Origin of the sequence: Duganella sp. Root1480D1, from assembly GCF_001427305.1 — a bacterium.
Taxonomy (GTDB): domain Bacteria; phylum Pseudomonadota; class Gammaproteobacteria; order Burkholderiales; family Burkholderiaceae_D; genus Rugamonas.
Genome location: NZ_LMFZ01000018.1, coordinates 1 through 50,677 on the forward strand (window position 1 = coordinate 1; position 50,677 = coordinate 50,677).

Annotated in this window: 47 protein-coding genes; 33 read left to right on the plus strand and 14 right to left on the minus strand. The window is 59.3% G+C overall.

From position 1 onward, the window contains the following. The 5 genes from ASD58_RS31675 to ASD58_RS17280 form a co-directional block, all read left to right on the plus strand. Positions 1-1,099 (plus strand): hypothetical protein (locus ASD58_RS31675; protein WP_082565488.1); only part of this gene is annotated, 1,099 nt, incomplete at its 5' end. Between the two features lie 73 nt (positions 1,100-1,172). Further along, a complete protein-coding gene (locus ASD58_RS17265) occupies positions 1,173-1,934 on the plus strand; it encodes a hypothetical protein (protein ID WP_057262431.1) in 762 nt (253 codons plus the stop codon). Between the two features lie 45 nt (positions 1,935-1,979). Further along, positions 1,980-2,792, plus strand: a complete 813-nt coding sequence (gene nudC / locus ASD58_RS17270) for an NAD(+) diphosphatase (RefSeq protein WP_057262433.1) — start codon at positions 1,980-1,982, stop codon at positions 2,790-2,792. Positions 2,793-2,841: 49 nt separating this feature from the next. Further along, positions 2,842-3,408 (plus strand): GTP cyclohydrolase I FolE, encoded by a 567-nt coding sequence (gene folE / locus ASD58_RS17275; RefSeq protein WP_028102807.1) that lies wholly within the window; start codon positions 2,842-2,844, stop codon positions 3,406-3,408. A 3-nt stretch (positions 3,409-3,411) separates the two neighbouring features. Next, positions 3,412-4,773 carry a thioredoxin family protein gene (locus ASD58_RS17280; RefSeq protein ID WP_057262435.1) on the plus strand — a complete coding sequence of 454 codons (1,362 nt, stop codon included), beginning with the start codon at positions 3,412-3,414 and terminating at the stop codon, positions 4,771-4,773. A gap of 91 nt (positions 4,774-4,864) precedes the next feature. On the opposite strand, the gene ASD58_RS17285 is transcribed toward ASD58_RS17280, so the two are convergent. Continuing rightward, the gene (locus ASD58_RS17285; RefSeq protein ID WP_057262437.1) at positions 4,865-5,770 is read right to left on the minus strand and encodes a LysR family transcriptional regulator; all 906 of its coding nucleotides are present in this window, start codon (positions 5,768-5,770) and stop codon (positions 4,865-4,867) included. A gap of 101 nt (positions 5,771-5,871) precedes the next feature. Here ASD58_RS17285 and ASD58_RS17290 point away from each other — a divergent pair, with 101 nt between their 5' ends. Beyond that, positions 5,872-6,873, plus strand: a complete 1,002-nt coding sequence (locus ASD58_RS17290) for an aldo/keto reductase (RefSeq protein ID WP_057262439.1) — start codon at positions 5,872-5,874, stop codon at positions 6,871-6,873. Here ASD58_RS17290 and ASD58_RS17295 read toward each other — a convergent pair. Next, positions 6,870-7,748, minus strand: a complete 879-nt coding sequence (locus tag ASD58_RS17295) for a LysR family transcriptional regulator (protein ID WP_057262441.1) — start codon at positions 7,746-7,748, stop codon at positions 6,870-6,872. The two genes, ASD58_RS17290 and ASD58_RS17295, sit on opposite strands and share 4 nt — an antisense overlap. Positions 7,749-7,856: 108 nt before the next feature. Between ASD58_RS17295 and ASD58_RS17300 the strand changes: the two genes are divergently transcribed. Then, entirely contained in the window at positions 7,857-8,792 is a 936-nt protein-coding gene (locus ASD58_RS17300) for a zinc-dependent alcohol dehydrogenase family protein (protein ID WP_057262443.1), read from the plus strand. 6 nt (positions 8,793-8,798) lie between these two features. On the opposite strand, the gene ASD58_RS17305 is transcribed toward ASD58_RS17300, so the two are convergent. Further along, positions 8,799-9,248: a hypothetical protein gene (locus tag ASD58_RS17305; protein WP_057262444.1), complete on the minus strand. Its 450-nt coding sequence runs from the start codon at positions 9,246-9,248 to the stop codon at positions 8,799-8,801. Positions 9,249-9,363: 115 nt separating this feature from the next. Between ASD58_RS17305 and ASD58_RS17310 the strand changes: the two genes are divergently transcribed. Genes ASD58_RS17310 through ASD58_RS17330 form a run of 5 tightly spaced genes read left to right on the plus strand, consistent with a single transcriptional unit; the run spans position 9,364 to position 15,999 of the window. Further along, entirely contained in the window at positions 9,364-12,864 is a 3,501-nt protein-coding gene (locus ASD58_RS17310) for a response regulator (protein WP_057262446.1), read from the plus strand. Next, the gene (locus ASD58_RS17315) at positions 12,864-13,694 is read left to right on the plus strand and encodes a protein-glutamate O-methyltransferase CheR (RefSeq protein ID WP_057262448.1); all 831 of its coding nucleotides are present in this window, start codon (positions 12,864-12,866) and stop codon (positions 13,692-13,694) included. Before ASD58_RS17310 ends, ASD58_RS17315 begins: the two co-directional genes overlap by 1 nt. Next, positions 13,694-14,299 carry a chemotaxis protein CheB gene (locus ASD58_RS17320; protein ID WP_057262449.1) on the plus strand — a complete coding sequence of 202 codons (606 nt, stop codon included), beginning with the start codon at positions 13,694-13,696 and terminating at the stop codon, positions 14,297-14,299. Before ASD58_RS17315 ends, ASD58_RS17320 begins: the two co-directional genes overlap by 1 nt. Next, entirely contained in the window at positions 14,299-15,519 is a 1,221-nt protein-coding gene (locus ASD58_RS17325) for a hybrid sensor histidine kinase/response regulator (RefSeq protein ID WP_057262451.1), read from the plus strand. Before ASD58_RS17320 ends, ASD58_RS17325 begins: the two co-directional genes overlap by 1 nt. A gap of 9 nt (positions 15,520-15,528) precedes the next feature. Next, positions 15,529-15,999, plus strand: a complete 471-nt coding sequence (locus ASD58_RS17330) for a DUF2244 domain-containing protein (protein ID WP_082565489.1) — start codon at positions 15,529-15,531, stop codon at positions 15,997-15,999. Here ASD58_RS17330 and ASD58_RS17335 read toward each other — a convergent pair. Beyond that, a complete protein-coding gene (locus ASD58_RS17335; RefSeq protein ID WP_057262455.1) occupies positions 15,996-16,598 on the minus strand; it encodes an OmpW family protein in 603 nt (200 codons plus the stop codon). The genes ASD58_RS17330 and ASD58_RS17335 overlap by 4 nt on opposite strands. A 167-nt stretch (positions 16,599-16,765) precedes the next feature. On the opposite strand from ASD58_RS17335, the gene ASD58_RS17340 reads away from it, so the two are divergent. The 16 genes from ASD58_RS17340 (at position 16,766) to ASD58_RS17415 (ending at position 35,053) form a co-directional block, all read left to right on the plus strand. After that, a complete protein-coding gene (locus ASD58_RS17340) occupies positions 16,766-17,260 on the plus strand; it encodes a (2Fe-2S)-binding protein (protein ID WP_057262456.1) in 495 nt (164 codons plus the stop codon). Further along, positions 17,257-19,443, plus strand: coding sequence for a xanthine dehydrogenase family protein molybdopterin-binding subunit (locus ASD58_RS17345; RefSeq protein WP_057262458.1), 2,187 nt, complete (start codon positions 17,257-17,259; stop codon positions 19,441-19,443). The genes ASD58_RS17340 and ASD58_RS17345 overlap by 4 nt, the downstream gene beginning before the upstream one ends. Positions 19,444-19,497: 54 nt before the next feature. Continuing rightward, positions 19,498-19,899: a sulfur oxidation c-type cytochrome SoxX gene (soxX, locus tag ASD58_RS17350; protein WP_229210013.1), complete on the plus strand. Its 402-nt coding sequence runs from the start codon at positions 19,498-19,500 to the stop codon at positions 19,897-19,899. Next, on the plus strand, positions 19,896-20,339 hold the full coding sequence (locus tag ASD58_RS17355; RefSeq protein WP_057262462.1) for a SoxY-related AACIE arm protein: 444 nt from the start codon (positions 19,896-19,898) through the stop codon (positions 20,337-20,339). Before soxX ends, ASD58_RS17355 begins: the two co-directional genes overlap by 4 nt. Position 20,340: 1 nt before the next feature. Further along, complete coding sequence (soxZ, locus tag ASD58_RS17360; RefSeq protein ID WP_057262464.1) at positions 20,341-20,664, plus strand: thiosulfate oxidation carrier complex protein SoxZ; 324 nt, start codon at positions 20,341-20,343, stop codon at positions 20,662-20,664. Continuing rightward, positions 20,661-21,464, plus strand: coding sequence for a sulfur oxidation c-type cytochrome SoxA (gene soxA / locus ASD58_RS17365; protein WP_082565490.1), 804 nt, complete (start codon positions 20,661-20,663; stop codon positions 21,462-21,464). Before soxZ ends, soxA begins: the two co-directional genes overlap by 4 nt. Continuing rightward, positions 21,461-21,763: a c-type cytochrome gene (locus ASD58_RS17370; protein ID WP_057262467.1), complete on the plus strand. Its 303-nt coding sequence runs from the start codon at positions 21,461-21,463 to the stop codon at positions 21,761-21,763. Before soxA ends, ASD58_RS17370 begins: the two co-directional genes overlap by 4 nt. A 1-nt stretch (position 21,764) precedes the next feature. Further along, positions 21,765-24,665 (plus strand): ligand-binding sensor domain-containing diguanylate cyclase, encoded by a 2,901-nt coding sequence (locus tag ASD58_RS17375; protein ID WP_057262469.1) that lies wholly within the window; start codon positions 21,765-21,767, stop codon positions 24,663-24,665. A 13-nt stretch (positions 24,666-24,678) separates the two neighbouring features. Then, positions 24,679-25,944 (plus strand): FAD/NAD(P)-binding oxidoreductase, encoded by a 1,266-nt coding sequence (locus ASD58_RS17380; RefSeq protein ID WP_057262471.1) that lies wholly within the window; start codon positions 24,679-24,681, stop codon positions 25,942-25,944. Between the two features lie 93 nt (positions 25,945-26,037). Beyond that, positions 26,038-26,793 (plus strand): hypothetical protein, encoded by a 756-nt coding sequence (locus tag ASD58_RS17385; RefSeq protein ID WP_156401334.1) that lies wholly within the window; start codon positions 26,038-26,040, stop codon positions 26,791-26,793. A 2-nt stretch (positions 26,794-26,795) separates the two neighbouring features. Next, on the plus strand, positions 26,796-28,460 hold the full coding sequence (gene tssF, locus ASD58_RS17390; RefSeq protein ID WP_057262475.1) for a type VI secretion system baseplate subunit TssF: 1,665 nt from the start codon (positions 26,796-26,798) through the stop codon (positions 28,458-28,460). Between the two features lie 101 nt (positions 28,461-28,561). Beyond that, positions 28,562-31,315 (plus strand): type VI secretion system Vgr family protein, encoded by a 2,754-nt coding sequence (locus ASD58_RS17395; RefSeq protein WP_057262477.1) that lies wholly within the window; start codon positions 28,562-28,564, stop codon positions 31,313-31,315. Beyond that, positions 31,312-32,955: a triacylglycerol lipase gene (locus tag ASD58_RS30605; protein ID WP_082565491.1), complete on the plus strand. Its 1,644-nt coding sequence runs from the start codon at positions 31,312-31,314 to the stop codon at positions 32,953-32,955. Before ASD58_RS17395 ends, ASD58_RS30605 begins: the two co-directional genes overlap by 4 nt. Continuing rightward, positions 32,948-34,006: a T6SS immunity protein Tli4 family protein gene (locus ASD58_RS17400; RefSeq protein ID WP_057262478.1), complete on the plus strand. Its 1,059-nt coding sequence runs from the start codon at positions 32,948-32,950 to the stop codon at positions 34,004-34,006. The genes ASD58_RS30605 and ASD58_RS17400 overlap by 8 nt, the downstream gene beginning before the upstream one ends. Positions 34,007-34,013: 7 nt before the next feature. After that, complete coding sequence (locus ASD58_RS17405) at positions 34,014-34,280, plus strand: PAAR domain-containing protein (protein WP_057262480.1); 267 nt, start codon at positions 34,014-34,016, stop codon at positions 34,278-34,280. A 446-nt stretch (positions 34,281-34,726) separates the two neighbouring features. Continuing rightward, positions 34,727-35,053 (plus strand): hypothetical protein, encoded by a 327-nt coding sequence (locus ASD58_RS17415; RefSeq protein WP_057262484.1) that lies wholly within the window; start codon positions 34,727-34,729, stop codon positions 35,051-35,053. A gap of 36 nt (positions 35,054-35,089) precedes the next feature. On the opposite strand, the gene ASD58_RS17420 is transcribed toward ASD58_RS17415, so the two are convergent. Next, positions 35,090-37,099, minus strand: a complete 2,010-nt coding sequence (locus ASD58_RS17420) for a neutral/alkaline ceramidase (RefSeq protein WP_057262485.1) — start codon at positions 37,097-37,099, stop codon at positions 35,090-35,092. 185 nt (positions 37,100-37,284) lie between these two features. Here ASD58_RS17420 and ASD58_RS17425 point away from each other — a divergent pair, with 185 nt between their 5' ends. Then, positions 37,285-38,532, plus strand: a complete 1,248-nt coding sequence (locus ASD58_RS17425) for a hypothetical protein (protein ID WP_057262487.1) — start codon at positions 37,285-37,287, stop codon at positions 38,530-38,532. A 27-nt stretch (positions 38,533-38,559) separates the two neighbouring features. Here ASD58_RS17425 and ASD58_RS17430 read toward each other — a convergent pair whose 3' ends face one another. From ASD58_RS17430 to ASD58_RS17445, 4 genes are all read right to left on the minus strand, one after another. Then, positions 38,560-39,846 carry an alanine racemase gene (locus ASD58_RS17430; protein WP_057262488.1) on the minus strand — a complete coding sequence of 429 codons (1,287 nt, stop codon included), beginning with the start codon at positions 39,844-39,846 and terminating at the stop codon, positions 38,560-38,562. Next, positions 39,846-41,213 (minus strand): D-arabinono-1,4-lactone oxidase, encoded by a 1,368-nt coding sequence (locus tag ASD58_RS17435; RefSeq protein WP_057262491.1) that lies wholly within the window; start codon positions 41,211-41,213, stop codon positions 39,846-39,848. The genes ASD58_RS17430 and ASD58_RS17435 overlap by 1 nt, the downstream gene beginning before the upstream one ends. Beyond that, positions 41,210-41,566 carry a cytochrome c5 family protein gene (locus ASD58_RS17440; protein ID WP_082565493.1) on the minus strand — a complete coding sequence of 119 codons (357 nt, stop codon included), beginning with the start codon at positions 41,564-41,566 and terminating at the stop codon, positions 41,210-41,212. The genes ASD58_RS17435 and ASD58_RS17440 overlap by 4 nt, the downstream gene beginning before the upstream one ends. A gap of 111 nt (positions 41,567-41,677) precedes the next feature. Further along, on the minus strand, positions 41,678-42,328 hold the full coding sequence (locus ASD58_RS17445) for a TetR/AcrR family transcriptional regulator (RefSeq protein WP_082565494.1): 651 nt from the start codon (positions 42,326-42,328) through the stop codon (positions 41,678-41,680). Between the two features lie 196 nt (positions 42,329-42,524). Between ASD58_RS17445 and ASD58_RS17450 the strand changes: the two genes are divergently transcribed. After that, a complete protein-coding gene (locus tag ASD58_RS17450) occupies positions 42,525-43,664 on the plus strand; it encodes a site-specific DNA-methyltransferase (RefSeq protein WP_057262496.1) in 1,140 nt (379 codons plus the stop codon). Beyond that, complete coding sequence (locus tag ASD58_RS17455) at positions 43,664-44,515, plus strand: NotI family restriction endonuclease (protein ID WP_057262497.1); 852 nt, start codon at positions 43,664-43,666, stop codon at positions 44,513-44,515. The genes ASD58_RS17450 and ASD58_RS17455 overlap by 1 nt, the downstream gene beginning before the upstream one ends. Before the next feature lie 36 nt (positions 44,516-44,551). Here ASD58_RS17455 and ASD58_RS31310 read toward each other — a convergent pair whose 3' ends face one another. From ASD58_RS31310 to ASD58_RS17475, 3 genes are all read right to left on the minus strand, one after another. Further along, the gene (locus tag ASD58_RS31310; protein ID WP_156401335.1) at positions 44,552-46,159 is read right to left on the minus strand and encodes a TonB C-terminal domain-containing protein; all 1,608 of its coding nucleotides are present in this window, start codon (positions 46,157-46,159) and stop codon (positions 44,552-44,554) included. Positions 46,160-46,378: 219 nt separating this feature from the next. Continuing rightward, positions 46,379-46,849, minus strand: coding sequence for a hypothetical protein (locus ASD58_RS17470; protein WP_156401336.1), 471 nt, complete (start codon positions 46,847-46,849; stop codon positions 46,379-46,381). A 2-nt stretch (positions 46,850-46,851) separates the two neighbouring features. Next, entirely contained in the window at positions 46,852-47,691 is an 840-nt protein-coding gene (locus ASD58_RS17475) for a hypothetical protein (protein WP_057262503.1), read from the minus strand. Positions 47,692-48,477: 786 nt separating this feature from the next. Between ASD58_RS17475 and ASD58_RS17480 the strand changes: the two genes are divergently transcribed. Further along, complete coding sequence (locus ASD58_RS17480; protein ID WP_057262505.1) at positions 48,478-48,765, plus strand: type II toxin-antitoxin system Phd/YefM family antitoxin; 288 nt, start codon at positions 48,478-48,480, stop codon at positions 48,763-48,765. Beyond that, positions 48,765-49,085, plus strand: a complete 321-nt coding sequence (locus ASD58_RS17485) for a type II toxin-antitoxin system RelE/ParE family toxin (protein WP_057262506.1) — start codon at positions 48,765-48,767, stop codon at positions 49,083-49,085. Before ASD58_RS17480 ends, ASD58_RS17485 begins: the two co-directional genes overlap by 1 nt. A 179-nt stretch (positions 49,086-49,264) precedes the next feature. Here the strand turns inward: ASD58_RS17485 and ASD58_RS17490 are convergent, their stop codons facing one another. Continuing rightward, positions 49,265-49,495, minus strand: a complete 231-nt coding sequence (locus ASD58_RS17490; RefSeq protein WP_057262507.1) for a hypothetical protein — start codon at positions 49,493-49,495, stop codon at positions 49,265-49,267. 759 nt (positions 49,496-50,254) lie between these two features. Next, complete coding sequence (locus ASD58_RS17500; RefSeq protein WP_057262509.1) at positions 50,255-50,539, minus strand: hypothetical protein; 285 nt, start codon at positions 50,537-50,539, stop codon at positions 50,255-50,257. Positions 50,540-50,677 lie beyond the last annotated feature (138 nt).

A 50,677-nucleotide genomic window follows, 5' to 3' on the forward strand; every position in this document is an offset into this window, starting at 1 on the left:
CTGTGGCCTGGATGGGATCAAGCCCGCGAATGCGCTGCCTTGGCCTTCGCACCATGCCGGCTACGCGCCAACGGAATTTGAATTATTCAGACCGGACTTGGTAAGTTACGGTAGCCAATTTCTGTGCAAGGAATTGGCACTTGAGGACTGGTACCGCCATGGGGTTTTCTTTGGCGCGCGCTTCCAATTCAGGGATCATGAAACCAACCAACTGTTGGCGGACGACTTCACACAATGGCTGGGCAAGCTGGCGATGGCCGGGGCCACGCGTCTGTCGCTGCAACCCGCGGCAGGCCTTGGACTCAAGGTTGCTCAACCAGCCATATATGTGATCGTGGTCCATTATCCCGATGGCTACCAGGCTTGGACTACACGTGAAGAGCAGCCCGTGTGGCTGGATTTCCTGCTTCCAAGTGCGGCGGCTTACGCCGGCGATCTTGATTGTTACCGGGGCATGGAAAAGCGGCCGGGGAAGCTTGATGTGCCGTTCACCGATTGGCAGGAGCTGGCTGGTGCAATTGCTGCCGATCTTGAGATCCAGGTTCCATCATCCGACGTGCCGGCGCGCCCTTTCTCTGTCCGCCTGCCGGACTGCGAGTCTCCGAAGGAGCTGCCGCTATTCGTCGCTCCGGAGGCATCATTGTCGCACCGGGTGCTGGCAACGCTGTACCGGGAGCAGGCCAAGTTCGACAACGACACACACACTAAGAACGAGAACAGCCCCTATCATTATGCGGATGCCTCCGGTGCGGCAGCCATTGACCATTGGGGCGAACGTCTGAGAAGCTGGATTGGCGAGGTGCACTTGCGCTGCGCGAACGATGCGGGCGCTACCGAACAAGAAAAGCAACTGTTACGCCGACTGCAGGAACCGCCGCCGACGCTTCCGCCCGAGCCAGAACTGGTTGTGGCCATGCCGGCCGCCGAAGTGGAGGCACCTGCAGGGGGCAAGTGGACCAGCCGCATCGCTCTTGCCGTTGCCATTGCGGCACTTAGCCTGTTGATCCTCGCTTGCGCGAACCTCATCGCCCGCTTCCCGTGGCTATCCGTGCTGGTGGCCCTGCCCTGGCTGCTCTATATGCAACAAAAGAAGAAGTAGAGCAATATTTGTAATTGACAAGAAATACACGGCACTTCATGATTTGATATTTATTTCCCTTAGGAAAAATATCATGTTCATCGTCTGGGGCCGCAAGATTACGCGCCGCACACTGGGCTATGTGGCGGACTTTTGCGGTGTTTGCCGCGTGCCTCGGGCATTTCGCATGACCCGTCTCGGTTCGGTCGGCCACGTCTATTACATCAGCTTTGGCGAAGGCAATCTGGTCGGCCACGAGCGTGCTTGCACCAGTTGCGGTGCCTTCAGCGAAGCCGACGTGAACGCCTACGCCGGCATTTCGAAAAGCTCGGGTTCGCTGGAAAGCCTGAAACGCGAGACTTTCCCCGGCCTGGATGCGGCCCTCGAGCAGCGCCTGGCCCTCGAAGTGCGGGTCCAGACCGCGCCGCACCTGCTGTCGGCGGAAGAACGGATGGGCTTGATTTTCTCTCCGTTCAACCTGCTGTCGCCCAAAGTGGAAAGGCACTTCGCAACGATGCGTATGGATGGCGGTGTTGCGCTGGCAATTGCCGGCGGCATCGGCCTGTGCTTCCTCGTTCCCGCCATTGGTGGAGCCATCTCGCCGGAATACGGCCCGCCGGGCTTCCTGCTTGGCCTGGTGGCGGGCTTTGGCCTGCTTATCTGGCAGCTGCTCGCCGCCGGGGGACGCTTCATGCGCAAGGAAATCGTGCCGCTGCTCGCCCAATCGCTGTCGCCAGTGAAGCCGAACGAAGCCGAGATTGAACGCGCCCTGGGTGAGTTCAAACGGGCCGGCCACAAGATCGGCAAGAAGCTGAAGGCGGCGCAGGTAATCGAGGCCATTCGCTCGCCGCGATAGAAGTTCAAGTATCATCGGCCTGTTGCCAAGACTATATTAAACGCCATGCTACAGACCCCTGCCGGTTTCCTGCCCCTGATCCAATCCGCCCCCGCTGCCGATATCCAGACGCTGGTCTTCCACAAAGACCGGCTGCTGCTGCGGGAGGACGGCCTGGCCCTGCCGCCGCATGCGGAACTGGTCGCAGTCGGGCTGGAGTTGTCCGGGGCCATGCCGCTGGGTACCTGGGAAGGGCGATACTGGCAGGTGGCCCAGGCGCCGCACGACACGCCGCCGCTGCCGGGCCACGCCTACCTCAGCTTGCGCGCCTTGTTCGGCGCAGTGGACGATGGCTTGCTCGGCGTAGCGGGGCGCGGCTTCCAGATCGCCGAATGGGCGCGTACCCACCGCTTTTGCGGCGCCTGCGGCTCGCCGATGCTGCTGGCGCCCGGCGAACGCGCCATGCGCTGCACGTCCTGCAGCCACCTCGCCTATCCTCGCATTTCTCCGGCCATGATGGTGCTGATCAAAAAGGGCAGGCAACGCCTGCTGGCCGCGCATGCCAATTCGCCCTACAAGCGCTACACCGCGCTGGCGGGCTTCCTGGAAGCCGGCGAGTCGGTGGAAGAGGCTGTGCATCGCGAAGTGTTCGAAGAAGTCGGCCTGCGCGTGCATAACCTGAAATACTTCGGCAGCCAGTCCTGGCCTTTCCCGCATTCCCTGATGATCGCTTTCACCGCCGAATACCTGGATGGCGAAATCGTTACCGACCCCAACGAAATCAGCGACGCGCGCTGGTTCGGCCCGGAAGACGAGTGGCCAGCACTGACGCATACGGTTTCCATCGCCAGCGAGCTGCTGGCAGCGAACCGCCCCTGAACGCTGTATACTGGTGGATTAGATTCCACATTTCACGGTCCTTGCAATCATGACTAAAGAAGTATTCACCGAAGACGATTGGCGCCGCCTGCTGGAGCACCTGGGCGAAGACCCGAATCGTCCAGGCCTGATCGAAACCCCGCACCGCGTCCACAAGGCGTGGAAGCACTGGGTGTCTGGCTATGGCCAGGATCCGGCCGAGGTGCTGAAGGCATTCGAAGATGGCGCCGAACAGTACAACGAACTGATCGTCGTGAAGAACATCCCGGTGTACAGCCATTGCGAGCACCACCTGGCGCCGTTCTTCGGCAAGGCTACCGTGGGTTATGTCCCAAATGGCAAGATTGTCGGTTTGTCCAAGCTGACCCGCCTGGTGGACGTGTTCTCCAAGCGTCTGCAGGTGCAGGAGCGCATGACCATGCAAATCGCCGAAGCGCTGATGACCGTGCTGGAGCCGAAGGCCGTAGGTGTGGTGGTCAAGTGCCGCCACCTGTGCATGGAATCGCGCGGCATCCGCACCGCAGGCGAAGAGACGGTGACATCCGCCATGCTGGGCGAACTGCAGCCTAACCTGGCAATGCGCACCGAATTCCTGGCATTGGCTCGCGAGTCCTGATCCATGGCTGACGCTATCGAATGGTTCGAAGGCGGTTTCGACGCCGCACTGGAAGCAGCCCGCGCTGCCGGCCGTCCGCTGTTCCTGTACTGGGGCGCCGTATGGTGCCCGCCGTGCAACCGGGTCAAGTTCGAGATCTTTGGCCGTGAAGAATTCCCGGCCAAGCTGCAAAGCATGGTGGCGATGCAGCTCGATGGCGACAGCCCAAACGCGCAAGCGATGGCGGCGCGCCTGAAGCTGCGCAGCTATCCGACCATGGTGATGTACCGTCCGGATGGCAGCGAAATCACACGCCTGCCGTGCGAGCTCGATGGCGAACTGTTTGGCGAAGCCCTGATGGCGGCGCGTTTTGCCGGCCACACGGCGGGCGAATCGATGGCTGCGGCGCTGGATGGCACGCGTGCCTTGTCGCCGTCCGAATGGACGCTGCTGTCGAATTATTCCTGGGATACCGATGAAGGCGTGCTGCTGCACGGCCGCGACCTGGGTGTGACATTGACCACCCTGTCGCAACTGGCCGCCGCAGCGGTGACCGGCGAAGCGCCGGCTGCGGCGCGCCAGGTGGAAGATGCCGCCACGCGCCTGCGCCTGCATGCGATGGTGGCGCAGGCTGGCCGCGTGGTCGATGCTTCGTCGCCTGAATTCCTGTTGAAGGTGCTGGGCGATGCGCATGTAGCGCGCGCAAATATGGACATCTTCGGCAACACCGGCCACCAGTTGGTGCGCGCAGCGCCGGCACGTCACGCTGAACTGGCCACTGCCATGGCGCAGGCGGCGCAGGTGTGGGCGGAGGATATGTGGTTGTCGGCACCGGACCGCTTGACTGCGGTGCGCCTGCAAGTGCGCATGTCGCGCATGGGTTATGTGGCGGAAGGCTTGCCGCAGCTTGTGCAGACGCGTGTCCAGCAGGCGCTGGCGCTGGTGGATGACAAGTATGGCCGGCATACGCTGATCAACACGGCTGCCAGTGCGCTGAACGATGCTGGGCTGCATGCGGAGGCGGAGGCCTTGCTGCAGTCGGTGCTGACGGAGTCGCATGCGCCGTACTATTTCAAATTGAGCCTGGCGTCCGCGGCCAAGCGCCGCGCGGATTTGCCGGGGATGCTGGATTGGTATGAGAAGGCCTGGCGGTCCGCGGTTGGCCCGGCGACCCGTATCCAGTGGGGCGTGACTTACCTGTCGGCGCTGATCGATACCACGCCGGGGGATGGGGCGCGGATCGAGGCTGCGGCGGCGGGGCTGGCGCAGGATTTTGCCAATGCGCCGGATGGGTTCAAGCAGCGCAATTTGACGCAGGCGCAGAAGCTGTTGGCCAAGTTGCCGGCGGGCTTGCCGTTGGGGGATGCGCTGCGGGCGGGCATCTAAAACCGGTAAACCAGTGTCAGACCCGCAGGGTCTGACACTGATACGCGGCCGTCGCAGGTCTGGTGTCTGACCCTGTGGGTCAGACACCGGTTTACCGGTTTTCTTTGCCCAGCCTCAAAACCTCCCCCAGCCAATCCACAAACACGCGAACCCGCGGCGAAAGATGCCGGTTGTGCGAGTAGATAATCGACACCGGCATCGGCGCCGGCCGCCACTCCGGCAGCACCTCCACCAATTCCCCCCGCTCCAGCAAGGCCTCAATCCCCGGCAACGGAATCTGCGCCAAGCCAATCCCCGCCAGGCAGGCCCCCAAGTAAGCCTCCGAGCTCCCCACCGACACCCGGCTGCGCACCGACAGCGTCCGCACCTCCCCGTCCACCACATACTCCCAGGGCAAATCGCGCCCCGTCTGGCTCGAGAAATAGTTGACCGCCCAATGCTCCCGCAAATCCTCCAGCGTCTGCGGCGTGCCATGCGCCGCCAGGTAGGACGGCGAGGCCACATTCACCTGCGTCATCGCACCCAGCGGCTTTGCCACCAGGGTCGAATCCCGCAGCACCCCCGCGCGCACCGCGCAATCGATTCCTTCCCCCACCAGGTCCGCCATGCGGTCATTGGCGCCGACGCGGATCTTGATTTCCGGGTAGCGCGTGAAAAAGTCCGGCAGCGCAGGAATCACGCTCAAGCGCGCAATACGCTCCGGCAGGTCGACCCGGATCGTGCCTGAAGGCTTGCGTCCATCGGTCAGGAACAGGGCATTGATGTCTTCCAACTCATTGAGCAGCGTGCGGCAGCGCTCCACGTAAAGCTGTCCTTCAACGGTCAGGCTGACCTTGCGCGTGGTGCGCTGGAGCAGCCGCACGCCGAGCTGCTGCTCGATGGCCTGCACGGCATTGGTGACGGTGGGGCGGGGCAGGTCGAGTTGTTCGGCGGCCTGGGTGAAGCTCTTGCTGTCGGCCACCGCCAGGAAGACCTGCATGGCCTTGAACTGGTCCATTGTTATCTGTTATCGAATAAAGATGTAGTGAATGCCGCATTTATTATTGCATTCGATAATAGCACAATGGTCTCCATCGAAACCCCACCTGGAGACTTCACATGGAAACCCGCAAACTTGGCAGCACCGGCCCACAAACCTCCCAGCTCGGCCTGGGCCTGATGGGCATGTCCGACCTGTACGGCCCGGCCGACCGCGCCGAAAGCCTGGCCACCATCCACTCCGCGCTGGACGCAGGCGTGACCCTGCTCGACACCGGCGACTTTTACGGCATGGGCCATAACGAGATGCTGCTGGGCGAGGCGCTGCAGGGCCGCAACCGCGAGCGGGTACAGGTCAGCGTGAAGTTCGGCGCCCTGCGCGATCCGGACGGCGGCTTTATCGGCTACGATTCGCGCCCGCAAGCCGTGGCCAACTTCCTGGCCTACTCCCTGCGCCGCCTGGGCACCGACTACATCGACATTTACCGCCCATCGCGCCTTGATCCCGCCACGCCCATCGAGGACACCATCGGCGCCATCGCCGAACAGGTGCGCAAGGGCCATGTGCGCCACGTCGGCCTGTCCGAAGTGAATGCCGACACCCTGCGCCGGGCGCATGCCGTGCACCCGATCACCGATGTGCAGATCGAGTACTCGATGATCTCGCGCGGCATTGAAAACGGCTTGCTGCAAACGGCGCGCGAACTGGGCGTCGGCATCACCGCATATGGCGTGCTGTCGCGTGGCTTGATCAGCGGCCACTGGACCGCCCAGCGCGAAGGCGAGCAGGATTACCGTGGCCTGCACAGCCCGCGCTTCCAGGGCGAAAACCTGAAGCACAACCTGGAACTGGTGGAGCGCATGCGCGCGGTGGCGCAAGTCAAGGGCATCAGCGTGGCGCAACTGGCAATTGCCTGGGTGATGGCGCAGGGCTCCGACATCGTGCCCCTGGTCGGCGCCCGCACCCGCAGCCGCCTGCAGGAAGCGTTGGGCGCGCTCGACGCGGTGCTGCTGCAAGCCGATCTGGAAGCGCTGGAACTGATCGTGCCGCAAGGCGCCGCTGCCGGCGGCCGCTACAACGACTACCAGCTATCGCATCTCGACAGTGAAAAGGCAGCTTAAGCGAAAACTTCGCCAAGAAAGTCGATGAAGGCCTGCACCTTGGCGGCACGCTGGTGCCGCTGCTGGTACAGGGCGGTCAGCGTCGGTCCCGCAACCAGGTAGTCAGCCAGAAGCGGGACCAGCGTGCCGTTGCGCAATTCATCTTCCACCGACAGCGACAGGAACTGGCCGATGCCCGCACCGGCCTTGCAGGCCTCGACCAGCGAATCAACGTGGTCAAAAGAAACGCGCGACGGCGGCGTGAACACCGCGCCATCCGCAAATTGCCACCCGCGCAGGCGGCCGGCACGAGGCAGGATGAAATGCAGGCAATCGAAGCCCGCCAGTTCTTCGGGAACAGTGGGCGTACCATGCTTCGCCACGAAGGCGGGCGATGCGCAGCAAACAAAGCGCGTCTGCAGAAGTGGCCGGGCCACCAGACGTGGATCGCCAACATCACCCAGCCGCAGCAGCACGTCGTAGCCTTCGTCCACCATATCCACCATGCGGTCGCTGGCGCTGGCCTGCACGGTGATGCCGGGATAGCGCGCCAGGAATTGGGGCAGGGCCGGCGCGACATGCAGCCGCGACACCAGGCCGGGCATATTCACGCGCAAGGTGCCGCGCGGCTCCTGCGTTGACTGTTGCAGGTTCGCTTGCAGTTCCTGCATGCCGGCAAGCAGGCGCTGGGCTTGCTCATAGCACTCGCGTCCTTCGCCGGTCAGCGACATGCTGCGCGTGGTGCGGTTCATCAGCTTGACGTGGAAATGCGCTTCCAGCCCGTTGACCTGCGCCGTGACGGAGGATGTCGAGATCCCGAGCTTTTCCGCTGCGCGCGAAAAGCCGCCCGTTTCCACGACGGCGCAAAACACGCGCAGGGCATCAAGTTTGTCCATGCCGCCATTATCCACAATTCGTGGATTCTGTTTGCAGCCCGGCCCTGTTTTTCCCGGCGCACCCGCTGCATACACTGGCTGTCATTGAAACGCACAGGAGTCCTTGACATGAAAGCCATGATCCTCGAAACCGCCGGCCAGCCACTGGTCCTCGCCGATATCCCCCAGCCGGTTCCAGCCACGGGGCAGGTGCTGGTGCGCATCCACGCCAGCGGCGTCAACCCGCTCGACATCAAGATCGCCGCAGGCAAGGCCGCTCATGCGCGCATGCCGCTGCCGGCAGTCCTGGGGATCGACATGGCGGGCGTGGTGGAAGCGGTCGGGCCAGGTGTTGCCGGGTTTGCAGCAGGCGATGCGGTCTTCGGCATGACGGGCGGCGTAGGCGGCGTGCAGGGCTCGCTGGCGGAATACGCAGCGGTCGACGCCGGCCTGCTGGCGCATGCACCGCGCAGCATCAGCTTGCGTGAGGCGGCGGCCCTTCCCTTGGTCTTCATCACCGCCTGGGAAGGGCTGGTCGACCGCGCCCGCGTGAAAGCGGGCGACTCAGTCCTGGTGCAGGGCGGCGCTGGCGGCGTAGGCCGCATGGCCGTGCAATTGGCGCTGGCGCACGGTGCGGCCGTATCGGCTACCGGCAGGGCTGCCCAGCGCGAACTGATCGAAGGCATGGGCGCCCGCTTCATCGAGCAGCTGGAGGGAGAAGAATTCGACATCGTCTACGACACCATCGGCGGCGAAGTGCTGGACGCGTCGTTCCGTGTGGTGCGCCCATATGGCGGGCATGTGGTGAGCAGTCTTGGCTGGGGGACGCATGCCCTGGCGCCGTTGTCGTTCCGTGCGGCGACTTACTCCGGCGTATTTACCCTGCTTCCGCTCTTGTCCGGCAAAGGACGCGCCGCGCATGGCGCCATCCTGCGGGAAGCTGCGCGGCTGGTCGATGCGGGCAAGCTCGCCGTGCAACTGAACCCGGGCCGTTTCTCCCTGTCCGAAGCCAACCAGGCGCATGCCGCGCCGGGAGGAGGCAAGGTGGTGGTGGACATCGCCTGAAGCGGACTATTGCGGCGCAGGTGCTGTACCAGGCGCGGGAGCCGCCGGGGTAGCCTCCGCATCGAAGCGCATCTTCGACTTCTTGCTCTCCGCCGTGTAAGTCCCGAGCCTGGTCCCGGAGGCGGTGGTGTTGCCGCCTTCGGAGACCAGGGTGCAGCCCTGGGTCTCCACCTGCCAGACGTATTTGCCGGCGCGCAGGCTCCAGACGTTATCGCCGCTGGCGAACAGTTCGAATTCCAATCCTTCCAGAGGCATCTCGCCCAAAGGAATGGCGCGCTGGCAATCCGGCAGGCGCGCAGCCATCAGCGTGTACTGCGCATCTTCCTTCCAGAAAAACTCCTGCTGCCGGCGCACGGTCAGCGTGTGTTCGCGCGTGCCATCCGCATAGAAGGTTGCGGAATCATTAACGCAGCCAGCCAGCAAAAACAGCGGCACCACAGTCAGGATCTTGCGCATTGGGCGATAGGCAGTGATTGGTTTGAAAGCAATTATAGCCCCCGCGCACGATTGCCGCGCAAGCTCCGCCGTAGGGGTACACTGGGATATTCCCGATGACTGTCCGACCATTTCAATGCAAAGAAGTTCGACCATCGATGACCAAGGGTTTCGCCGCATCCTGAACCGCAACGTGAAGGTCCCCCTGCTTGGCGGGATTGTTGCTGCCGGCATTTTCGTCGTGCTGTTCGCCTACCTGATGAGTACCTGGAGCGCGGTGGAATCCACCGAGCGCGCGATCGGCAACGCGCAGGAATTGCGCAAGCTGGCGGTCGATATGGAAAGCGGCATGCGCGGCTTCCTGCTGACGGGCGATGAAGCCTACCTCACTCCCTACATCGCCGCGCGGCCGCGTTTTGACGCATCCGCCGAATCGCTGCGCGAACTGGTGGAGGACGACACCACCCAGGTCGAGCGCCTGCGCCAGATCCGCGCCCAGCACCAGGCGTGGCTCAAGGCTGCGGACGAGATGGTCGCGGCGCGCCGCCAGCAGGGCGATTACCTCGGCATGATGCGCGCTGGCGCTGGCAGGGCGGCGCTGGACGACTTGCGCGAGCAATTCCGCACGTTCATTGCGCATGAAGAGCGCCAGCGCGCCAATCGCGGCGAAGCGGTACGCGTGGTGGGATTCTGGACGGTGGCGATCTTCCTCGCCGTCAGCCTTGCGGTAAGCAGCCTGCTGGCCTGGCTGGGGCGGCGCGACTTGCTGCGGCTGTCGGCGGTGTATCGCGACGCGCTGCAGGAGCAGCACACGCATGCCTACCAGTTACAGCACCAGGCCTGGCTGCGCGAGGGCCAGAGCCAGTTGGCCGAGCAGGGCATCGGGCAGATGGCCTTGCCGATGTTGTGTTCGACGCTGCTGGCGTTCATGGCGCGCTACCTGGACGTGGCAGTGGCTTCGTTCTACGTGGTGATGCCGGATGGCTCGCTGCAGCGCACGGCTGCTTATGGCTTCAGCCAGGAAGATGAAGCCAAGGGCCGGCAGTTGATGCCGGGCGAAGGGCTGGTTGGCCAGGCCGCGCGCACGCGGCGTGCGGTCCATATGACACAGCTGCCGGCAGGCTATATTAAAGTGTCTTCATCGCTGGGCGACGGCATGCCGCAGCAAATCGTGTTGATGCCGGTGCATAGCGATGGCCGGGTGAATGGCGTGGTGGAATTGGGCTTTCTGCGCGAGGCCGGGCGGCGCGAGCTGGATTTCCTTGAGCTGGTGGCGGGCAACGTCGGCATGGCGATCGAGGCGACGGTGGCGCGCCAGCGTCTGGCCGAGGTGCTGGCGGAAACGCAGTCGCTGAACGAGGAGCTGCAGGTGCAGCAGGAAGAGCTGCGCACCGCCAACGAGGAGCTGGAAGAGCAGTCGCGTGTGCTGGAGCGTTCGCAAGCCAGCCTGGAAACGCAGAAAGTGGAGCTGGAACAGAGCAACGCAAAGCTGGCGACACAGGCCGAAATGCTGGACCAGCGCAATGCCGCCCTCGCTGCGGCGCGAGTCGACGTTGAGGCACGGGCGCGCGACCTGGAGCGCGCCAGCGAGTACAAGTCGCAATTCCTGGCAAATATGTCGCACGAGCTGCGCACCCCGTTGAACAGCTCCCTGATCCTGGCCAAGCTGCTGGCCGATAACGCGCAGGGTAACCTCAATGAAGAGCAGGTACGGTTTGCGCAAACCATCTACAACGCCGGCAACGATTTGCTGGCGCTGATCAACGATATCCTCGATATCTCCAAGGTGGAGGCGGGCAAGCTGGAGCTGGCGCCGGAAGATGTGGCCCTGCAGGCGATGATCGACAACCTGGCAGCGGCCTTCTCGCCGCTGGCGCAGGAAAAGCAGCTTGAGTTCGTGATCGACCTACTGCCCGGCTTGCCGGAGAAGGTGTATACAGATCGCCAGCGGCTGGAGCAGATCCTGAAGAACCTGTTATCGAACGCGGTCAAGTTCACCGATCGCGGCAAGGTGATCTTGCGCGTGTCACCTGGCGAGTCGGGCTTGCTGCGCTTTGCGGTGATCGACACCGGCGTTGGCGTTCGCGCAGAGCAGCAGGGTGCGATTTTTGATGCCTTCCAGCAGGGCGATGGCACGCCGAGCCGGCGCTTTGGCGGCACCGGCCTGGGATTGTCGATTTCGCGCGACCTGGCACGCTTGCTGGGCGGTGAGGTCGAGGTGTCCAGCATTGAAGGACAGGGCAGCACGTTCACCCTGTTGTTGCCGACGCAGTGGGCAGCCGCAGCTCCGCAAGACGAGGCTTCAACCATTGCGCCAGCCTCCACCCCGCCCGAGGTTCAGCAGGCATCGCCCACCGGCGGCGTGGCGCCTGTCACGGCCCCGGCAGCCACCGAAGGCGCGAGCGCCATGCAACGTCCCTTCGACGACGACCGCGGCGCCACCCCGCCGCCAGACCGCAAAGTCCTCATCATCGAAGATGACCCCGCCTTCGCCCGCATCCTGTACGACCTGGCACATGAAGCCAACTACCGCGCCCTGGTCGCCTTCACCGCCGAAGAGGGCCTGCAGCTGGCCGAAGAACACCAGCCGCAAGCCGTGATGCTCGACATCCGCCTGCCCGACCGCTCCGGCCTGTCGGTGCTGCAGATGTTGAAGGACAACCCGCAAACCCGTCACATCCCCGTGCACGTGATCAGCGCCACCGAAAGCGGCGAAGCGGCCCTGCACCTGGGTGCCATCGGCTACGTTCGCAAGCCGGCCGGGCGCGAGCAACTGCTGGCTGTCTTCGACCGCCTGGAGCGCCGCTTCACGCAAAAGATCAAGCACATCCTGCTGGTGGAAGACGACGAACGCCAGCGCGAAAGCATGGTCAAGCTGATCGAGGACGGAGACATTGCCATTACGCCGGTGGCCAGCGGCGCAGAAGCGCTGCAACAGCTCCGCTCCACCATCTTCGACTGCATGGTAATGGACCTGAAGCTGCCTGACATGCAGGGCAGTGAACTGCTGCAACAGATGTCGCAGCAGGAGATCGCCAGCTTCCCGCCGGTGATTGTCTATACTGGACGTAGCATGACGCGCGCGGAAGAAGCCGAGCTGTCGAAGTACTCGCGCTCCATCATCATCAAAGGCGCCCGTTCGCCGGAGCGCTTGCTGGATGAGGTGACGCTGTTCCTGCACAAGGTCGAGTCCCAGCTCTCCAGCGAACGCCAGAGCATGCTGAAGGCAGTACGCAGCCGCGACCGCGTGTTCGAAGGCCGCCGCATCCTGCTGGTGGACGACGACGTGCGCAACATTTTCGCCCTGACCAGCGCGATTGAGCAAAAGGGAGCCCTGGTGGAAATCGCCCGCAATGGCCACGAAGCCCTCGACAAGCTCGATGCCGTGCCCGACATCGACCTGGTGCTGATGGACATCATGATGCCCGGCATGGATGGGCTGGAAGCCACGCGCCGCCTGCGCGCCGACCCGCGTTTCACCCGCCTGCCCGTCATCGCGATCACCGCCAAGGCCATGAAGGACGACCAGGAGCAATGCCTGGCCGCCGGCGCCAACGACTACCTGGCTAAACCGATCGACTTGTCCCGCCTGTACTCGCTGCTGAGGGTGTGGATGCCGGCCATGGATACAGTGTGATGAGCGACGGCGCGCAAATCAGCAGTATCGAAATCGAACTGCGCATGCTGATGGAAGCGATCTTCCTGCGCTACAGCTACGACTTCCGCGACTACACCGGCGCGTCGCAGAAACGCCGCGTGCTGCACGCCATGAACGAGATGGGCTGCACCACCGTCTCGCAACTGCAATCGCGCGTGCTGCATGAACCAAACGCCTTCAGTCAGCTGCTGCAATACCTGACCATCCCCGTCACGGAAATGTTCCGCGACCCGACTTACTACGTCGGCTTGCGCGAGCACGTCATGCCGGTGCTGGGCACCTATCCTTCGCTGAAGATCTGGGTGGCAGGTTGCAGTACCGGCGAGGAAGTGTATTCGCTCGCCATCCTGCTGAAGGAAGAAGGCCTGCTGGAGCGCAGCATCATCTACGCCACCGACATCAATCCGCAATCGCTGGAAAAAGCCAAGAAGGGCGTTTTCCCGCTGGAGAGCATGCGTAACTACACGGCCAACTACCAGGCGGCCGGCGGCAAGCACGCCTTCTCCGACTACTACACGGCTGCCTACAACGCCGCCCTGTTCGACCGCTCGCTGTGCGAGAACGTCACGTTCGCCGACCATAGCCTGGCCACCGATTCGGTGTTCGCCGAAACCCAATTCATCAGCTGTCGCAACGTGATGATCTACTTCAACAAGAGGCTGCAGGAGCGGGCACTGGGGCTGTTCCACGAGTCCTTATGCCACCGCGGCTTCCTGGGCCTGGGGAGCAAGGAGAGCATCGATTTCTCGTCCTACGGCCCGAAATTCGAAGTGCTCGCCAAGCGCGATCGCCTGTTCAGGAAAAAATAATGCAAACCGACCCGTCGTTGGAAATGGCTGTGCAAGGCCGCACCACGGAGGCGGTCGTTATCGGTGCATCGGCCGGCGGTGTGAATGCGTTGTTGCAGGTGCTGCCGGCACTGCCACGCGGTTACCGCTTACCGATAGTGGTGGTTCTGCATGTAAGAAGTGGTAGGCACAACCAGCTGGTGGACGTGTTCCAGCAAAGGGTGCAAGTGCCGGTGCGTGAAGCGGGCGACAAGGATGACATCATTCCGGGTACCCTGTATTTTGCGCCAGCCGGTTACCACTTGTTGCTGGAAAGTGAACACAGCTTTTCACTGAGCTGCGACGCACCGGTGCACTTTGCCCGTCCCGCAATCGACATTACCATGGAAACAGCGGCGGATGTTTTTGGAGCCAACATGGCCGGCATCCTGCTCACTGGCGCCAATAACGACGGCGCAGAAGGCATGGCCGCCATCGGCAGGGGGGGCGGACTGACGGTGGTGCAGGACCCGCAGGAAGCCAATGTCGGCGTGATGCCGCTGGAAGCGATCCGGGTGCGCCCGCCCGACCTGATACTGCCGCTGGAGAAAATCAAGCAGCTTTTGCTGATGCTGGAGATGCACTGATGGAACCGACCAATGTCCTGCTGGTAGACGACCTGCCGGAAAACCTGCGCGCGCTGACCGCGCTGGTGCGCGCCGACGATCGCGTGATCTACCAGGCCCGCACCGGCGAAGAAGCGCTGGCCTTGTTGCTGGAGCATGAATTCGCCCTCGCCATCGTGGATGTGCAAATGCCCGGCATGGATGGTTTTGAACTGGCGGAGCTGATGCGCGGCACCGGCAAGACCCGCCACATACCGATCGTGTTCGTGAGCGCCGCCGGCAAGGAACTGAATTACGCCTTCAAAGGCTATGAAGCAGGTGCGGTGGACTTTCTCTACAAGCCGCTGGATTCGGATGCGGTGAAAAGCAAGGTCAATGTCTTCGTCGACCTGTTCCGCCAAAAGCAGGAAGTGCGGCAGATCGTGGAGCAGCGCGAAGAAACGGTGCGCGAGCTGAACGCCGTGCAGCAGGAACTGGAGCGCGCGCTGGAAATGCGCGACCAGTTCATGTCCATGGTGGCGCACGAACTGCGCACGCCGCTGAACACCCTCTACCTCGAAGCGCAGATGCGCAAGCTGCAGCTCGAGCGCGGCAACATGGACCATTTCGCGCCGGAGCAACTGGAACGCATGGTGGCGCGCGACATGCGCCAGATTCATGCCATGGTACGCCTGATCGACGACATGCTCGACGTATCGCGCATCCGTGTCGGCAAGCTTTCTATCCGCCCCGCACGGGTAGACCTGGAGGCGCTGTTGCAGCGCATCGTCGGCGACCTGTCGCACCACGCCGCCGACATGCAAAGCGAACTGCGGCTGTCGATCGTGCAGCCGGTAGCCGGGTGCTGGGATGAATTCCGCGTAGAGCAGGTGATCGTCAACCTGATCAACAATGCCTTGCGCTACGGCGGCGGCAAGCCGGTCGACGTGCGCCTGCATGTCGACAGCCAGAATGCCCGCATCGAAGTCATCGACCAGGGCGTCGGCATCCCTGAAGAAGTGCAGCCGAAAATCTTCGAACCCTTCGAGCGCGGGAAAATGGAAGGCATGCCTGCAGGCCTCGGCCTGGGCCTCTACATCTCGCGCCAGCTCGCCGAAGCCCACGGCGGCATGCTTTCGGTCCGCAGCAAGCCCAATGAAGGCGCCACCTTCATCTTCACGTTGCCGCGCGCCGACGAAATGTCCACGCCGGGAGCGGCCAACTTGACGGACATTTTGCCTTTGCCAGCGAGTTGTGCCTAGAATGTCCCTATGAACCGGGACTTGCTCAGCGAACGCAGGGAATGGCTTCTGCGGCGCAATTGCTCATTGTCGCCCCAGCAGATGGGGATGGCTTATGCCTTGATGTGCCTGTTCTCGTTTGCGGTGGCAACAGGCTTTGTGATGATCGGCATGTGGCAGGTGCTGTTCTTCACCGTGCTGGAAATGACGGCCGTGGCAGCGGCCTTCCTCCACTTCGCCCGCCATGCCACGGACTATGAACACATCGTGCTCGCCAACGGCAAGCTGCTGGTGGAGCAGGTCTCCGCCGGCAAGATGATCGTGACGCAGCTCGAACTGTACTTTCTGCGGCTGCAGATTCCTGCCCGCTACGGCGAGCTGATTCACCTTGAATCGAAAGGCGTGGCAATCGATATCGGCTACTTCGCCACCGACCCGCGCCGCCGCGCGCTGGCCCAGGAGCTGCGCGCGGAAGTGCAGGGCGGACTTTTCAGCAATTAGAAGCGATAGCCCACGCCAACGCCCAGCAGCACAGGATCAACCTTGACCTTGCTGACCTTGGTGCCGGCGATCATCACGTCGCTGCGGATCTGCACTTTCTTGATGTCCAGGTTGAGCGACCAGTTCTTGTCCAGCTTGTAGTCCACGCCAGCCTGCAGCGCCAGGCCGAAGCTGTCATGTTCCAGGCTGCCCTGGCCGTCCAGGATCTTGTTGTTGGAGAAGGTGGTCCAGTTCACGCCCACGCCAACGTAAGGGCTGAATTGCGCGGATGGCGTGAAGTGGTATTGCGCCAGCAGGGTCGGCGGCAGGTGCTTGAAGGTGCCCACGGATTCGCCGGCGACGTAGACGTCATGCTTCTGCGGGTAGGTCAGCACCAGCTCGGCCGAAATATTCGGGGTGAAGAAGTAGGAAATATCCACTTCCGGAATGGTCTTGCTGCTGACGGTGATGAGGTCGGACGGGCCCACGCCGGCAATCGGATCGGACTTGTCCGCAGGGTTGATGTGCACGGCGCGTGCGCGCACTTGCCAAGGCGTTTCCTGTGCCATTGCACCAAAAGCCACGCCACCCAGGACAACTGCCAAAATCGCTTTCTTCATTTCACTACCTCTTTCGTTTGGTCATTGAGATTTGCTGACTAAAAGTTTATTGATGCGACGCAGCAAAATCTTTGACCTAAGTCAAAATTGCCCGAACGAACACAAGTTAGCTAAAACGAGAGTAAGATTCGCGAATTCACATCCCACCCTATCCCCGGAGGCAGGAAATGAAATTGCACGTCAATGGCCAGGTACGCGAGTTCGAGGCCGAAGAAGATACCCCGCTGTTGTGGGTGATCCGCGAACAGCTGGGACTCACCGGCACCAAGTACGGCTGCGGCGTGGCGCAATGCGGCGCCTGCACCGTACACATTGACGGCGAACCGACACGCAGCTGCGTGCGACCGGTCTCCACCGTGACGGCCGGGCAGAAGATCGTCACCATCGAAGGCCTGAGCCTGGACGGCAACCACCCCGTGCAAAAAGCCTGGGCCGCGCTGGACGTGCCGCAATGCGGCTTCTGCCAGTCCGGTATGATCATGGCCGCCGCCGCGCTGCTGAAACAGAAGAAGAACCCGACCGACGCCGATATCGACGCCGCCATGACCAACATCTGCCGTTGCGGCACTTATAACCGCGTGCGCAAGGCGATCCACGTGATCGCCAAAGGCGGCGACGTGAAGACCGCGGGCCTGGACATCGTGGAAGGGAGCAAAGCATGAGCGGCATGACTCGTCGTGGCTTCATCGGCCGCTCGCTCGGCGCCACCGCAGGCCTGATGTTCGGCTTCCACATTCCGTTCGCACAAGCGCAGCAGGCGCCGGCCGCAGCGCCCGCAGACGCGCCCGAAATCAACGCCTGGGTTGTCGTCAAGCCTGACGACACCATCGTGGTCCGCATCGCCCGCTCCGAAATGGGCCAGGGCACGCTGACCGGCCTGGCGCAATTGGTCGTTGAAGAACTGGACGGCGACTGGAGCAAGGTCACCACCGAATACCCATCGCCCGGCCGCCAGCTCGCGCGCAATCGCGTGTGGGGCAGTTTCTCCACCGGCGGCAGCCGCGGCGTGCGCGAATCGCATGAATACGTCCGCAAAGGCGGCGCCGCAGCCCGCACGATGCTGGTGCAAGCCGCAGCCACCCAATGGGGCGTGCCCGCCAATGAATGCGTGGCCGCGAAAAGCGTGATCACCCACACCCCAACCGGCCGCACGCTCACCTACGGCAAGGTCGCCGACGCCGCCGGCAAGCTGCAGGCCCCGGCCGCCGCCGACATCAAGCTGAAAGACCCCAAAGACTGGAAGCTGGCCGGCAAGCGCCTGGCACGCCTGGATACGGTCGACAAGACCACCGGCAAGCAAATCTACGGCATGGACTTCAAGCTGCCCGGCATGCTGAACGCCGCCATCAAGGACTGCCCGGTCTTCGGCGGCAAGGTAAAGAGCTTTGACGCCGCCGCCATCGCCAACAAGCCCGGCGTGAAGAAAGTGCTGCAGGTTGGCGACAGCGCCGTGGCGGTGATAGCCGACACCTGGTGGCGCGCCCGCAGCGCTCTCGATGCACTGCCGATCGAATGGGACAAAGGTCCCAACGCCGGCATGAACAGCAAGGACACCGCCGCCTGGATCAAGGCCGGCCTGGACGCGCCCGAAGCCGCAGTCGGCAATAGCAACGGCGACACCAAGGCTGCACTGGCCAGCGCGCATCGCAGGATCGAAGCTGTCTACAGCTACCCGCACCAGAATCACGCCACGATGGAGGTGATGAACGCCACCGCCGTGTGGACGCCCGAACGCTGCGACGTCTGGACCCCAACCCAAAACGGCGAAGCGGCCCTGGCCGCCACCAGCGAAGCGGCCGGCCTGCCGCAGGCCAAATGCGACGTGACCAAGCTGCACCTCGGTGGCGGCTTCGGCCGCCGCGGCGCCACGCACGACTGGGTGACCCAGGTCGTGAAGATCGCCAGGGAAATGCCCGGCACCCCGATCAAATTGATCTGGACCCGCGAAGAAGACATGCAGCACGGCCGCTACCACCCGGTGACCCAATGCAAACTGACCGCAGGCCTGGACGCAAAAGGCGAGGTGACCGCACTGCACATGCGCATTGCCGGCCAATCGATCCTCGCCGCGCTGTTCCCGCAGAACGTCAAGGACGGCAAGGACCCCGCAGTGTTCCAGGGCCTGAACCCGCCCGGCCCGGAAGCCTCGTTCGGCTACACCATCCCGAACCTGCTGATCGACCACGCCATGCGCAACCCCGCCGTACCGCCAGGTTTCTGGCGCGGCGTGAACCTGAACCAGAACGCGATCTACGTCGAATGCTTCCTCGACGAAATCGCACACGCCACCAAGCAGGACCCGCTGGCCCTGCGCCGCAAGCTGATGAAGGACAGCCCGAAACACCTGGCAGTTCTCAACGCAGTGGCAGAAAAAGCCGGCTGGTCCAAGCCGCCGAAAAAAGGCATTTACCGCGGCATCGCCCAGACAATGGGCTTCGGCAGCTACGTCGCCGCCGTGGCAGAAGTCTCGGTCAGCAAGGACGGCAAGTTGAAGATCCACCGCATCGTCGCCGCCACCGACCCAGGCCACGCCGTGAATCCGCAGCAGATCGAAGCGCAGGTAGAAGGCAGCTTCGTGTACGGCCTGAGCGCAGCGCTATACGGCGAAATCACCATCAAGGACGGGGCCGCCGAGCAAACCAACTTCGACACCTACAACGTGCTGAAGATGGACGAAATGCCGAAAGTCGAAACGATCGTCATGCCAAGCGGCGGCTTCTGGGGCGGAGTAGGCGAACCAACAATCGCGGTAGCCGCGCCCGCGGTGCTGAACGCCATCTTCGCCGCCACAGGAAAACGCATCCGCGACCTCCCGCTCAAAAACCACAGCCTGAAAAAGGCATAAGAGAGGCGAGGCATGCCGAGAGCCCGCGGCAGAAGCACAGACAGTGTCAGACCCTTGGGTCTGACACTGGTTTACCGGTTTTCGCTAGCAGCCCTGTTAACGCTAAACTCCGCCCAAGCCCAACAAGGCAACCCAAAAACCGGCCGGGAAATCGTCGCCAACCGCCAACTAGGCCTGTGCCTTCTCTGCCACCCCGCTCCCATCCCCGAGGAGCGCTTCCAAGGCAACCTGGCCCCCGACCTGGCCGGTGTCGGCAGCCGCCACAGCCCCGCAGAAATCCGCCAACGCATAAACGACAGCAGCGCAATCAACCCCAGCACCATCATGCCCGCGTACCACAAAACCACCGGCCTGACGCGCCTAGCCCCGTCCTACCGCGACAAGCCCATCCTCACAGAGCAGCAAATCGAAGATGTGGTTGCCTACCTGGCCACCTTGCGGGAGGAGAAAAAGTGACCACCCGCCGCCAACTCCTGGCCGCGCTCCCGCTACTGGCCCTGGTCCGCCCCGCGCTCGCAACACCCCAGGAACAAGCCACCGCCATCGCCGCCTACACCAGCAACGCCAACATGCAGCGCGGCCGCGTGCAGATCGACATCGCAACCCTGATCGACAATGGCAACGCAGTCCCCATCACCGTGCGGGTCGACAGCCCAATGACCGAGCAATCCCACGTTACCGACATCGCCATCTTCAACGAAAAGAACCCCCTGCCCGATGTAGTCCGCTTCAAGCTGACGCCGCTGGCCGGCAAGCCCGAAATCAGCACCCGCATCCGCCTCGCCACCAGCCAGACGATCACCGCAATCGCCCGCACCAGCGACGGGCAATGGTGGCAGCAGACAGTCGACGTAATCGTCGCCCTGGCCGCCTGCGTAGAAGGCGAGGCCATCTGACATGGCCAGCGCCCTGATCTACATGCCCGCCACCGCCAAGCCTGGCGAAGTAATTGAAGTGCGCGCCCTGATCGCCCACACGATGGAAACCGGCTTCCGTCCCGGCCCCGACGGCAAGCCCCTCCCGCGCGACATCATCCGCAAATTCGAATGCCGCTACAACGGCAAAACGGTCATCAGCGCCGAACTGCACCCCGCCATGAGCGCCAACCCCTACATCGCTTTCTTCCTCAAGGCGACCACCAGCGGCGCGCTGGAATTCACCTGGACCGGCGACAACGCCTTCGCCCAAACCGAACAAAAGCAATTAGTGGTGCAACCATGAGACACGCCGCGCTGATCCTGGCCTTAATCGGCACCACAGCGTCCAACGCAGACGGGGTCCGGCCCTACGGGGCAGACCCCGGTTTACCGGTTTCAAAAGACCGCAAATCCGGCACCGAATACATGTCCCCCGCCACGCAGCAAATGCAACGCGACGACACGCAAAACCCTGCCATGCTCTGGGTCGCCAACGGAGAAGTGCTCTGGCGAACCGCCCCAGCAGGCGGCAACGGCAAATCCTGCGCCACCTGCCACGCCGACGCCCAAGCCAGCATGCGCGGTGCAGCCGCCAAATTCCCCCGTTTCAGCAAATCAGCCGGCAAGGTGATCACCCTCTCCGGCCAGGTCAACCAATGCCGCAGCGGCGCCCTGCAAGCCGCGCAACTGAAACCGGAATCCGCCGACCTGCTGGCCCTCGAAACCTACATCGCTCTGCAAAGCCGCGGAATGCCGCTAACCCCGGCAAACGACGAACAAACCAGGCAAGCCGTAAAACGCGGCCAACAACTCTTCACCACCCGCATCGGCCAGTTAAACCTGAGCTGCGCCCAATGCCACGACGACAACGCCGGCAAGCGCCTGGCAGGCGCTCCGATCCCGCAAGGTCACGCCAACGCCTACCCCATCTACCGCCTCGAATGGCAGGGCGTAGGAAGCCTGCAACGCCGCCTGCGCAACTGCATGAGCGGGGTGCGAGCCGAAGTCCCACCCTACGGCGCCCCCGAGCTGGTAGACCTCGAAGCCTACCTGGCCCTGCGTGCCCAAGGCATGCCATTAGAAACCCCAGGAGTACGACCATGAAGACAATCGCCGCCCTGGCGCTCGCGCTGTCCACCACACTGCCCGCCGCCGCAGCAGACGCCATCCAGCCTGGCGCGCGCCTTGCCGCCACCTGCACCGGCTGCCACGGCACCAACGGCGTCACCCAAGGCGGCGCGCTGCCACCATTGGCCGGCCAGCCCAAGGACCAACTACTGTCTGCGCTAAAGGATTTCAAGACCGGCAAACGCCCCGCAACCATCATGACCCAGCTAACTAAAGGTTACACTGACGAACAATTGGAAATAATGGCCGCCTATTTCGCCGCCCAGAAAAAATAGAATGAGATTCAACCTGCTCCAACGCTTGCTGGCAGCCGCATTGGCCGTGGCGACGCTTGACGCCCACGCCCAGCACATACCCTTGCAGCAATTTGGACAGAACGAAGGCCTCGGCAACCTCTCACTTACCGCACTGACCCAGGACGCCAGCGGCTATCTCTGGGTAGGCACCGAAAATGGCCTGTTCCGCTACAACGGCGCCGATTTCCGCCGCTACGGCATAACGCAAGGGATGACAGACCCCTTCGTCACCGCCCTGCAAAGCACCAGCGCTGGCACGCTATGGGTCGGCAACCACGAAAACCTGTACCGCCTTGACCGCGGCCGCCTGGTTCCTGTGTTGTGGGAAGGCGAAAAGCTCCCCGTCTGGCCATTCCAGCCCATGGCCGAAGGCGCCGACGGCGAGCTGCTACTGGCAAGCGAGGGCCGCCTGCTCGTCATCACCGCAAAAGGCGACAGCACCAGCATCCGCCACTACTTCGACCAAGCCACGCTAAAGGCCCACCCGGAACTGCAAGCAGTGCGCAGCATCTACGCCGACAGCAAGGGAACCCTGTGGATGGCCTGCAAGGAATCGCTGTGCCAGGCCAGCGAGGGCCGCATACGCGTGCTGGGCGACGCAGAAGGCCTGCCGCGCGACGAATGGAGCAGCATCGCCATCGACAAAGACGGCAACCTGTGGACCCGCAGCGCCCAGCGCATCTTCACGCTGCCCAAAGGCGCCGCCCGCTTCGAAGACCGCACGCCCCCGAAAGACCTGCTGCGCAAGCACATGCTGCGCAGCGAGCTGCATATCGATGACAGCGGCAACGTGCTCACCAACGCCGATCCCGGCCTGCTGCGCTGGCGCCAGGGCCATTGGGAAACCTACGGCAAAGAGAACGGCCTGGTCGCCGCCGGCGGCGTCACCGCTATCCTGCACGATCGGAGCCACGGCACCTGGCTCGCAACGCGCGGACGCGGCCTGCAGCATTGGCTTGGCTACGGCAACTGGGAAAACTGGACCACCCAGCAAGGCCTGCCCGACGACGTCATCATCTCGGCCCGGCGCGACCGCCAGGGTGCCCTGCACATCGGCACCCGTTCCGGCCACGCCATGATGTCGCCCGGCGCCAACAAGTTCACCACGCCAGCCACACCGCCAGCACTGGCGGGCCAGCAATGGGCCAGCATGGAAGTGGACAGCAGCGGCAGGCTGTGGACCGGCAGCTATTCCGGCATGCTGATGCGCTACCTGCCCGAAAGCGGAAAGACAGAACTGGTCGCCACGCTGCCCTTCATCACGCAAGTACTGGCCGACCGCAAAGAGCAGCTATGGCTCGCCACCTGGAAAGGCGTCTACGTCCTGCCAGCCAACGCGCCCACCGGCACGCATCCGCAACTGGTGACGATGCCGGAAACAGCAGGCCGCCATCCTGAAAACCCCGTCGGCGCAGGTTGCATAGACCGGCAAGGGAACATATGGCTGCCCAGCGTAACGGACGTGCTGCGCTACGACGGCAACGCATGGAAAGTGCTCTCCTTTGGCGACGCCGTAGGCAAAGCCACCTTCGATGGCATCGGCTGTTCGCGCGATGGCAGCCTGTGGGCAGCCGCCGGCGGCAACCTGTGGCAAATGAAAGCGCAAGGCAAGCCAGTTGCCACCCGCATCGAAGCACCGGTGCTGCGCGAACGCAGCGTTTATGCCATGTACGAAGACAAGCGCGGCTGGCTCTGGGTCGCCACCGGCGCCGGCATGGCAGTGTGGAACCGCGACCGCTGGCGCATGCTGAACCAGACCCACGGCCTGGCGTGGAACGACTTGAACGGCCTCGGATTCTACGAAGACCAGGACGGTTCCATATGGGTCACGACCAGTAACGGCCTGTCGCACTTGCTGCACCCCGAAACCCTGTTCGACACCGCTGCGCCGCCGGTCGTAATCGAAGAAGCCAGGCGGGGCAGCGCCACCCTGGCCCCAGGTGCCGCGCGCTTGCCCTGGTCGCGTGAACCGCTGGTATTCCGCCTGGCCAGCCTGCAATTCGAAGGCCGGCAAGGCCTGCACTACCGTTACCGCCTGGCCGGCATGGAAGACCAATGGAACGAATCGGCCCAACCGGAGATGCGCTACGCAGCGCTGCCCGCCGGCGACTACCGCTTCCAGGCAGTCGCCGTCGACAGCGACAGCGGCACCCAGTCCAAACCCGCCGAACTCGCATTCTCCATCGCACCGCCATGGTGGCGCAGCTACACTTTCTACGTGCTGTGCGCGGCCAGCGTAACGCTTGCCTTCCTGCTGTTCCACCGCATGCGCCTGCTGGTCCACAAACGCCGCGAGGCTGAACTGGAAGCCATGGTTCAAGAACGCACTCGCGCCCTGGAAGAAGCGCAGGAGGCCCTGAAAGTGCGCGCCCTGAAGGACGCCCTCACGTGCACCTGGAACCGCGGCGCAATGATGGAGATCGTCGAGCGCGAAATCGGCAAAAGCCAGCGCACTGGCGAAAGCTTCGTGCTGGTCCTGCTCGACCTGGACAAGTTCAAGAACATCAATGACACGCACGGCCACCTGGCTGGCGACGCCGTGCTGGTAGAAACTGCGCGCCGCCTGATCGCCACCGTGCGTACCTATGATGCCGTTGGCCGCTACGGCGGCGAAGAATTCCTCGTGCTGTTGCCAGGCCTGTCGCTGCCGGCCGGCGCCAACCGCATCGAAGCCCTGCACCAGGCAATCCGCAGCGAGCCGGTAGACATTGGCGCCGAGGCCGGCCTGTCAGTGACCGCCAGTTTCGGCGTAGTCGCCTTCAAGCCGCACAGCCCAGACACCGCCACCGGCCTGCTGCAGCACGCAGACCTTGCCCTGTACCGATCGAAGAATGAAGGCCGCGATCGCATCAGCTACGCGGACGAGACAATGCAAACCTGATCAAGGAGCCACCATGGACCGTCGAACATTTGTGCAGGCAGCCGCAATCCTCACCGCTACCACCGGCTGCGCCAATATCGGCGGCCGCGCCCAGCCGCATGTGGTGGTGGTTGGCGGTGGCTACGGCGGCGCCACCGCCGCCAAGTATGTACGCCTGTGGAGCCAGGGCAGCATCGACGTAACCCTGATCGAACCCAACGCCAACTTCGTCAGTTGCCCGCTCTCCAATCTCGTGCTGGGCGGCTCACGCCAGCTGCAAGACCTGACCCGCAGCTACGACGACCTGCAACGCAAGCACGGCGTAAAGATCTTGCACGACAGCGCCTCCAGCATCGACCCCGAAAAGCGCACCATCAAGTTGCTAAGCGGCGAAGTGCTCAGCTACGACCGCCTGATCCTCAGCCCCGGCATTGAATTCCTGTGGAGCGAACTGCCCGGCATGAGCGTAGAAGAAGCACAAGACAAGATCCTGCACGCCTGGAAGGCTGGCCCACAAACCACGGCCCTGCGCGCCCAGCTCGAAGCCATGCACGACGGCGGCGTATTCGCCATGACGGTGCCTCCCGCGCCATACCGTTGCCCACCCGGCCCGTATGAACGCGTATGCCAGGTAGCCCACTACTTCAGCCAGAACAAACCGAAATCCAAAGTTCTGCTGCTCGACGCCAATGAGGACGTGGTCAGCAAAGGCCCACTGTTCAAGAAGGCCTGGAAAGAACGCTACGCCAACATCATCGAATACCGCCCCAGTTTCAAGGCGGTGGACGTGGACGTGGCCATCCGCACTGCCATCTCCGAATTGGGCGACAAGATAAAGGCCGACGTACTGAACGTAGTTCCGCCGCACCGCGCAGGCGCCATCGCCGCGCAGACAGGCCTGGCCAATATGAACAAGCGCTGGTGCGAAGTCGACTTCATCACCTTCGAATCCACGCAAGCGAAAAACATCCACGTGATCGGCGACGCCATCCAGGTCTCCCCGCTGATGCCCAAGTCAGGCCACATGGCCAACCAGCACGCCAAGGTCTGCGCAGCGGCCGTAGTCGACCTGCTAAGCGGTCGCGCGCCCGAGCAATTGCCGCTGCTCACCAACACCTGCTACAGCTATGTAAGCGACAAAGACGTCATTCATGTCGCCAGCGTGCACGCCTACAACGCCGAAAAGAAAACGTTGCTGATCGTCCCCGGCAGCGGAGGCGTCAGCCCCGGCCCCTCCGAGCTCGAAGGCCACTACGCCGATAGTTGGGCCAAAAACATCTGGAGCGACACACTTTCATAGAGTCCGCTCGCTGCACCTTTGCTCCACCTCAAACGCTGCCAAAGTCCAGAGTGCCACCATTAGCAGGCTTATCCCCTGCCTAATGGTGACCACATGCCACATTCTGCCGCGCAGCAAGTCCCCAATCTCTGGCATCTGTCAGCCCTGGTCTGGGGCACATCGCTCTTGCTGATATCGCTGTTCGCGATGCCAATCAGCTTCAACCCGCTGGGCATACGCCTGCAACTCTGCCTGACGGCAGCTCACCTCGGAGGCGTGTTCTACCTGTGGCGCCTCGCCGCAAAGCGCGGCAATCCCGAACGCCTGATGGACATTGCCATCATCACGCTGGTCTTCATCTACCTGGTACCACTCTGCATGTTCGTCGCGCCCGTGATGGTGCTGGCGGCATACGCCATGCCGGGCAAAGCCTGGTTGACCGTCATGGCGATCATGACGCTCTGCGCAGCCATCCTCACCATGGCGCGGCTCTGGAGCACGGCTACCGACAAGAACACCGGCCACCGCTTCGAAGTCTGGCTGGCAGAAGAAATGAAAGGCGACACGATCAGCACCAACTCCATCAGCGTGCTGTTAAGCCATGTGGGGCGCCACGCCACAGATCCAACCCGCATCGACGGATGGTCAATGGTCGCTGCCATTGCGACCGGCCTGCCGATCCTCAATGCCGATATAGCCTTTGACCGGTCGAGCAGTAGCCTTGCCCTCTGCGCCGTGCTTACCACACCAATGGCTATGCATGCTTTCTCCCGCATGGCGGTGCACGCATACCTGTGGATTTTCCGCTTGAACCGATTCGAGCGTGAAGTTGGCACTAGAATCGCCGTCAACCTGCGCGACAGGAGCTGACCATGGACAAGCTCCTGCATTTCTACGAACAAGAGCTGGGCCGCCTGCGCCAGGCTACACGAAAATACGCTGAAGCCCACGCCAATACAGCCGCCGCGCTGGAGCTCGGGCCAGATGCTAGTACAGACCCCGAGGTGGAACGTCTGCTCCAATCAGTCGCGTTGCTTAACGCTGCCACCCAGCAGCTATTCGAGGATGGCCGCAGCGACTTTCACAAGGCGCTGTTGCAAACGCTTCAGCCGCACTACCTGCGGCCAGTTCCCACCTGTGCCATCGCCCAGGTAGACACCACTGCTGCGGGACATAACGGGATCAATTCCGTCACGCGACTCCCACGCGGAACCATAATGACTTCGGGCGGCTGCAAGTTCACGACAGCTTATGAAGTATGCATCGCCCCCGTCGCCGTCACGCAAGTCAAATTTCACTCGACCATCGATGCCCCTGCGGCATTGAGATTGCCATCGGAAGCCACTTCTGCACTGTCCATTACGCTCGAATCCACATCGGACAGTGCCTCATTCGACCGGATGTCGTTGCCAACGCTGCGCGTTTTCATCGCCGGGGATACAGGGCAAAGAGCCTGCCTTGTTGATGCACTGCTTCTGCACTGCCTGTGCACGTGCATTGAAATCGACGGGATCTGGAAAGTGCTGCCACGCAGGCCTTTCGCCAGAGTCGGATTCGAGCAGTCGGCGGCTCTCCTGCCAACGACAATCGGCGGACGGGCACCGCGCATCATGAGCGAGTATCTGCAGTTGCCGGAAAAGTTTGACTTCGTCGACATCGAACTGCCAGCGTGCCCGGCCCAATGTCGGCGTATCACCCTGCACGTTGTCCTACCAATCAGCAACAACCACCTGCGGCAGGCAAGCATTGCGAACTTCCAGCTCTCATGTACTCCATTGATCAATCTTTTCCGCGGCCCGGTATTGCAAGTTCGCCTGGACGGAAGACCGGGCGCATACCCATTAACGCCATCCAGTCCAGAATGCGAAATATATAGCGTCGACAGCGTAGCCTTGATGCATCGCACGGGAGCCAGAATATTCCTGCCATTTCATGGTACGAGCCACGATGCGGAGGGCGTATTCTGGAGATTGAACGAAGAGGAGGGGACTGCGATTAATTTCATCGATAGACAGCAAAGTCCAAGCTCGCTTGATAACGGAACAGTCATGATCGAAATTACATGCACCAACAGCAGCACGGCAAAGGCGACGCAGTTCCTGAAGACAGAGATCGGAGCAAGCGGTTTCCCAATTCGCTTCCTGATGCTGCCAACGACACCCGCTCGATATGGTCAGCCGCGGGCACTGCTTGATGCAATGCAGGTCAACGACATATCGCTGGAGTCCCTGTGTCAAATTCTCCGGGCCCATCACTTCAAGGAAGTCGACCCATTCAAAGACCTGTCCGACAAACCTGCATCGGCATGGATCGATTTGCCAGTGGGCCGAGTGCACATGCTCGGAACAGAGTTCTCTTTAACGATTGACGAAACGATGTTGAATAATCGCAGCCTGTTCGTCCTTGCAGGAATCGTGGAGAATACGCTCGCCGCAAAAGTACGCAAGAACCGCTTCATCCAGCTAGACCTTATCGGAGACGATGACCGTGTTATATATCGCGGCGCCCCCCAAGCAGGGGACCGGGGAATAGTCTGATTATGCAGGCCTTGCGGCTTTGGTTTGCTCAAGATCAACGTCGATAAATTTTACGCGTGCAACCATAGGTACCTGCGTCAACCAGACGATAGGAGCCTCAAGTGGACAACGCACTACTCAGCTTCTTCCGGCAAGACAAGGACCTGCTTACCGAAAATCGTCCTTTGCGCCTGCGCCTGGCCCATCCGACGCAAATGCTGGAAGACGTACTGCTGCCACAACGCGTGCAGGGAAGCGAATCAATCTGCGGCAGCATTGATTACCGCATCCTGTGCGTCTCCCTCGATGCTTTCATTCCTCTTAAAGAACTGATCGCACTCCCGGTCGCGGTCGACATCGTTACCGACCGTGGTGACTTGCGCAGCGTGTGCGGCATCGTCACCGAAGCCCGTGCCGGCGACAGCGATGGCGGCCTGGCCAGCTACCAACTGGTGCTGCGCGACGCGCTCTCCATCATGGAAAAGCGCAACAACACCCGCGTTTTCCGCAACAAGAACGAAGTGGAGATCGTTCAGGTCATCCTGGATGAATGGCTGCAGACCAACCCAATCATCGGCACCTGCTTCCGTTACGAGATGGACGAGTCGTTCCGTATCGACGCCTATCCGCAGCGTGAATTCACCATGCAGTACAACGAATCAGATGCCGCCTTCATTCGCCGCATGCTGAAACGCCGGGGCATTGCCTGGTACTTTCGCGCAGACCAATCCAACTGGCCAACACATACGATGGTCTTGTTCGATAACGCCGACACGCTGCCGCCCAACGCCGCCGGTATCGTGCGTTACCACCGCGATGCCGCGACCGAGGAGCGCGACACTATCACTTCATGGTGCGCGGTTCGCACCCTGCAACCGGGCAGCGTATCGCGATTTAGCTGGAACTACAAGAATCCACAAGACTCGGAATTCATGACCGCAAGAGTCGATGCTCGTTCGGACCAGGGCTCAAACGGCAACGAGATGTCAGCTACGCTGGATGATTACCTGGTCCTTTCTCCGCACGCCGGCGACGATCACGACGATCTTTGCCAACTGGGCCAATTAGCCATGAATCGCCACGACCTCGAATCAAAATGCTTCCACGGCGAAGGCAGCGTGCGTGACTTTTGCGTTGGCGAATATTTTGAACTTGAAGGCCATCCGGAAATTGATGCGCACGCCAGCGGAGAGCGCGAGTTCGTTATCAGCGCTATTCAAATGACCATATCGAACAATTTAACTAAAGACCTAACCGCGCGCGTCGAACGTCTATTTTTTCGGAGCCGCTGGATGCCCGGAGCAGACTGCGAATTATCGGAAACGCGCGTGAACGTAGGATTCACCGCAGTCCGCCGCGGCATTCCTATCGTCCCAGCGTATGATTTACATGTCGATATACCGAACGTTCCTATGCAAAGCGCTATCGTTGTTGGACCAGATGGTGAAGAAGTGCATTGCGATGAATTGGGTCGCGTGAAAGTCCGCTTTCGAACTACTCGAGAAAAAGACCATGAGCACGCACAAGGTGCCGGTGCGGCTGAAAAGGACTTCGACTCCGCTTGGGTGCGTGTCGCCACTAGCTGGGCGGGCAATGGGCCGGGAACCATAAATCAATGTGGGGCTATATCTTTGCCGCGCGTTGGGAGCGAAGTCTTGGTTTCATTTCTCTCTGGAGACCCTGATAGACCGGTGATCATTAGCCAACTGTTCAATCAAAACGGCCAGCCGCCAGCTTTAGGCGGCATAGGTTCGTTACCAGGAAATCGCTACGTCTCTGGTATCCGTAGCCGTGAGAATCGCGGACATGGCGCAAATAGCCTTCAGTTTGACGACACGTCCGGCGAGATCGGCGTGCAGCTTTCAAGTGATCACGCGAAAAGCCAATTAAGCCTTGGCCATATTGCCGCCACACGCGTCAAGGGGGTTGCGCCCATGCGAGGTGAGGGGGTTGAATTGCGGTCGGAAGAATCTGCGGCGATTCGCGGCTCGAAAGGCGTATTGCTTTCAGCAGAGCCTTGCTGTGACGGAAACGTGCTGGCGCGCGACGGCCTAATTGGCATGGTCGAGGTGTTGGCATCGATTGCAGCGCAACTGAGTGAACTTAATGCTGTGCATAGCAAAGATAAGGCGGCAACAGAGCACCTAAAAGACCTTCTGGAGCGAATCCGTGACTGGTCCTCAGCAGGTGATTCGGCAGGCAGGAAGTCTCTGCTCGCGGGAGTGTCAAACGATGGCATCGTGCTTGCAACACCCAGCTCACTTGAAATCGGTGCGCAAGAGCATATCGGTCTTATGTCTTCAAAGGACGTCGACCTATATGCTGCAGAATCGGCGCGAGTGATGGCAATGAAGGGGATGACGCTTTTCTCACATGATGGCGGAATCAAGGTCATTTCAGCGAGAGGCACTACCCAAATCCAAAGCCAGGATGGTGATCTAGAAATTGTCGCATCAGGAAAGGTTCGAATAAATGCCGGACAGGGAATTGAATTGCTGGCCCCTGAGATCAAGGTCGCGTCACAGGGAACGCAAACGGACTTTGGAGCAAGTCAGATTGTCCATCAGTGCAAAGGAGGCTTCGTCATCAAGTCTTCGAAATTTGAGCACACCCAAGGCGGCGGCGGGCTTGAGAACAAAATGAATTTCTCGAGTACAGATATTCGGACCGATGAGCGGGTGTACTTGGTAAGTTCACAGTCTGGCTTGCCAATATCGGGCCGAAAGTACAAGTTGGAATTGCCAGATGGAAGGGTCATCGAAGGAACGAGTGATGAGGACGGAAAAACGGCTCTAGCAGTATCTGATCAAATCGGCGAACTTAGAATCACCGTATTCCCTTCGGACGATCTGAAAGCAGTAGCGGGGGCATCATGAGTGAAGCGAAAGAACCGACGCGCCTGCTCACAGCCCAAGCGACTAGTAATGGCAGCCTGCAAGCGAAAACACTACTGACTCCAACGGCTTGCAAAACCCGGGCTAAAATCAGTGTACCGCCCGACAGAGTTCTGCCAATCATATTCATCCCAGGAATTATGGGAAGTAACCTCAAGGCGACGGCTGGCAACAAGGCGCTTAAACCTGGCGAACCTGCTTGGCGCCCACCAAACGGGACTCTTGAAGCAAAGAGAGAAGTAGATCGCTGGGGGGCGAGGTCTCCTGCAACGCGTCAGAAGATTCTTAATGGACCGACTGTCTCGATTGATCGCGATGCGACAACTAACCTGAATCCTCTGCATGAGTCCATCGGGCTTAGCGCAGAAGAAGCAAAGGAAAATGGCTGGGGCGAAGTCCACTCTGAGAGCTACCAAGCCATCTTGTTTGCATTGCGGCGACAATTCAATGCCTTCCTTCGACCGAATCTGACCAGTCCCGGCGGAGACACGATTTCCAGCGAATGGGCTGGGTTGAATGTGGAGATCGGCCACTCTGAATGGAAGGAAGAAAAAGGATTACTGAGCGAAATTTCTGAATGTGATGTACGAAAGCTGGCCGAGCTCCATTACCCGATTTATGCCTGTGGCTATAACTGGCTTAATTCGAACGCGGTCTCCGCCGACGCACTCAAGCAACGCATCGAGCAAATCATCAAGAAATGGCAGGGCTTAGGGCGCAAGTGTGAGAAGGTCATCCTTGTAACCCATTCAATGGGGGGACTTGTTGCAAGAGCCTGCGCTAAGAAAATCCCCGACAAAATTGCTGGCGTAGTTCATGGGTGCATGCCCGCACTTGGAGCGCCGGCATGCTACAGGCGAGTGGCCTGTGGAACAGAAAAATCCAGTCCCAGCAAGCGCACAGCAGGAAACTACTTAATGGGGAAGGTGGCAATCGTTTTGGGCGATACTGCGGCTCGCACCGTGCCAGTGATTGGCAACTCAGTCGGGGCGCTCGAGTTGCTGCCGAATCATCTCTATCCAAAGCCATGGCTATTCGCATCTGTTAAGGATCGAGTTGGAGAGGATCGAGTGCTTCCTCTCCCGATAGATGATCCTTATGCTTTTTACGCTGACACTCAACCGTGGTACCGGTTAGTATCGCCTGAGCTCTTGGACCCTGCTGAGAATCACCTTAACGCGGTGACTATGTACAAGCAGAACGTTAAGGCAGCCGAAAACTTTCATAGGGGTTCTTTGGGCGACTATTATCATCCACGGACTTACGTGTTTTTTGGAGCAGACCAAGATGAACTCGCATACGGAAAATTCACTTGGTTAGCGCAAGCTGAGATTGCAGGAGTTAATGAAGGCTCCTTAACTAACGGACGACTCGAAGCAACTGAGTCAAGCGGAATTCGACGAGTGCGGCTACAAACTGATCAATGCTTGCACTTCTCTCCGTCTTCGCAAGATGCGAAGGGGGATGGCACTGTGCCGTACCAGTCAGGGGCAGCTCCAGGTGGGCGGGCAATCCGAACGATACGCGCTTCTGGCTTTGACCATCAAGGTGGTTATAACAACCCATCAATGATTTGCCTCACACTGCTGCTCGTCTCACGGATTGCCTTAGACTATGCCTAAATTCAAATTGTCGCCCGGCCGCATTCTCTTTGCCGTTATCGGCACATTGGTTGCGATCCAATTGTTCGTCAATATTGAAAGAGAGCGAGAAATGATTGCTGAAATCAAGAGCGAGCCCTCAAGTATAGTTTGTATTGGCAGGACGCTGGTTGAGTTGCCGATGCGGTTAGTTATCTCGTATGGCATGACCTATTTTGCCGGTTGGCACATAGACACAAAAGTCGAGTCTGAAGTGGACTTTCAAAAGCGCTTACAGGGGCGGCTAGAGAAGCTAGCATTCGCTAAGAACGAATATGGACATCGAAGCCTAGAGTTTTCGAAAGACGTGGGCGGGGAGTGGAGCGGGCAAATTATCCAATTTGATCGTGAGTCTTTAAAGTCGGTCGAAAATGGCGTGGTAAGTTATGAAGACATAGTGAAAATCGAAGGCTACCTGAACGCCAAAGGAATCTCATTTGACATTTCCGCAGGAGTTAACTTTGAACGTGATCTAGTCAAGCTAGAACACCTCATTAGTAGGATGAAGGTTAGGGACGAGAATGAAATTCCTAGCGAGAGCGGCTTTTGTTTTGATCGCGGGATCATCGTCGGTAACGAGAACCCCACTTTGAGCGAAGGGATTACGCTTTTTGCCGGCTACCCGAATTCAAATGATGTTGCAGTCGTGATTGACTCGACTGCAGGGACGAAGGCACCAGATACATTGTTGCAAAGGGTTGCGGGTAGCAGCGCCCGGAAAGAATTTCCATCGAGCTTTAAGAATCTTCGTATTGGCTCCAGACAGATCAACGAGCACATAGGCGAAGAAGTGCTTACGCGAGTCATCGAAGACGATGGTCGCAGTAATCACAACTTCGTATGGGAGTCGATCCCAGAGAAAAAGGACGTCTACCACCCCCAAATCACCATGGAATTTAGCACCGGGTTCAACAATGTAGAGGCGTTAAATAGAACGCCATTTACGGATAGTGAGGCAATCGCACTATGGGATCGGATCACGACTTCACTTCGAAATCGCCCGTTCACAACGTCTGCTAACCCGGCCAACTGAGCTGGCGATGCCAAACGTCATAAGAGTAGGGGATCCAACATCCCACGGAGGAAAAGTGCTTGCGACTAGCGCTCCGCATTTTATTGTGGGCGGCAAGCCAGTCGTCCTCATGGGTGACAAGTGCATGTGCCCAATGACCGGCCATCAGAACTGTGTGATCGTCAGCGGCAATGCCAACCATACCGTCAACGGCAAAGCTGTCGCATACGAAGGCGATAAGACTAGCTGCGGCGCGACTTTGATTTCGACGGTCAAAACATTCGCATCGAGTTAATGCATGCCCACCCGTGCCGTGGCTCCGAACAGGAGCCCGCTGTCCCAACAGTGTGGCCTGAAAGAGCCAGCTCTGCTATTGTTTTCGATTTGATAACTTATCGAAAGCATTGGAAGGGCTCAGCCTCATGGATTCGGTGCAAGAAGAAGTAGTAATCAGCCGCCATCCCGTAACGGCCGGATTCATTGGAATCATTACGGTCGTGTACTCGTACATCGTCTTCGTCTTAGTCCTAATAGCGAGGGACACACTTGGAAATGGGGACGTGCTTCCACTTGTGGTGATGGCCCCGTTCCTCCTCCTGTTCGGCGCTGTGGGTGGCGCGCTGTTCTTCCGCAGCAGGTCGGTTGCGCACCAATTCTGGGTGGTGCCAGCACTGTTTGTCCTCTATAGCGTCCTGCTTGCCGCTGGAACCAACCATTGATGTAGAGCGGCTGGCTTCATTCATGATCGATTTCACGTGGACTTACCTCCAAATTCTGGAGCTTGGAAGAGCGCCCCTGACAATCCTGGCGGCAGGAATATTCGCGACCATGCTGCAGATTCAGGTATCTCGGCATCGGCACCCAGTGAAGTGGCTGGTGTTGATGAACTACGCAATCCTTGCTCAGTTTGGAGTCGTGGTTTTGGCCTGGCTTGTGATCGCAGCCACGTCAGACCGCGGTTACTACTACGTCATATTCAATTTCCTCCTCGTTAGCTGGACCTCCCTCCCATTCTTCGTGCTCGCATGCCTGGTGCCGCTGTTTGCGCGGAGGGAAGGGCGCGCCTAGCCGCCTTGCTTGAACGGCGGCTAGCGCAACGGCATCTCAATTCACGACAAACGTCCTGCTGGTACCGGTCAGCCCATACACCGCGCCATTCCAGCCATTTTTGTAATCGCCATAGTGCCGAATGCGATACTGTCCGGTAGGCGCATCTGAAGGAATATTCCATCCAATGACTGCGCGTGAAGTTCCCCATACCGGGTCTACGCGCTCCCAGCGATAAGTTGTACTCCAATCCCCATCCACCGCCACGGTGCGCCACGAGGCCCCATCCCAGCGCTGCACCTCGAGGAAGGTTCCATTCAGCCGAAGGTTGTTTTTGGGATGCCCTGTCCAGAACGAGACCTCTACCCGCTGTCCGCGCGAGTAGCTGGCGTTAGCCTGCCGCTCGACATCTCCAAAGCTCTTGAAGATCGGCGTGTTATCCAGCACCACCCCGGTCTGGAACGACATCTGGTTGCCGCTCAAGTCCCGCACCGGTGCACTGCCACCGGCCGCAGTCCCTTGCCGCATCGCCGTAGCCAATTCGTGGAAGCTTTGTTGGTATGCCGCCAGCGTCCACTTGCCGAAGTGCGTGGAAGCCCCTTCGTAATGCTGCGCGTCGTATTCCTCCGGCGTGGTCACATAACCCGAATAGGCATTCGAATATCCGGCAAACACCACGTGCCGCACGCTATCCCCCAACGCCGCCTTGACGGTTTCCCGCACGCGCCGCCCGGACATAATGGTGAACTCCGCCGGCGCCGCAATGATCGCCAACTGCCCAATCCTCACGATGGAGACCGGCAGCACCTCGGGCGACCAGGGGAAGGGCGCTTGCGTGCCAGTTGACAGCAGCACGGGCTTCACGCCCTGGCAATCACGCACCCATTGCGGGGCCGGCGCGATAATGCCGCCCAGCGCCTGGAAGAATGGATTGCCCGTCAAATCGCCCTCGTTGAAGCCATCCAGCCCGCGCCCATCCTCCGTACCTGCCGCGAAAGCGCTGCCGATGGCTGCGGGACAAGTATTGCGCGCCACGCCATCCGCAAAGCGCGCCTCCACTGATACGCGGGAAAAGTCGATATAGCGCTGCCGGTAGTCCACCGGCCCCGCCAATGGTTCCAGCGTGCCGTTGTAGATAGCCAGCGCCTTCTGCAGCTGGCGCTCGCCGATGATGCGTGTGTTATCCAGCTCATTGGCCGTTGGCCCGGTGCCATCCAGGTTCAGGTTCGGCGTCATGTCGCCTGCGTTCGACTGCGCAAAGGCTGCCACAAAGTCTCCATCGGAGTTGTAGCGCACGCCCTTCAGCTCATGCTCCCATCGCCATTCCGCATAACCTTTGTTGTCCGGCGTGATCAGGCGGTTCAGCGGCGTCATCGAAACGCCATGTGTCGCGAACCAGCTGATCACCCCTACGTCATTGCTTCCCTGCTTGAAGCGCAGCACGGTCATTTCTGGATCAATATTGCGGCCCCAGCGATCACGCTCCGCCTGCGGATTGCGCAGGTAGGCTGGGTTCGAGCGGTTGTTGCTCGCATCGGTCAGTTCACCCTTGCCAATAGCGATGCTGCCCGGCTTCAGGTCGCGATGGGCCTTGTCGATCGCCGCCACAATGCCGCTGACAATCGCATCGAATGTGCGTGAGTTGAACCCGTAGGTAGTGAAGTTGTACAAGGCGTAATGCGAAAAACCGCCCGGCCCGCCATGCGTATGCGTCGCGGACAGGATCACATTCTCCGCCGAATACAAGCTGCCATATCGAGCCTGTAACTGCCGTAGCACGGCCTGCTGCACACCCTGGAACACCATGCCCAGGTCATTGTTGACGAACACCATGCGCTTGCCGCTCGCTTGGTCCACTACGATGAAAGCCCGCGCACGCTGCCGCATATGGATGCCGGCCGTAACCTGCGAGGTCGAGCCATACCCCATCATGCCTACTTCCGCCGCCTCTCCTGTAATGTCGGACATGCCGCGCCCGACCAGGAAAGGATCTGCAAATGCCGCACTACAAACCACGCTTGCGCCCAACAGAGAAACCAGACGCACGAATCGAAGTTGTTTCGTCATGACCGTCCCCTTTGCCGCTGCTGTTTGAAAAACGACGAACTTGGAGAATAACAGTGTTTTTCTGTGTCGCCATGACGCTGATCAAAACGCCACAGTAGCAAGCGAAAAGTGAAACAAGTGTACGAAGATTGCGGACTTGGCGTACAGACCGGGGCGCCACCTTAATCATCGAAAGGTAACAAGAGATGCGGAAAGATGCCCTCAGCAGGATGCTGGCCACGGAGATTTGCAATGCCAACTCGATCGCCGATGCGCTGTTGATGTACAGGTCCTTCGCCCAATTTCTTACAGAATACAAGTTCGTATTTGCTGCAGAAAAAGGGGGAGCACCAGGCTTTGCAGTGAACCGTTCCTTCAGCTCAGGTGCGGCAGTGCGTAGTATTTTTGGAACCCCAAATGTGTTCGTACTGGATCGCCAAACCTTTGCAGACATGGACAAGAATGGCCCTGTTGACTATCCCTTGGATTATTCGATTTCCATGGATACAGAGGCCATGAGCTATCTTCACCCTTTCATTGCTGGGAGTCCCAATAACGGCATCCCCGGCGACTTCAAGGAGGTGTTCGCATTCATCGCAGAAGACAAAGTTAACGTTGATCCAACGCCATATATGTGCGAAAACATCCTTAAGCTGGACGAACAGAAACTGGCCGACGGGGTCTTCAAGACATTGAGATCGTATGAGATCCTTCGAACTTTGGACAAAAGTCGATTTCACACGAAGGGCGAGATCTGTTCTCTATTGACGGATGCCGAGGTCGATGCTCGCGCATTGGAACTGATTTCTGGAATGTATCGAGATCGAAGTAATCATTCAGCGATGGCCGGGCTGCATGCTCGTCATAGCTATTTTTATTTGTGCCTGCTGAAGATGGCAGAGATTCAGATTAAGTCGCCGAGGCGAAGCACGAAGCACAAGCTCATTGAGTTCATCACTTTCTGTGATGAGGAAATGGCTACCCTGTTTGCTCGGGAAACCGCGATTGCGGCCGCATACTTTGAAAGAGGGCACGATCTGACATTTTTCGGAAAGATACACAAAGGGAAGAGCCTCCACGAACCGCTCAAGAATATGGCCTGGGACCTTTGCCATGTTCGGCAACTGGAAGAAGGAATGACGATGTTGCCTGTACGGGAAGCGCGATACTTCTTCACTGCGCTTCTCACTTTCGATAAGCGCCTGATTGAGATCATCGATTTGTATCCGTTGCGCTCATTCGGGTTCAAGGTCTCCGGGGACGTACAGATCTCGAATTACGGTGGGGACTTGATCGACAATGTATTTACAAGCGATCTGGACAGGGCCTCGCTGCGTGAGCGCTTCCTTTCGAGCGGCGCCCTGGATTCTCGTTCGAGTCGCAGGAGCCAAGTTCGAAAGGACCTTCCGGATATTGTTGCACGAATGGAGGGCGCTATTGCCAGGTGGAGCTAACTCTCCTGCGTTCTGGTTTGGAATGGCCTAGGGCATGGCTGGCAGAACGGGCCAGCGTTCGGCAATGTTCCCTCCCTCAATAACAACAATATCGCCAAATTGCTGCAATACTGACTCGCTCTGTCTCGGCCGCAAGAACACAAAATCATCCGCCTGCAACTGCTGCGCGCCCGACCCCAGCAAAGCCTGCTGGTTGGAAGAATTCCCATACAACCGGCTAGGCGCCAGCCCTGCCGGCGACACGGGGTCTGCCATCCAGTTGCCGCCGTAGACGAAGTACACCCGTTCCTGGTTCACATCCCAAGCGCGAGCAGCATCACCCAGGGTCTCCACGCCGCGCGGCATCTGGAAATGCCGCCCAGCTTTCAGCACCGGCGTTGCAATGAAAGCTGCTGGAGCAAGGTCCTTCAGCAAATCGGTGTCGAAGTCACTCGGCTTGACCAGCGCCGACCCAAGTGCAACTTCATTCGCTGCGCCGCTGCCGTCATGCATGCGATAAGTAGGCGACCCGCCCGCATTGAACACGATTCCTTCCAGACTGCCGGCCGGGCGCAAGGCTTGTGTAGCAAGCCCAGCGTAGTCGCGATAGATCGCTTTGGCATCCACCAGCGCCTTCTCGCGCAGGCTTGCCAGGGGCAGCTTGGGCACGTGCGCGTCGTAGCCCATCATCCCGCCCCACTGCAAGCGTGGCTCGTCCCTGAGGATAGCCAGCATCTGCTGCAGCATCTGCGTGCTATCGACCCCGCCGCGATGCAGGCCTACATCAATCTCCAGGCTCACGCGCATTTCGAGCTGTTGCGTCCGCGCCAGATCGCGATATTGCGCCAGGCGCTCCGGCGTATCCACAAGCCACTGCAACTGCTTCACAGGATCGAACTGCCCGCCCTGGAAGCTGCGATAAAACTCCGCCGCCGCCGCTCCCGGCAACGGCTTGCCCAGCAAAAGGTCCACATCTCCACGCTGCGCGGCAAGCTGTTGCAGATAGGGCAGGTTGAACACCATAAGCCGGCGCGTTTGCATGGTCTGCATCAGCAAGTCCAGCAGGGGCAGGCAGGGCAGGGACTTGGCCACCAGCCGCAAAGGCAAGCGCCCATCCACATTGTGCATCACCTGGCGCGCATTAGCCAACAGGCGGTCGCGGTCGATGACCATGGTTGGCGTGGCGATCCCCGCCGCGCGCAAAGCCTTCGAAGCTCGCGCAAAGTACTCCGCATGCGGCGCACCCTTGTCGCGTGGACGAACCGCGAGCGTGGCAGCGCCAACCAGCCCGGCGCCAATGGCTGTGATCACGGCACGACGTTTCAGCGCCACCATTACGCCACTCCGAACATCGAACGCAGGTGCGGGTTCAGCATGCGCCCCTGCGGATCCATCTGCTGCCGCAGCGCCAGGAAATCCTTCCAGCGCGGATAAATCGCCGCCAGCTCCTTCGCTGTCAGGTTATGCAGCTTGCCCCAGTGCGGCCGTCCGCCATGCTTGCGGAAGATCGGCCCCAGTTCAGACACCAGGTAATCGTAAGCCTCCCCATGCGCCGCATGTACGGCAATGGAGCAACTGTCGCGCATGTAGAAGGGGCTGAGCCAAGCATCGTCTCCTTTCACGAAGCGGAACTCCATGGGGAAATAGACCTCGTTGCGCTTTTCGAGCGCGGCGATGATCTCCTTAACGCAGGCAATGCCCGCCTCCCGTGGCACGTGGTATTCGGTCTCGTTGAAGCGCGTTGGCCGCACTGTGGAAAGCAGCTTCCACGATCGATTTTTCGCTTCCTCGGTAAGGTCTTCATCGATCAACTTGCCGGCTGCCCAGCGCCGCATTTCCGGGAACCTGCCCAGCCAATCGCGCAGCTTGCGTAAGTCGCTCAGCATCTCCTCGTCCTGCGAATGCGGAACCAGCACATCGCTGCCCTGGTACTCGTCGTGCGCGATGCCTGCCGCATAGCCGGTGAAGGGCAGGTAGTAGAACTCGAAATGCCGATGCTTGCGCGCCAGATCGCCTGCCTGCTCCAGCATTTCGCCCACAGGGCGCAGCCACACCTTGCGGTGCAGGCTGAAGGACGGCACCACCCGTATGGTCGCCTGTGTGATCACACCCACGCTGCCGAGGGAAACGCGCGCCGCCGCCATCTGCTCCGGATGGCGCTCCTGGTCCCACTCCACCACTTCGCCCTGAGGCGTAACCAGGCGCAGCGACATCACATCCGCATGCATGGCCTGCAGGTTCGCGCCGGTGCCATGCGTGCCAGTGCTGATGGCGCCTGCCAGTGACTGCATGTCGATATCCGGCAGGTTGCGCAATGCCAGGCCAACGCCATCCAGCTCACGCGAAATCGCAGCCAGGCGCGTGCCGGCGCGCAGCGTAGCTGTCATTGCAGCCTTGTCATGCGACAGCACGCCCGACAGGCGCTCCAGCGAAACTATCGTGCCGTTGGTTGGCACCAGGGGAGTGAAGGAGTGGCCCGCGCCAACACAGCGCACCGTGCCGCCGGCGTTGCGCAGCAGGTCCGCCAGCGCCTGCTCGTCGGCCGGCGTGGCCAGTGACTGCGCTTGGCATTGCTGCGCCTCTGACCAGTTCTTCCAGCGGAAGGGACGTGGCACTGCCGGTGCGGCCTGGGCACGGCCCGCAAGTAGGCCAGCCGCCGCAGCCATGGCACCAGCTTTCAGGAAAAGACGGCGCTGTTTCATGTTCCGCTCCTCGCCATGAAGAGCGTCAGCGCGCGCAGGTCGTCTGCGCTGCAGTCATTGCATTGACCCATGGCCGGCATGGCGTTGAAACCATCGCTCGCATGCTGTACCAGTTGGTCGATTCCTTTCTCCAGGCGCTGTTTCCAGTGCGGCGCAAATCCCGCCAGCGGCGCCCCGCTGCCGTTCCGCGCATGGCAGACCATGCACGAACGCTCATAGCTCTCCGCCAGCCGCGCATTGACTGGCCGGGAAGTCTCGGCCCATTGCAGGTCGGCTGTAGCCGGCTCCTGTTTGGCAGCAGAGCAGGCACTCAAGCCCGCCAGCACCATCACCACGCCTAACAACGCTCGCATCGACTCCCCTTCTTCAAGTGGGACAACGTCGAATGAGAATAACGATGAACTTAGAAAAAAACAACGTTTTTCAAACTGGCGAGGTAAGGTATTGTGAAAAAAGCCACAGGGTCATGCTGATTTGAATCGATGAAGGATTCCAGTGAGGAGTACGTCTATTAACGCATCCAAGTGGCGATTGAATTCGTCGTGCTCAAACCAGGGTTCGTTCTCACCAAACACGAGCCGCAGCGACACCATGCCGTGAAGGCCTTCCCAGAAGATTTGAGCGGTGGCTTCTGCCTGGTCTGGCGCAATCTGTCCTGCCGCAGCTAGATCAATGAAGAACTGGCAGGCAAAGGCATATGGATCCTGCGCCAAATTTCCATGTTCAACACGCGAGCTTTCCACCGGTGCGTGGGGCCGACGCTCCATGAAGACCAGTGCGTACTGGTCAGGGTGGCGCATGCCGAAGGTTACATATGCTCGTCCAACACGACGAATGTTTTCCAGAATTGGCAGGTCTTCATCGACCACATTGCGCATGGCTTTGACCAGGTCGAGCAAGTCGCTGTCCATCGCCTGAGTGATCAGGGTGGCTTTATTCTGGAACAGGTTGTAGACAACAGTCGTAGAAAAGCCCGCCTTCTCCGCGACTTTTCGCAACGTGATCTCGCGCGCGCCGCCCGTTTTGATCAAGGCGCGCACTGCTTTGATGATGTCCTTGCGACGTTGTTCGGACTCGCGGAGTTTGCGCAACTCTACGCTGGTTGATTTGTTCATTCAGTCCATTTTTCGGGGAGCGTTCGCGGCTGAGACTACCATGCAGTCATCAGGCATAGCAACGGAAACGCTGAGTTTTCAGGTTGAAATCATTGGTTTTTAATCAACTTGGTGAAGTAGACTTCAGGTACTGCGTACTTTAAACTGTCGCTCTTTGTCCGCCGTGCAGCGCGAACTCACCCAGAGATAAGTAAGAATGAAACTCACGGAAGACTCCCCAGCGCATGCGCAACAAGACGGCATATCGCCAATACTCCAAGGCAACGAAAAGCGCGCCGCCATCGTTAGCAAGAACTTCCGCCGGGAGTTTGCCAGACACTTGGAAGGCCCGGGGACGACGCCGTTGCTGCTGAATGGCGATGCACTCAGTGTGTTGCGCGAACTGCCTGATGAGAGCGTCGATTTTGCCATGACTTCACCCCCTTACTGGGGCAAGCGAGAGTATGAAAATGGTGGACTCGGACTGGAGCCTGATTACCGTGACTTCGTCAAGGACTTGGCTGCCATACTCCTTGAATTGAAACGTGTGTTGAAGTGGGAGGGGTCGTTCTGGCTGAATCTCGGCGACACTTACAATGGCAAAGGACTGGTGGGAGTGCCGTGGCGAGTCGCATTCGAACTGATTGATAACCAGGGCTGGATACTTCGTAACAGCGTCATCTGGAACAAACTCAAGGGCGGCATGGACAATAGCAAGGACCGCCTTGGGAACGTGCATGAGAACGTTTTTCACTTCGTAAAAAAGGCGAAGGGCTACTACTACAACGCCGATGCGATTCGATCCAAGCCTCGCGAATCCAAGGTTGTGAATGGCGCAATCGTTTCCGCGACTGGCGTTTCCGGCGTTCGCTACAAACGACAAATCGAATTGTCTACAGCTCTATCCGAGGCTGAAAAAGTAGCTGCCACAGCGGCGCTTGAGAGCATGCTCGCCGATATTGGGGCAGGGCGTGCATCTGATTTCAGGATGGTCATTAGAAAGCAGCACCGGACTACGCACTCCGACAGTGAAAAAATTTCGGGTCGAGCCAAAGAACTCCGCGACAAAGGGTATTACTTCTTGAAGTACCATCCGAAAGGAAGTAAGCCTTATGATGTTTGGGATGTTATTCCGGAAGACACTCAAGGCAGAGACGCACATTTTGCACCGTATCCGGTTGATCTATGCGTTCTTCCACTTTTGGCGACCTGCCCTCCAGGTGGAGTCGTAATCGATCCATTCTGTGGAACCGGGACCACCCTTGTCGTCGCTAAACGGCTCGGGCTGAAATCTGTTGGTATAGATATTTCACGACGTTACCTGGAGCTGACCAGCTCACGCCTTGGAGCAGAATAATGAGTAAAGTTGTTGAGTTATTTGGCCGTTCGGTAACGCAGTCTGGTATCGATTGGAAAGACACGGTTGCGCAGCAAAAGTGCAGTTATACCAACAAGGCTTGCTACAAGACTCGGAAGAGTGACCCGGATACTGCGATAGGTTCATGTACCGTCCTCTACGGGAAAACGCCAGAGCCAGTTATCATCTGCCCGAAGCGGCTCATTGAGCGTCGACAGATCTTTACGGACTGCTTCCATCTGCTAACAACTCATGAACCTGGAAATGAGCTGCACATAATCTCGGAGGTCTCAATCCCTGGCGGAAGTGTCGATCATTTCTTGGTTTCCGCCAAGGACGGCAAAGTAAAGGACTTTGTAGGAATTGAGCTTCAGACTCTTGATACGTCAGGCACTGTCTGGCCCGAGCGCCAACGCCTCCTCCGTGAACTAAACGTTGCACGAGGTGACGATGGGGAAAGTTCAAAAAAAACCTTCGGTATGAACTGGAAAATGACTGCGAAGACGATCTTGGTGCAAATGCACCATAAGATTCAAACGTTTGAGCATGTCAATAAGAAGCTCGTGCTTGTTGTTCAGGATAAGCTCCTTAGCTATATGGGCCGAGAGTTCAAGTTTGACCATCTGAATAGCCCGGCCCGGCTTGGTGACTCCATGCATTTGCATGCGTATGGCCTGGATATGCAGGCAGATGGAGGCCTGAGGCTTAGCATGAAATCGCGCCTCAGCACTGATGCGGATGGAATTGGGGTTTGCCTTGATTTGCAGGCAGAGGCCAAGGTAGAGCTGGAATTAATTATCGAGGCTATCCAAGCCAAGATATCCGATGCGACCCTTTTTGTCCCGGTATGAAGTAGCCTTGAGCCCGCGCCTGTCGCGAGACCTTTTTCACTGTAGACGAATGGCGGTATCAAATATCCAGGTGCGGCGGATCTCGATCACGTCATATTGACGCGCGATAGCAGGCGGAAAAGCGCCGTAAGGTGCATAGCTCGTTATGACTTTTCGAATCGCGTCGTCGATTGATGGGACACCGCTAGAAACAACAAAGGTCACCTTCTCCACGGAGCCATCGGCGCGGATCGCGACCGTCACCATTGGTGAGACGTGCCGTTGTTTCACCACTTCGCGAACCATGTCGAATGCCATGTTCAGCTCGAACTTCTTGCTCATGGCTTCCGCATACTGAACCAGATCGACATTGGGGTCGGCGCGACCGAAGAGCCATCCGCGACGCTGGCCGCTGACCGTTGGCAGCAAAGACTTTGACGGGTTCTTCAGCGCCGCATCGCGCTGGGCAGCTTCTTCGTTGAGCTGCCGCCCGATCGCGCGCAGGCGCTCTTCGCGCTCAGCCTCCTGCCTGGCTTTTTCAAGCTGCACTTGTTCTCGTTTGGCCTGTTCAAGGCGCGCGGCTTCTTGCTTAGCCGCTTCTTGTCGAGCTGCCGCTTGCTTGATTTCGTCCTGACGCGCAACCTCTTGCTGCTGCGCCTGACGCGCCGCTTCGAGTTGCGCTTGCTTTAGCTGTTCTTGTCGTTGGGCTTCAGCCTTACGAGCGGTTTCCGTTCGTGCCAGCTCGGCACGTTCCTGCGCCTGCCTGGCAGCCTCCTGGCGTACCTTCTCATCCAGCTTTGCCTGCTCTCGACGAAGTTCCTCTTGCCTGGCTAATGCCTGGCGTTCGGCCTCCTGTCGCAAGGCTTCGTTTCTGGCCACCTGTTCGGCACGGGCAGCTTCCTGGCGGAGCTGCTCTTGGCGTGCCGATTCGAGCTGCGCTTGCCTTACCTGTTCTTGTCGGAGCGCCTCCTTGCGCGCAGCCTCGGCTCGGTCATTCTCCTGGCGGGCGGCCTCTTGCCGCAGCTGCTCCTGACGCGCCGCCTCGCGTTGGACATCCGCCATCAGTTCCGCCTGTCGCAGTCGTTCTGCTGCCAGCTTTTGTTGTTCGAGTTTGGCCACTTCCAGCGCTCGTTCGCGCGCTTCATTCTCGAGCTGCTTTTGCGCTACATCGCCAGCGTTATCGGGGACAGGTGCTTCGCGTTCCTGGATGGGAATACTGCGTACCGTGGAATTTGGGGGCGCATCCACAGGTGCCGTGACCGGGGGAATCGGTGGAGGTAATTCGATCCGCTTTTCCGCCTGTGTGACCGATGAAGGCGTTGGTGCCGGCGCTGGAGCAGGCGGTGGTGGTGGAATCAATACGGCGCGCGACTCGCTATTCCCGATCGCAGGTGGCGGCGAAGTCATTGACGCTTCGGGGCGTGCCACAGCGGGCCTTTCAATCGCGGCGAGCACTGGATTGGCGTTGACGGTCTGCGCGGCGTTTGGTGCCGGTGGTGGTGTCGATGCTGGAAGCGCCGGAGGTGGCGGTAAAAGCAGAACTTGCAGGTCATTGGCACCCAAGCGCCGTTCCTGCCAAGGGAATTTGAGTGCGGGGAGCCCGAACGTATGTCCGCCAAGCGTGATGCTCAATAATAGCCCGTGGATGATGGCGGAGATCACCATGGCCGTGCTCAATCGCCAGGACTCGCGCTGGAGGCTATTTGGCCGGCTGACTGTGATCGCTGAGGACATCGGTACAGACTATCACAAAGGCAGCGGCTGTTGATCAACTGTCAACTAGAAGGAGGAATATGCAACACTTTGATCACAAGAGCTGCCTTTTGGGATGGCCGCTATCCAAAAGTCTACCCACTTCGGCGACCCGTTTGATTTCCGGATCTGTTATAGCTTTCTTTCGACGCGGGCTTCGAGAGTGCGTTTGATACCGCGAGCTCGGAGGAATACCGAAAGCGAAACAAGTCCGCCAATAAAAACGGGATTCAGTAACAGAGCCCCAACGCATACTTTCCACGCTCCGCTATCACTCAATTCATATTCATTGAGCTTGGCCTGCACGAAGTATGCATTCAGCGACATGAACGCATAGCTGAGGAGAAGCATGGCGATATCTGCTAACCAAACCTGGGGCATCACTGAATAGCCACCGAACACGATCATCCAGTAAACGGCTAATGCCGGGAGATAAACCATCAATCCCCATCCAAGGCACTTCACGCGGCCATCGTTTTCCAATTCTGCCCAACTAGGTTGTGGCTTGAACAGCGGGGCTGTTACGCCCCTTGCTCGAGCCGCTGCTAAGGCCTGTTCCAACGTTGCGGGTTGTTGATCCATGGGAGGTGGCGTGGCGCTCATGGTTAGTACGGCTTGGCGACGATCAGGTTGATTGGTACTTCAACTGTCGTGAGGTCACGATAGGACGAGACTTCGAGTTTGCCGGCGCTGATTGGACCGCTGAAGCGCCACTGCGCGCTAACAGCCGTCCCGTCGGTCCGGTTTTCCCTGGAATACCCACCGCGTTCTGCGATGATGGTGGAGCCGTCAGCTTTGAGGATTTTCATGGCGGCGATACCCATCAACCGTTCATCGCCACTCAGGGTGATGGAAGTCGAATCGATGTTGGAGATGACGGAATTACCCAGGCCCACATCGATCTTGGCACCGACCTTCGGCTGGAATGCCACGCTGGTGCGTGCAATGGAAGTTGCGACCGGCAGCTTGAGGTAACCATTAAAGGAAACGCCTCTCACACCACCATCGGGAAGGCGGGAAATAGAGAGAGACACCAGCGTCTTCTTGCCGTCCTCGCTCACCTTTCGGAAGCTCGATGCTTTGACAGTTCCCAGTGATACCTGGGGCTTGTTCGGTACGATCGCCGATGCAGTGATTTTGGAATCGTCGTTGCCGAACGCTGGAATGTCCGCGATCAACCGGTCCTGGAAGATGATGACCGCGTGCGTCTCAACCGATTCCTGGGCTCCGAGCGTTGCGAAGGGAACCAGGTTCTTCTCGCGTCCTGGAGGCGCTTCCATGAATGTGGCGCCAATCTGTTTGACGGTGACTGCGGGAACACCGGCTGCAAGAGCCGTACTGGATAGAAGCGAAAGCAGTAATGCCGGCAAGGTGTAGTTCATCGTTTCCTTTTTACTAATGTGCCAGATATAAAAAAGCCCATGGATTTCCATGGGCTTGATCACTCGAACTACTGAGCGTGTCGACGTATCCAAAAACGGGCACACGCATTTCCGTTTCCATAGGGGAGCGCCAAACTTATTAAAGCGTTATTTGGCACAAAGTTGCGCACAAATTGGCACACCGATCTTGAACGAAACAAGTTGCGTTTTTGGGCTGTGCAAACAGCATATCTTGTAAGTATCTCATAAAGATGATCAAACGTCTCTTGCCGGTGCGGCCTGGTGCTGTGCGCAGCCGGCACCGAATCAAACATCCTGGCGTGCAGGGGGATGGCTGCAGGCCAGGTCCGGAGTGCTAGCGCGCTTTTCTGGACAGTGATGGCTTAACCAAGTCTTTGTTGAAGGCATGTCTATTCGCCTTTCGCGTCATTCAGTGCATGGTGGCCGACCAAATGAGGCAGCAAAGTGTCCATGAAATCCAAGCGGATCAGGGCAGGTCGAGCGTACGTTGCGCAGTCAGTGGCTCCAGATCGAGACCAATCTTGAGGATCGACTGCAGGCTGGACCAGCTCACCGCGTTGAACTTGAGGGCGCGTGCGCAAGCTGCATCCAAGCGTTCGACGCCATACTTCTACAAAAAATGACTGCATAATGTTAAATTTTAGTCAACATTTCCTAATGGTGATTGCAACTCAGGCCAGTGTCATGGAGTCTATTGCGCTGGTCAAACTAGTATCAGATAGTCGGTTCGATCGATATGGGAATTGAAAAGTGTTGCCAGCGATCGCGTGGACTAAATTTGGGCTATAATTAGTCTAGCAGTTTGAGGCATCCAACCAGGAGCGCACTATGGATATCACTGAACAAATCAAGCCCATTTCCTACCTGAAGTCCCACACTACCGAGATTGTCAGGAAATTTGACGAAGAGGACAACGGCCCCATGATCATCACTCAGAATGGCGAAGCTAAGATGGTTGTCATCAGTATCAAGAGCTATCAGGAGGCTATTGAGCAGAGGAAGTTGAACGAGGAACGGATGGCGTTCATGAAGTTGCTCGCACTCGGCACCAAAGAAATCGCAGACGGCAAGTTTGTTTCTGAAGAAGAGTTCTTGGATGAGATGGATAGGGACTAATGACTAAAATTATTGTTCTTGATAGTGCAAGAATTGATTTTAATGATATCAAGGCGGGGTTCAAGAAAACTCACTCCGCAGCGCGATTTGACCAGTTCAAGCAATCCTTTAAAGACCTGTTCGCGCAAATGAAGCTGTTTCCTCTGGCTGGAGTTGTCCCAGATGAGTGCGCAACTTTAGAGCTGGTCATCAGACAAAGGGTTGCCGAAGACATAAGGGTGATTTATGAAGTTAAGGACGACACGATCTTTATCCGTATGTTCCTTTCGACGCAGAGGGACTTCTTAACCCATCTCGTAGCTCGGATGCTCAGACCTTGAAACGAATGCCCTCGAAGCGAGGGCTAGTCATGAAATGCGCGCGCAGATAGCGCTGGACTTAAGCAGTCTGAGATTTCCGGTCCGGTTCGTCCGGACAATGAATGTAAGAAATCGATCGCTACCCAAGTTTCTGAAACGAACGATACACTCGGGGCCAATACGCAAGACCAATGCGCATCCTAGCGCGACTTTCTGGATAGGGATGGGCGCTGCTGCACTAAGCTTCGGTTGAAGGCATGTCGATTCGCCTTTGCGTCATTCAGTGCATGGTGATCGCGCAGGCGGTTGTCGATGAAGTACATCTGCAACGCCAGCGGATCTATGGAGGGAAAGACATTCTGCCCGCGAATCCATTCGGGCACTTGATAGCGCAACGCCTGGCAGAACAGGCGCCAGTCGCCAGTCGCCATCGTAGTCAAAGCAAATGACAGGCGCGCTCCTAGCGAACGGCGCAAGCCAAAGATTCAGCCTATCGCATAGTTCGTCGGCCGTACATTGGGCGCCATCGATGGTCCCAAGTTGCGGGAGTACGGTCTCAATCACGAAGGTGTTGCACTTTTCGCGGTTGACTGGAAGTTCGGCATAAAACTCGTGTTGGCCGTCCTCAGTCACCAGCGCAATGCTAATTAGCTCGGGAACATTGAAGTCGGTGAATTCGGTATCGACAACAAAAATTAGCATCAGACGTTGTATGCATTGACGCTCCACAGTTCTGGAACTGGCAGCAGTCATATTGATGGTGAAGCGCGCTATTTTTTTGCGTTTAAGGCCATAGCCTTTGCTCGGCGCAAGATCTCCTCTTTTGCCTGTTCGTGTGTGATGAGCCCATCCTCGATACCCTTAAGAAGGTCGAGAGCATGATCGCTAACTTGAATGTTATCGACGGCCAAGATGGCTACTGCTTGCTTGGCGCTCCACGATCTCAATTCCGGTTTCCTTTTCATACCCCTCCCTATCTCTCTACGACTGCTCAAAGCCCGATACTGATAGTCCATTGTGCGAAAATACGATGAGACAGTCTGAACGCGGCTCCGGACACAGAGGCTATGGAGCTTGGTTCGGAACTGGCCATATCGATACGTATCGATTACGACTTCCCCTAGACGGGGGAATGCAAGTATGCTTTGCGGGCCATAATGCCGTCATACGGCGTCGGCGGGAACAAGTCGTTAGAGCTGCGCATGGATGACAGCGAACGCCTTGTCACCTCGCTTGTATCCTTGGCGCGGGCCAGAAAAATGCGTAGGCGTCGAAGCTAGATTTCTCATTTCGGTGACGTGGAAGATCTTCCAGCCGGTGAACTCGCCAGAATCGCTACCACCACCGACTTGATACGCGCGTAGAGCAGGATGGCCCTTTGTATCCACCCCATATGTATGCGGTTCCACAGTGCGCGAATAGCCGTCATAGATGAACGACAGGAGCTGCTTGTTCTTAATGGCTGATGGGATCATAAAACCTCTTACGCGCCATAGAGCGCAAATTCCCCCCCCGTGTCAGACTACTTGTCGGGTAATTCAATCGCTTTGATTGGAACCTGGCCAAGGGCCTGGCGCGTCGCGAAATGCAGTTGTCGCCTCGGAATCGACATC

Excerpts from the sequence above, each read along its gene's own strand:
- ASD58_RS17265 (WP_057262431.1), top strand. The coding sequence starts at position 1,173 with ATGTTCATCGTCTGGGGCCGCAAGATTACGCGCCGCACACTGGGCTAT.
- nudC (WP_057262433.1), top strand. The coding sequence starts at position 1,980 with ATGCTACAGACCCCTGCCGGTTTCCTGCCCCTGATCCAATCCGCCCCC.
- folE (WP_028102807.1), top strand. The coding sequence starts at position 2,842 with ATGACTAAAGAAGTATTCACCGAAGACGATTGGCGCCGCCTGCTGGAG.
- ASD58_RS17280 (WP_057262435.1), top strand. The coding sequence starts at position 3,412 with ATGGCTGACGCTATCGAATGGTTCGAAGGCGGTTTCGACGCCGCACTG.
- ASD58_RS17285 (WP_057262437.1), bottom strand. The coding sequence starts at position 5,770 with ATGGACCAGTTCAAGGCCATGCAGGTCTTCCTGGCGGTGGCCGACAGC.
- ASD58_RS17290 (WP_057262439.1), top strand. The coding sequence starts at position 5,872 with ATGGAAACCCGCAAACTTGGCAGCACCGGCCCACAAACCTCCCAGCTC.
- ASD58_RS17295 (WP_057262441.1), bottom strand. The coding sequence starts at position 7,748 with ATGGACAAACTTGATGCCCTGCGCGTGTTTTGCGCCGTCGTGGAAACG.
- ASD58_RS17300 (WP_057262443.1), top strand. The coding sequence starts at position 7,857 with ATGAAAGCCATGATCCTCGAAACCGCCGGCCAGCCACTGGTCCTCGCC.
- ASD58_RS17305 (WP_057262444.1), bottom strand. The coding sequence starts at position 9,248 with ATGCGCAAGATCCTGACTGTGGTGCCGCTGTTTTTGCTGGCTGGCTGC.
- ASD58_RS17310 (WP_057262446.1), top strand. The coding sequence starts at position 9,364 with ATGCAAAGAAGTTCGACCATCGATGACCAAGGGTTTCGCCGCATCCTG.
- ASD58_RS17315 (WP_057262448.1), top strand. The coding sequence starts at position 12,864 with ATGAGCGACGGCGCGCAAATCAGCAGTATCGAAATCGAACTGCGCATG.
- ASD58_RS17320 (WP_057262449.1), top strand. The coding sequence starts at position 13,694 with ATGCAAACCGACCCGTCGTTGGAAATGGCTGTGCAAGGCCGCACCACG.
- ASD58_RS17325 (WP_057262451.1), top strand. The coding sequence starts at position 14,299 with ATGGAACCGACCAATGTCCTGCTGGTAGACGACCTGCCGGAAAACCTG.
- ASD58_RS17330 (WP_082565489.1), top strand. The coding sequence starts at position 15,529 with ATGAACCGGGACTTGCTCAGCGAACGCAGGGAATGGCTTCTGCGGCGC.
- ASD58_RS17335 (WP_057262455.1), bottom strand. The coding sequence starts at position 16,598 with ATGAAGAAAGCGATTTTGGCAGTTGTCCTGGGTGGCGTGGCTTTTGGT.
- ASD58_RS17340 (WP_057262456.1), top strand. The coding sequence starts at position 16,766 with ATGAAATTGCACGTCAATGGCCAGGTACGCGAGTTCGAGGCCGAAGAA.
- ASD58_RS17345 (WP_057262458.1), top strand. The coding sequence starts at position 17,257 with ATGAGCGGCATGACTCGTCGTGGCTTCATCGGCCGCTCGCTCGGCGCC.
- soxZ (WP_057262464.1), top strand. The coding sequence starts at position 20,341 with ATGGCCAGCGCCCTGATCTACATGCCCGCCACCGCCAAGCCTGGCGAA.
- soxA (WP_082565490.1), top strand. The coding sequence starts at position 20,661 with ATGAGACACGCCGCGCTGATCCTGGCCTTAATCGGCACCACAGCGTCC.
- ASD58_RS17370 (WP_057262467.1), top strand. The coding sequence starts at position 21,461 with ATGAAGACAATCGCCGCCCTGGCGCTCGCGCTGTCCACCACACTGCCC.
- ASD58_RS17375 (WP_057262469.1), top strand. The coding sequence starts at position 21,765 with ATGAGATTCAACCTGCTCCAACGCTTGCTGGCAGCCGCATTGGCCGTG.
- ASD58_RS17380 (WP_057262471.1), top strand. The coding sequence starts at position 24,679 with ATGGACCGTCGAACATTTGTGCAGGCAGCCGCAATCCTCACCGCTACC.
- ASD58_RS17385 (WP_156401334.1), top strand. The coding sequence starts at position 26,038 with ATGCCACATTCTGCCGCGCAGCAAGTCCCCAATCTCTGGCATCTGTCA.
- tssF (WP_057262475.1), top strand. The coding sequence starts at position 26,796 with ATGGACAAGCTCCTGCATTTCTACGAACAAGAGCTGGGCCGCCTGCGC.
- ASD58_RS30605 (WP_082565491.1), top strand. The coding sequence starts at position 31,312 with ATGAGTGAAGCGAAAGAACCGACGCGCCTGCTCACAGCCCAAGCGACT.
- ASD58_RS17400 (WP_057262478.1), top strand. The coding sequence starts at position 32,948 with ATGCCTAAATTCAAATTGTCGCCCGGCCGCATTCTCTTTGCCGTTATC.
- ASD58_RS17405 (WP_057262480.1), top strand. The coding sequence starts at position 34,014 with ATGCCAAACGTCATAAGAGTAGGGGATCCAACATCCCACGGAGGAAAA.
- ASD58_RS17415 (WP_057262484.1), top strand. The coding sequence starts at position 34,727 with ATGATCGATTTCACGTGGACTTACCTCCAAATTCTGGAGCTTGGAAGA.
- ASD58_RS17420 (WP_057262485.1), bottom strand. The coding sequence starts at position 37,099 with ATGACGAAACAACTTCGATTCGTGCGTCTGGTTTCTCTGTTGGGCGCA.
- ASD58_RS17425 (WP_057262487.1), top strand. The coding sequence starts at position 37,285 with ATGCGGAAAGATGCCCTCAGCAGGATGCTGGCCACGGAGATTTGCAAT.
- ASD58_RS17430 (WP_057262488.1), bottom strand. The coding sequence starts at position 39,846 with ATGGTGGCGCTGAAACGTCGTGCCGTGATCACAGCCATTGGCGCCGGG.
- ASD58_RS17435 (WP_057262491.1), bottom strand. The coding sequence starts at position 41,213 with ATGAAACAGCGCCGTCTTTTCCTGAAAGCTGGTGCCATGGCTGCGGCG.
- ASD58_RS17440 (WP_082565493.1), bottom strand. The coding sequence starts at position 41,566 with ATGCGAGCGTTGTTAGGCGTGGTGATGGTGCTGGCGGGCTTGAGTGCC.
- ASD58_RS17445 (WP_082565494.1), bottom strand. The coding sequence starts at position 42,328 with ATGAACAAATCAACCAGCGTAGAGTTGCGCAAACTCCGCGAGTCCGAA.
- ASD58_RS17450 (WP_057262496.1), top strand. The coding sequence starts at position 42,525 with ATGAAACTCACGGAAGACTCCCCAGCGCATGCGCAACAAGACGGCATA.
- ASD58_RS17455 (WP_057262497.1), top strand. The coding sequence starts at position 43,664 with ATGAGTAAAGTTGTTGAGTTATTTGGCCGTTCGGTAACGCAGTCTGGT.
- ASD58_RS31310 (WP_156401335.1), bottom strand. The coding sequence starts at position 46,159 with ATGGTGATCTCCGCCATCATCCACGGGCTATTATTGAGCATCACGCTT.
- ASD58_RS17470 (WP_156401336.1), bottom strand. The coding sequence starts at position 46,849 with ATGAGCGCCACGCCACCTCCCATGGATCAACAACCCGCAACGTTGGAA.
- ASD58_RS17480 (WP_057262505.1), top strand. The coding sequence starts at position 48,478 with ATGGATATCACTGAACAAATCAAGCCCATTTCCTACCTGAAGTCCCAC.
- ASD58_RS17485 (WP_057262506.1), top strand. The coding sequence starts at position 48,765 with ATGACTAAAATTATTGTTCTTGATAGTGCAAGAATTGATTTTAATGAT.
- ASD58_RS17490 (WP_057262507.1), bottom strand. The coding sequence starts at position 49,495 with ATGGCGACTGGCGACTGGCGCCTGTTCTGCCAGGCGTTGCGCTATCAA.
- ASD58_RS17500 (WP_057262509.1), bottom strand. The coding sequence starts at position 50,539 with ATGATCCCATCAGCCATTAAGAACAAGCAGCTCCTGTCGTTCATCTAT.